This window comes from Caulobacter sp., from assembly GCF_017744445.1.
In the GTDB taxonomy this organism is placed as follows: Bacteria; Pseudomonadota; Alphaproteobacteria; order Caulobacterales; family Caulobacteraceae; genus Caulobacter.
On record NZ_JAGIBH010000005.1, the window covers coordinates 1 to 57671 of the forward strand.

Consider the following 57671-nt stretch of genomic DNA (forward strand, 5'->3'; position numbering starts at 1 on the left):
CTTCGGGAATCGGGTTCGATCGAGCAGGACGCCGATATGGTGTGGTTCGTGTACCGCGAGGCCTACTATGTGGGCCGCGCCGAACCGCGCGAAGGCACGCCCGAGCACCTGACCTGGCAGGAAGAGATGGACCGCCTGCACGGCCTGGCCGAGGTGATCATCGCCAAGCAGCGTCACGGTCCCATCGGCACCGTGCGCCTTTCGTTCAACAGCGACACCACCCGCTTCGGCAACCTGGCCAAGGACCACTACTTCGCCCAGGCGCGGAATATTCCGTCGGACGAATGATCGGGATGACAAGGTTGGGGGCTTAGGCCAGGGTCGGCCTCCCGCCGCGCCAGTCGACGAGTCACATGGACTTCAGCCCCCTGCCCACCTCCAGCCTGGTCGGCGCCTTCCTGCTGGCGTTTCCGGCGCTGTTCTCGATCGTCAATCCGGTCGGGGCCTCGCTGATCTTCGACCAGGCCATGACCGGCCGGCCGCGCGAGCAGCGGCGCAAGCTGGCGGGGCAGATCGGCTTCTACGCCTTCCTGGTGCTGCTGGGCTCGCTGCTGCTGGGCGGTTACATCCTGAACTTCTTCGGCGTCAGCCTGGGCGCCCTGCGGGTGGCCGGCGGCCTGGTGGTGGCGATCCGCGCCTGGGGCCTGCTGATGGACCCGCAGGAGCATGAAGACCGCAAAACCAGCCAGACCGAGCCCGTCCAGAGCCATGAAGACGTGGCCTTCTTCCCGCTGACCATGCCGTTCACGACCGGCCCCGGCTCGATCTCGGTGGCCATCGCCCTCTCGTCCCAGCGCCCGACCGAAGGCGCGGCCGTGGCGCCGTTCTTCATCGGCGCCGGCCTGGCCGCCGCCCTGGTGGCGGTGATGGTCTGGCTGTTCTACAGCGCCTCGGGCCGGGTCATGCGACTGCTGGGTCCGTCCGGCGCCCGGGTTCTGTCGCGGCTGGTCGCCTTCCTGCTGCTGTGCATCGGCGTCCAGATCATCGCCTCGGGCGCCGAGAGCCTGGTGGCCAAGTTCATGACCACGCACCACGGCTAAGTCGACTCCACGACAGATTGAAAAACCCACTGCGTTAGCAACCCATGGTGGGGATTTCCACTTGCACAAAGGTTCAGCTTACGTACGTTCCGCCTCAACTTGAGGGGGATCTAACCTATGCCGAGAAATCCGCTTTGGACCGCTGACGACGCCCAGATCACGCTGGCCAACACTTCCTTCAAATTTCCTGACGGCCAACTCCGTTGGGGATACTCGACGACGACCTCCTACGAGTACGAGACGTCCCTCTCCGGTAGCTTCACGGCAGGCGAGACCATTGACTTCATACTGGTCGATCTGAAGGTCGGCTCAACGTACAACTTCCTCGCCACCGGCGACTATCAGGTCAGCCTCGCCATCTACGACATGGACGGCTATCTGCTGCAGTTTACCGACGGCGACGACATCGGCATCCCCGACCGCTACCCGCAGGACAGCATCCTCCAGTTCAAGCCTGACTACACGGGCACCTACAAGATCGACATTTACTATGCCAATCTAAAGACGACCGGCGATTACATCATCGTGGGATCCGAGGATGTTTTCGGAGATTTCAAGAATACACGCGTGGTCGACAGCAAAGCCCTGACGGCGATCAACCACGTGATGCTTCTGAACCTGGATTCAACTAAAGGCTCTGCGTACATTTCGGATGTTCTGGAGAAGGTCCGCAGCGGAACCTGGACGGACGCACAGGCGACAAAATACATCATCGATAGCGCTGACGCCACAACGACTGTCGCCAACCTCTCGTATCAGTTCTTCACCGGCAAAACGCCGTTGAATAGCGGAATGCAATACTTGGTTTCACCGACCGGCGGCAACAGCAACAACCTGAACAGCGCCTACTACCAAAACTTCAATATTGAGAACCGTTATATTAATTTCGCGGTTAACCTCGGCATCAATGGCGAAGGCAAGACGAAGTTCGCAGCTGACTACGGTTCGCTGACCTTGGCCGAAGCCACCAAGAAGGCCTATGCGACGATCTTCGGCGCCGCCCCCACCGACGCCAAGGTCTCCGTGCTGCTCAGCGGCGGGCGGGACCTCTACTTCGAATCCTACGGACATGACGGTCTGAGCGGCCTGGGCACCAAGGCCGCGATGGTCGGGTGGCTCCTGGCCGAAGCCGCCAAGAGCGACATCGGTATCTACGCCCGCGCCAGCAACGACCACCTGATGGCCTCGACCACCTCGCTTCAGAACAGCGTCGACCTAGTCGGCGTCTATGGGAAGGCCGACTACATCTACGGCGGCGCCTGATCGGAAAACCTGTTGGTCCGGGGCGCTCTTGACCCTAAAGAGCGCCCTGTGACCGAAAGCCGCCTCACCCTCGACCTCGACGCCCTGTCCGCCAACTATGCGGCCCTGCGCAAACGCGCGGGCGGCGTGGAGCTGGCGCCGGCGGTCAAGGCCGACGGTTACGGCCTGGGCGCGCCGGTGATCGCCGACCGCCTGTGGGCCGAGGGCGCCCGGACCTTCTATGTCGCCCGCCTGTCCGAAGGCGTCGCACTGCGCCAGGCGCTGAGCGATCGCGACGCGACCATCTGCGTCCTGGATGGCGCCACGCCGGGCTCGGGCGACACGCTGGAAGGCGCAAAGCTCACCCCCGTGCTCAACAGCCTACCGCAGATCGAGGCCTGGAACGCCCAGGCGCGCTCGGGCCGGCTGAGGGCGGCGCTGCACGTCGACACCGGCATGAACCGCCTGGGCCTGCGCCCCGAGGAGGTGAAGGTGCTGGTCGGGGCCACCGATCGCCTGAAGCGCTTGGACCTGGACCTGGTCATCAGCCACCTGGCCTGCGCAGACACGCCCTCACATCCTCTGAACGCTCTCCAGCTGGAGCGCTTCCAGGAGACGACGGCCCTGCTGCCGAACGTGCGGCGCAGCCTTTCCAACTCCGCCGGCCTGTTCCTGGACGAGGCCTATCGCTTCGACCAGGCGCGTCCGGGCGTCAGCCTGTATGGCGGCGGGCCGGAAGGCGTGCCCCATCCCGAGATCCGCGCGGTCGCGACAGTGGAAGCGCCGATTCTCCAGGTCCGCGTCGTGCCGCGCGGCGAAAGCGTCGGCTATGGCGCGGGCTGGACCGCGCCGGACACCACGCGCGTGGCCATCGTCGCGGCCGGTTATGCCGACGGCGTGCTGCGGTCCACCCATCCCAACGGTCAGGTCTGGTTCGACGGCGCGCGCCGCCGGTTGCTGGGCCGCGTCTCGATGGACCTGATCGCCATCGAGATCACCGACTGCGACGCCGCCCGCCCCGGCGCGATGGTCGAGCTGTTCGGCCGTAACCTGCCGATCGACGATGCGGCGGCGGCGGCGGGCACCTCAGCCTACGAACTGCTGACCCGCATCGCGCCGCGCGCCCGCACGGTGGTCATCGGCGGCTAGCCCGCCAGAGCCCTCAAGCGCGCGGCATTGACCGTTTCGACGGCCGCCTTCAGCACATCGACATTATCCGCCGAGCCCTCGGCCGAGATCGCGAAACGGTCGGCGGCCACAATGCTATAGCGACCGGACTTCGAGGCCGTGTCCCAGGCTTCGGTGACCATCCGCCCGCCCGCCGTGGTGATGGTCTCGTAGCCGCTCGCCGTGCGCCGCGTGCTGGCCGCGCCCTGGGCGTCGTCCGAAGCGCCGATGCCGCCGATCGCGCCCAGGTCGGTGACTTCCAGCATGAAGGCGGAGGCGCCTTTCACATATTTGGCGCTGGCCTTGGTCTGATTGGGTTCGGGACCGCTCTCGGTCGCCGTCGGGCCGCGCGCGAAACCGCCGACGCTGGCGGGCAGCAGATCCTTGAGGCCTGTGGGGTTCAGGGCGCGCACGCCCTTCTGGGCGGCCTTCTCGGCGCGTTCGGACTCACGCTCCAGTTGGCGCAGGTCGACCGACTTGCCGTTGACCTCGACGGGGCCGGAGGACTTACGTTCACCCTCGCGACCGCACCCGGCCAACGCCGCCACCATCGCGATCGCCACGCCCCAATGCCACGCCCTGTTCCCAGCCATGAAACCCTCCACAGCGATCTCGCCACCCTAACGCGTGTTACGCGGCTTGGCTGCGTCCGGCTTTGGCGCAGCGGGCCGCCAACCTGTAATCTCCAGACATTCGAGAATCAGGAGACCTCATGGCCCGCGACGGCGCTGTTTACGCCTGCCAGTCCTGCGGCGCGGTCCAGACCAAGTGGTCCGGACAGTGCCCCGCCTGCCAGAGCTGGAACACCCTGGCCGAGGAGGTCGGGGCCAGGCCGCCTGGCGCCCTGTCGTCGACCAAGGCGACCCGCGTGCGCGGCCTGCAGTTCACCGGACTGGAAAGCGACACCGCCCCGCCCCCGCGCATCCTGACCGGCGTCGACGAGTTCGACCGCGTCTGCGGCGGCGGCGTCGTGCCAGGCTCGGCGCTGCTGATCGGTGGCGACCCGGGCGTGGGCAAGTCCACCCTGCTGCTGCAGGTCTGCGCCAGCGCCGCCCTGCGCGGCGTGTCCTGCGCCTATATCTCCGGCGAAGAAGCCGTCGAGCAGATCCGCGGCCGCGCCGAGCGCATGGGCCTAGCGAAAGCCAATGTCAGCCTGGCGGCCGAGAGCTCGCTGCGCGACATCCTGGACGGCCTTAAGCGCGACAACTTCGACTTGGTAGTCATCGACTCGATCCAGACCATGTGGAGCGACGCCCACGAGGCTGGCCCCGGCACGGTCACCCAGGTGCGCGCCTGCGCCACCGAACTGGTCCGCCTGGCCAAGAAGAAGGGCGTGGCGATCCTGCTGGTCGGTCACGTTACCAAGGACGGCCAGATCGCCGGCCCGCGCGTCGTCGAGCACCTGGTCGACGCGGTCCTCAGCTTCGAGGGCGAGCGCGGCTATCCCTTCCGCATCTTGCGCGGGGCCAAGAACCGTTTCGGCGCCACCGACGAGATCGGCGTCTTCGAGATGGGCGATATCGGCCTGCGCGAGGTCAAGAACCCCTCGGCCCTGTTCCTCAACGAAGGCGGTGAGCGCGCGGCGGGCGCGGCGGTGTTCGCTGGCATCGAAGGCTCGCGGCCCGTCCTGGTGGAGTTCCAGGCCCTGGTCGCGCCCTCCGCGTACGGAACGCCCAGACGCGCCGTGGTCGGATGGGATTCCGGCCGCATGGCCATGGTGCTGGCCATTCTTGAATCCCGATGCGGCCTTGGTTTTGGCGACAAGGACGTCTATCTGAACGTCGCTGGCGGCCTGCGCATCACGGAGCCGGCGGCGGATCTCGCGGCGGCGGCGGCCCTGGCCTCCTCCGCCCTCGATGTGGCCCTGCCTCAGGACTGCGTCGTGTTTGGCGAGCTCAGCCTGTCGGGCGAAGTCAGGCCTGTCAGCCGAATGGAGTCACGTTTGAAGGAAGCCGCGAAATTGGGATTTGGCCGGGCGCTCGGACCGCTGACCGGCCTGCCTGAAGGCGGCGGAGCTCTGCCCGTGGCCGGCGTGGCGCGCGTCGCCGACGCCGTGCGCCGGATCGGCGACGAGATCTGGACCAGCCTCACGTGACGCCTTTCGACATCATCGCCGGCCTGCTGCTGCTGGTCTCCGGTGTCACCGGCTGGATTCGCGGCGCCTCGCGCGAGCTTACCTCGGCGCTGTCGTTCATCTTCGCCGCCGCCATCGCCCTATTTGGCCTGCGCATCAGCGGCCCGATCTTCCGCAAGCTCATGGATCCCGACTGGGCCGCCACCGCATGCGCGGTGCTGGTGGTGTTCGTGATCTTCTTCCTGATCTTCCGCCTGGTCGGCGGCCGGCTGACCGCCAGCCTGCACGAGACCTCGGCCGGCGTGCTGGACCGCGCGGTCGGCGCGACGTTCGGCGTGATCCGCGCCTGCGTGATCCTGGGGGTCTTCAACCTGCTGCTGCACCTGGCCACGCCGCCGGACCGCATGCCGCGCTGGGTCGAGGATTCGATGTTCTATCCCTTGTCCGAAGCCAGCGGCACGGTGCTCAAGGTCTTCGCCCCCAAGGGCAAGGCCCTGGCCGGCAAGCTGGCCCCGGCGATCAAGGAAGCCGTCCATGAGGGCGGCGACAATACGTCCGGCGAGAAGTCGTCCGGAAAAGGCTATGATGATGACCAGCGTCGCAAGCTCGACGACCTGGTGGAGAAATCGCGATGACCTTCCTGGGCCAATCGACCGACCGCTATTCCTCTTCTCCCGTCCGTGATCCCGAGGACGATACGCTGCGCCTGGAGTGCGGCGTCTTCGGCGTGTTCGGCACGCGCGACGCGGCGGCCATCGCGGCCCTGGGCCTGCACGCCCTGCAGCACCGCGGCCAGGAAGCCTGCGGCATCGCCGCCTTCGACGGCAATCGCTTCCACACCGAGCGCCACATGGGCCATGTCGGCGACGCCTTCACCGGCTCGGACCTGGTGCAGCGCCTGCCCGGCAACATGGCCATCGGCCACACCCGCTATTCCACGGCCGGCGGCGCGGGCATCCGCAACGTCCAGCCGATGTTCGCCGACCTGGAGACCGGTGGCGTCGCCATCGCCCACAACGGCAACCTGACCAACTTCCTGACCCTGCGCGAACGCCTGGTGCAGGAAGGCGCGATCTTCCAGTCGACCTCGGACTCCGAAGTCATACTTCACCTGATCGCCCGCTCGCGTAAGGCCCGCATCGTCGACCGCTTCGTCGACGCCGTCGGCCAGATCGAAGGCGGCTATGCCCTGGTGGCGATCACCAACAAGAAGATGATCGGCCTGCGCGACCCGCTGGGCATCCGCCCGCTGGTGCTGGGCGACCTGGACGGCAAGCCGGTCCTGGCCTCGGAAACCTGCGCCCTGGACATGATCGGCGCCCGCTTCGTGCGTGACATCGAGCACGGCGAGATGGTGGTGATCGAAGAGACCGGCATCACCTCGACCAAGCCGTTCCAGACCCAGGCCGCGCGTCCCTGCGTGTTCGAGTATGTCTATTTCGCCCGCCCCGACAGCGTCGTGAACGGCCGCTCGGTCTACGGCGTGCGCAAGCGCATGGGCCGCAACCTGGCCAAGGAAACCGGCGTCGAAGCCGACGTCGTGGTGCCGGTGCCCGACTCGGGCGTACCGGCGGCGCTGGGCTACGCCCAGGAGAGCGGCCTGCCGTTCGAGATGGGCATCATCCGCAACCACTATGTGGGCCGCACCTTCATCCAGCCCACCCAGGGCGTCCGCGAGCTGGGCGTGCGCATGAAGCACAGCCCCAACCGCGCCATCCTGGCCGGCAAGCGCGTCATCCTGATCGACGACTCGATCGTGCGCGGCACCACCTCGCTGAAGATCGTCCGCATGGTCCGCGAGGCCGGCGCCAAGGAGGTCCACCTCCGCTCGGCCAGCCCACCCATCAAGTGGCCCGACTTCTACGGCATCGACATGCCGGAGCGCGAGCAGCTGCTGGCGGCCAACAAGTCGCTGGAAGAGATGGCCAAGTTCCTGGAAGTGGACTCGCTGGGCTTCCTGTCGGTCGAGGGCCTGTACGACGCCCTGGAAGCCGGTCCGCGCGACCCGGCCGCCCCGCAGTTCACCGATCACTACTTCACCGGCGACTATCCGACCCGCCTGACGGACCGCGAGATCGCCGAGGGCCGCAACGAGACCAACGACAAGCAGCTCTCGCTGCTCAGCGCCTAAGCCCAGCCCGTGAGCGTGAAGGCCGTCCTCGAGAAGCTGAAGCTCGAGCCGTACGTCATCGCCCTGTTCGGCATGGTCGTGCTGGCGTCGATCATCCCCGTGCGCGGCGAGGCGGCGCACGGGCTGAACATCGTCGTCAAGCTGGCCATCGCCCTGCTGTTCTTCCTGCACGGCGCCAAGCTGTCGCGCGAGAACGTGGTGGCGGGCCTGACGCACTGGCGGCTGCACCTGCTGATCCTGGCCTTCACCTTCGTGATGTTCCCGATCCTGGGCCTGGTGATCAGCAAGATCTCGATCCTGCCCACCACCCTGGCGGCGGGCATGCTGTTCCTGTGCTGCCTGCCGTCCACCGTGCAGTCGTCGATCGCCTTCACCTCGATGGCGCGGGGCAATGTCGCCGCCGCCGTGGTGGCGGCCTCGGCGTCCAACCTCTTCGGCATCTTCATCACCCCGGTGCTGGTCAGCCTGCTGATGCACACGCAAGGCGGCGCCTCGGGCGGCTGGAAGTCGGTGCAGGACATCGTCGTCCAGCTCTTGCTGCCGTTCATCGCCGGCCAGCTGGCCCGGCCGCTGGTCAGCGCCTGGATCAACAAGCACAAGCAGCTGATCGGCTATGTCGATCGCGGCTCGATCCTGCTGGTCGTCTACGCCGCCTTCAGCGAGGCCGTGGTCGGCGGCATCTGGCACAAGATCTCGCCCCTGCAGCTGGCGATCCTGCTGGCCGTGTGCGGCGTGCTGCTGGCCGTGGTGCTGGCCGCCACCACCTATGGCGCGCGCGCCCTGGGCTTCTCGCCCGAGGACGAGAAGGCCATCACCTTCTGCGGCTCCAAGAAGAGCTTGGCGACCGGCGTGCCGATGGCAGGCATCCTGTTCCCCGGCCCGACCGCCGGCGTCATCGTCCTGCCGCTGATGATCTTCCACCAGATCCAGCTGATGGCCTGCTCGGTCATCGCCCAGCACTACGCCAAGAAGGCCGCCGAGCAGGACATGGCCGCTTAAGGACTTCGGGCGGTTCCCGTCCGCCCCTCCCTGCTCTAGAACCCGCCCATGACTTCCGACTCCTCCCAGCCGCTGGCCGGCCGCATCGCCCTCGTTACGGGCGCCACGCGCGGTATCGGCGAGGCGGTCGCCTTGGGCCTGGCCAAGGCCGGCGCCCACGTCATCGCGGTGGGCCGCACCCAAGGCGCCCTCGAGGCCCTGGATGACGCCATCCTGGAAGCCACCGGCGAGCGCGCCACCCTGGTGCCGCTGGACCTGCGCGAGGCCGACGGCCTGGACCACCTGGGCGCGGCCATCCACCAGCGCTGGGGCAAGCTGGACATCGTGGTCGGCGCGGCCGGCCTCTTGGGCCCCCTCACCCCTGTGAGCCACCTGGAGCCCAAGGGCTGGGACATGATCCTGTCCACCAACCTGACGGCCAACTGGCGCCTGATCCGCGCCATGGACCCGCTGCTGCGCGCCTCGGACGCCGGCCGGGCCCTGTTCTTCTCCAGCAGCGTGGCCAAGACCCGCCCGGCCTTCTGGGGCGCCTATGCGGCCACCAAGGCGGCGCTGGAAGCCATTGTCGACGTCTATGCCGACGAGACCGAGAACACCCCTATCCGCGCCCTGTGCGTCGATCCCGGCGCCATGCGCACCCGCATGCGGGCAGCCGCCTTCCCGGGCGAGGATCCCCAGACCGTCCCGGCGGCCGAGACCATCGTCCCCTTCGTCGTCGACCTGGTCCGTCCGGACCACCAGCCGCCCAAGGGCGTCGTCCGCTTCAAGGACCGCGGCCAGGAATCACCCAGCGCTAACATTTGATAAGGCGACTTCAAATGTTGCGGGAATTGTTACGGAAATAAACTTTCAGGTTGTTTGAAGGTAAAAAATACCACCCTGACAATAAACAGGGAACAATGTTTTGCGACGACTTCGCAAATTAGCGCCTCGTTAACCCCCTTGCCGCGACACGTTGCCGCACGGCAACGACGCCGTTCCTTGGGACCCCGCAAAATGGCGCTGTTCTCTCGTGGCCGTGATACCGGTAACGTCGATCGCATCTCCGATCTGGAAGGCGTTGTCGCCGCGATCCAGCGGTCTCAAGCCGTCATCGAGTTCAATCTCGACGGCACGATCATCACCGCCAACGAGAACTTCCTGAAGACCCTGGGCTACAGCCTGTCGGAGATCCAGGACCGCAAGCACAGCCTGTTCGTCGAGGCCTCGGAGGCCGGCAGCCCCGCCTATGGCGAGTTCTGGCGCCGCCTGAACGCCGGTGAGTTCTTCGCCAGCAAGTACAAGCGCATCGGAAAGGGCGGCCGCGAGGTCTGGATCCAGGCGTCGTACAACCCGGTCTTCGACAAGACCGGCAAGCCGGTGAAGGTCATCAAGTTCGCCTCGGACATCACCGCGATCGAGACCGAGCGCACCCGCAACGAGGCCGAGCGCGAAGAGACGAAGGCCGAACAGGATCACGTCGTCTCGGTGCTGGCCGACAGCCTGGGCCGCATGGCGCGGGGCGACCTGACCGCTCGCATCGAAGCCCGCTTCGACGGTCGTTACGCCCAGCTGAAGCAGGACTTCAACGCCGCCATCGACAGCCTGCGCGACGCCATGGGCGCGATCGCCGAGGCCGCCAGCGGCATGGAGAGCGGCGCCAACGAGATCGCCAGCGCCTCGAACGACCTCTCCAAGCGCACCGAGCAGCAGGCCGCCAGCCTGGAAGAAACGGCCGCCGCCCTGGACGAGATCACCGCCACGGTGAAGCGCAGCGCCGACGGCGCCAAGCAGGCTTCGGCCGCCGCTTCCGCCGCCAGCACCGACGCCGATCGCTCGGGCACGGTGGTCGCCGAGGCCGTCGCGGCCATGGGCGAGATAGAGAAGTCCTCGGGCCAGATCACTCAGATCATCGGGGTCATCGACGAGATCGCCTTCCAGACCAACCTCCTGGCCCTGAACGCCGGGGTTGAAGCCGCGCGCGCCGGGGAAGCCGGCCGTGGCTTTGCCGTGGTCGCGCAGGAAGTCCGGGCCCTGGCCCAGCGCTCGGCCGACGCCGCCAAGGAGATCAAGACCCTGATCGCCAACTCGTCCTCGCAGGTCGAGCGCGGCGTGCGCCTGGTCGGCGACACGGGTCAGGCCCTAGCCGGCATCGTCGCCAAGGTCGGCGAGATCAACGGCCTGATCCGCGAGATCGCCGAAAGCTCGCAGGAGCAGGCTACCGGCCTGAACGAAGTCAATGCCGCGGTGAACCAGATGGACCAGGTCACCCAACAGAACGCCGCCATGGTCGAGCAGGCCAACACCTCGTCGGCCGCCCTACGCGGCGAGGCCCAGGACCTGGCCCGCCAGGTGGCGCGCTTCCAGACCGGGGTCCATCACGCGCCGGCCCGTCGTCCCGAGCCGATGCAATCCCGCGCTCCGGCTCCGTCGCGCGCCCGCGCTGCGGCCCGTCCAGGCAGCTCGGCCGCTGTCGCGCCGGCCCAGGAGTGGGAAGAGTTCTAGTGGGGGGAGCGGACCTGCCTTAGCAGCAGGTTCGCCGTGGCCGCCGCCGAGCCATCTCCGGTCAGGGCGGCGGCCACGATCACACCGTCCTTGACCGAATAGGCCACAACCGCGCTCGCGCCTGGCGTGCCGCCCAGATGGCCCAGCCACAGGCTCTTGGTCCCGTCCGCGTCCGGGACCTCCACAGCCATCGCGCCCAGCCCGTAGAAGCTGCCAGCGTCAAACATCGGATAGAGCTTTCCGAACATCGCCTGGACGCTCTCCTGCTTCAGCAGCTTGCCGCCCAGCAGCGCCGCCCAGACCCGCGCCATGTCGCCGGCCGAGCCCACGGCAGGGCCCGCAGGACCGGCCCAGGCAGGCTCGATCGGGGCCTCCTTGGCCGAGACCAGCTTGGCCACGTCCTCGGCCTTGTCGCCGTCCGCCAGCACGCGCAGTGACATCAGGCCCAGCGGCTTGATGATCCGCGCCTCGACCGAAGCCTGCCAGGGCTGGCCGTCGACCGTCTCGATGACCTTGCCCAGCAGGGCGTAGCCGGTGTTGGAGTACCGCCAGCGCTCACCAGGACACGAGAACGCCCCATGCCGGGCGATGATCTTCACGTCCTCATCCAGAGAGTGGGCGCGATGCTCTGCCCTCGCCTTCAGGTCCTCATTGGCGCTGAACAGGCCGCCGGTGTGGGCCAACAGGTCGCGGATCGTCACGACGTCGCCGTTGGGCACGCCGGCCACGTATTTGCCGATCGGATCCTCCAGCTTCAACTTGCCGGCCTCGACCAGTTGCAGGGTCACGACCGCGATCAAGCTCTTGCCCGCGCTGGCCCAGAACAGCATCGGCGGCTGATCGCCGCTGTCGGTCTTCTCCCAAGCGCCCTTGCCGGGGACGAGGACGGCGGCGGTCATGGTCGGCGCCTTGGTCGCGGCCTTGGCTTGCAGGAAGCCCGCCTCCAGCCGCGCGACGGTCTCAGGGTCCAGCGAGGCCTTGGGAACAGCGCCCAGCAGCGGCGGCGCGACCGGCGCGTGCAACGGCGGGCCGGCATAGGTCACCGCGCTCTTGCAGACCACGGGCTTGTAGTCGGCCGCGCTCGCCACAACCGGCAAGGCCGCCAGCACCAAAGCCAATCCCACGCCCCGCATCGCCATCCTCCGGTTCAGCTTCAGGAAGCTAAACGCGTATGGCGAAGTTTAGGCTCACGGCGCCGGCGCAATGCCTCTTGCGTCGGCGAACTGCTTGGCCCAAGCCTCACCGCGCCCGGGAACGTCCGGGAACAGCTTGAGACATGCTCCTTTGGCCGTGCGCCCTTCGATATGGTCCAAGGTCGTATTGAGCGCCCGCAGTTCGGACGCCTTGAAACGCGGATCCTTGATCTGAAGCTTGCGCCTTCGCAGGGTCGGCGCTGCATCAGGGTCTCCAACCAGACACAGCGCGGCCATGGCGGCCGTGGTCTCACCAATGGTCAGGCCGTCCGGAACCAGCCCGTCGTGATAGGTCATCTCCGTCACCAGCGGAGCGACAATGACCGGTCCCAGATCCGAAAGACGGATCAGGAAGCGCTCGTTGTTTCGCCCGGCGGCCAACGACCCCGGCGCCGCCAGCCAGACCTTCAGGACCGGGCGCATACGCGCATAGTCCGCCTCCGGCAGGTCGGCGATCATCGTCTGGGCCATCCACAGCACGCTGCTGTCGCGCCCCTTCTGCGCCAACAACACATTGCCCAGCAGATCCTTCACGGTCTCGACCGCCTCGGGACGCCGACTGATGTCACCGCCGGGCAAGCGCTCATGCTGGCCATCGAACATCTTGCGCAGCAGCGCCGTCTCGCGCTTGGACAACGGACCAGCGCCGTCCTCTATGGCTCGCAGCATAAGCCTCGTGCCCTCGGGATCCAGGTCAGGATCCGGCACGGTCGGCGCGCCTTCATCCAGGGCGATCACCAAGGTCTGCAGTTGCGTCTCGTCCAGACGCCGCGCCGCCGAGGGCCACTTCGACGCCAGGAAGGCGACCGCGTCGGCCCTACCGCCATGCAGGACCCTGGTCCAGGCGCGATGCAGTTCCAGGCCGTAGTCATTGCGATCGACGTACAACAGCAAGGGCGAGAACAATCGCTCCTGGCTGACATAGGTCCGGCGAACCAGAGGCAAACAGCCGTCGACCTCCGCGCACGGCCACAGCTCCAACCTCTCGACCGACTGATTGCCCGCGCCAAGCGGATCGAGTCTGTCTTTCCATGTGTCCACCTCGCGCTCGACCTCGCGCAGGCTCGTGATCCGGATCAGCGCATCGATCTTGGGCCGTTCCTCGACCGTGCGCAGGATGCAACCCATGGCGCTCGCCTCGGACGCGACACCAGCCGCCTGGCACGCCCTGGCATCGGCGAAGCGATAAATTCCCTCGTGCGTGGCCGCCGCCAGGTCTTCGGCATTCTCAAGGGGGCTGGCGACGCGCTCGACGAGCCCACGCGCCAGCAGCGCTCGGCAAATCGAACCACAGCCCGACGCTTCCCGCTCCCAATCCAATCGCACCGTGCGGGGCTTGGCCATGTCGGGCGTGACGTGATCGAAGTCTTCGGCCCTGAGTTCGAGCGCCTCCTTCTCGAGACGCTGATTGACCACGGCAGGCGGGCCCCATCCCACGGCAACGGCCACGCCCAGAGCCAATACAGCGCCGGGAACTGAGCGTCGGTCTCGCCACAGCCAGATCGCCAGGCGGATCGGCGCCGCGTAGAGCAGCACGTTGGGGGCCAGAATCAGCACGAAGCCGGGCAAGACCAATAAAAGCGCCATCAGGACGATCAGGTCGACCAGGCCGGCCACCGCAAGAGCGATCAGAACCGCCCAGACAACCCACTCGACCGGCCTCGAACGGTGTCGACCGTTCGCTGAAGCACCACCAGTTCCGTTCATGCCATCCCGCCGCGTCGCCACGGATCAGATTTAGCGCGAACGGCTTAACAACCTCTAGTCGATCAACGCTTCTTGGCCGGCCCCGTATTGCCGCGCACCGTCCGCGAGCCGGCGACCGGGCGCTTGGGCCCTGCCGCCTTGCCGCCAGCCGACTTGGCGCCGACCTTGTAGCTGGGCGTGGTCGAGACCTTCTTCTGGGCCTTGGGGCCCAGCTTCTTGACCGGCTTGACCGCGGCCTTGCCCGGTTCGGCGGCGACCGCGCCCTCGACCGGCGCCGCGGCGACCTTCGGGGCGGCCGGAGCCTTCTTCTTCACCGGCTTGGCTTCGCGCGGATCGGGCAGGCCCGCCTCGATCGCGGCCTTGGCGGCGGCTTCCTCGGCCAGGCGCTTGGACTTCTTGACCGTGTTGCGCGAGGCGCGAATGCGTTCCTCCTCGCGCTCGCGGCGTTCGAACTCGCGCTTGCCCCGGCCGCTGTGGCCCTTGGCCTCGCCCTCGGCATAGGGATTGGCGCCCGACTTGATGGTGATGCGCAGCGGCACGCCCGGCAGGTCGAAGCTTTCACGCAAGGAGTTGATCAGATAGCGCCGATAATGGTCGGGCATCTGGTCGGCGCGGCTGGAGAACAGCACGAACGTCGGCGGACGGGCCTTGGTCTGAGCCATGTACTTGGGCTTCACGCGGCGGCCGCTGACGGCGGGCGGCGGGTGGCGCTGCATGGCCATCTGCAGCCAGTCGTTCAGGTCGCGGGTCTTGACCTTGGTCGACCAGTCCTTGTGGATCTTCAGCACGGCCGGCATCAGCTTGTTGACGCCGCTGCCGGTCTCGCCCGACAGCGCCACGACCGGCGCGCCGCGCACCTGGGGCAGCATGCGCTCAGCGTGCTCACGGAAGGCGGCCAGGGTCGCGGCCTGATCCTCGATCAGGTCCCACTTGGCCAGTACGAAGACCAGCGCCCGCCCTTCCCGCTCGGTCAGGTCGGCGATCTGCAGGTCCTGGATCTCGAACGGGTGGGTGGCGTCCATGACCAGCACCACGACCTCGGCGAAGGTGATGGCGCGGATGGTGTCCTGGGTGGAGAGCTTCTCCAGCTTCTCCTGCACCTTGGCCTTCTTGCGCAGGCCCGCGGTGTCGACCAGGCGGACCTTTTTGTCGCCCCAGACCCAGTCTACCGAGATCGAGTCGCGGGTGATGCCGGCTTCCGGGCCGGTCAGCAGGCGCTGCTCGCCGATCAGGCGGTTGATCAGGGTGGACTTGCCCGCGTTCGGACGGCCGACGATGGCCAGGCGGATCGGCTTGTCCTCGTCGTCCTCGTCGCCCGAGTACATCTCCTCGGGGACGGCTTCCAGCATGGCGGCGTACAGCTCGGCCATGCCTTCGCCGTGCTCGCCCGAGATCGGGATCGGCTCGCCCAGGCCCAGCTTATAGGCCTCGCCGATACCCGACTGGCCGGCTTTGCCCTCGGCCTTGTTGGCGGCGATGATCACCGGCTTGCCGCGACGGCGCAGCAGCGTGGCGAACACCTCGTCCAACGGCGTGACGCCTTCGCGGGCGTCGTAGATGAACAGCGAGAGGTCAGCTTCCTCGATCGCCAGCTCGGTCTGGGCGCGCATGCGCGCTTCCAGGCTCTCGTCGGCGACGTCCTCGAAGCCGGCGGTGTCGATCAGCTGCAGCTCGAGGTCGCCCAGGCGGCCGTCGGCATAGCGGCGGTCACGGGTGACGCCGGGCTGGTCGTCGACGATCGCCAGCTTCTTGCCGGCCAGACGGTTGAACAGCGTGGACTTGCCCACATTGGGGCGGCCGACGATGGCGAGTTTCAAAGGCATAGGCGTCCAGTAGTCGATTTTCGCCCTTCTCGCAAAAGCGAAGGCCCGGGCCAGCTTTCGCGGACCCGGGCTCAAGAGCATTTCAAGTTGTCGACGGGCCTCGAAAGACCCGTTTTGATCAGCGGATGGCGACCAGGTCGGCGTCGTCCGTGACCAGGTAGATGGTGTCACCGACCGCGATCGGGTTGATCAGCACCGGAGCGCCGATCTTCAGGGTCTTTTCCTTGGCGCCGGTCTTGGCGTTCAGGGCCACGGCTTCGCCGGCGCTGGACACCGTGATCAGGCGTCCATTGGCCAGGATCGGCGTCGACCACAGGATCGGGTGCTTGGCGCGCTTCTTCTTCTGCTTCTTGGACAGGGCCTCGGTATTGTTGAGGTCCTGGATCCAGTAGACCGAGCCGTTCTCGCGCGAGACGCAGATCACCTGGCCGGCCTTGTCGACGACATAGACGACGTCGCCGGCGGCCCACGGGGTGGTGATGGCGGTGACCGGCAGGCTCCAGCGAGCTTGGCCGGTGCGCAGGTCGGTGGCGGCGAAGACGCCCGAGTGGCTAACGGCGAAGACGTCGCCCTTGTAGATCACCGGGCGGCCGGGGATGTCGCGGATTTCCGACAGCGCGTTGGTGCGGCTGGCGCGGCTCAGGGCCTCGCTCCACAGGTCGTTGCCGTTGGCGGCGCGCAGGGCCACCAGTTCGCCCGAGGCGAAGCCGGCCACGACGGTGTCGCCGCTGACGGCGGGGCTCGAGGCGGCCAGGATGCGGGCCGGCTCGCTCAGGGCCTGGTAGGTCCAGCCCGGCGCGCCGTTCTCGGTGGCATAGGTCAGCAGTTCATTGTCGGTCGAGACCACGAACACGCGGCCGTCGACGACGGTCGGCGCGCTGTGGATCGGCGTCGAGGTCTGCTGGGTCCAGCCGATGTTGCCCGTCGCGGCGTCGATCTGGGCGACGAAGCGGAAGCCCGACGAGACATACAGCTTGTTGTCCGGACCGACGGCGACGCCGCCGCCAAAGCCCAGACGGTCGTTCTTCTTGGGCATCAGGCCCAGGAAACCGCCCTTGATGGTCGGGCCGGCGGCCGGACGCAGGTCCTTGCGCCAGATCTGCGAACCCGACTTGGCGTCCAGCGCCACGACGTCGGCCTCGCCATCCATCACGTAGATGCGGCCATCGGACGAAACCGGCGGCGCGGTGACGTGGAACTTCTTCCCGCCCTTCTTGCCGAAGCCCTTCTTCCAGGCGATCTGGAAGCCCTTGCCAGCGTCGACGTGCTCGATCGACTGCTCGGCGTTGCCGCCCGGCAGGCGCCATTCGGTCTGGGCGACCGGATCGGGCAGGAAGAAGTCAGCGCCCTTCAGCGACTCGCTGGCCTCGACCTTCTGGTCGAAGGCGATGATCGAGATGCGCTGACCCTGGCTGGCCGTGGACTTGTTCTTGTCCTTGCCGCCGAAGGGATTGAGCTTCGAAACCGTCGAGCAGCCGGTAACGGCCATGGACGCGGACATCAGCGCGACCAGGGCGACGGAACGCTTGGAGATCATCAGGCGGCTCATTGGGCGGGGGCGTTGGGCGCGAGGCCGGCGGGCAGCTGGCCCATCGGCGGCATCGGAGGCAGTTTGGCGGCGGCCTTCACGGCCGCGCCCAGTTCCTTAGCGGCGCCCGAGTCGATCAGCTGCATGGCGGCCTGGGCGCGCTGGCGCACTTCTTCGGACGTGCTGCTGTCGAGCGAGTTGGCCAGGATGACGAAGTCCGCGCGCGCGCCGGCCAGGTCGCCGGCCTGCAGCTTCGCGAACGCCAGGGCTTCCTTGGCGTACACGCGGTACGGACTCTTTTCCCCCGCCAAAGGCGTCAACCTCGACTCGATATCCTTGAACGAGGCGGTGTCCATCAGGGCGAAGGCGGATTTGAGGCGGGCCAGGTCACCTAGCAGAACATTCGGCGCGACCTTGGCGGCCTCGTCGAAATAGCCGACGGCTTCGGTCGTCTTGTTCTCTTCGATGCGGATGTCGCCCATCTGCAGCAGGGCCAGGGCCTTATAGCCCTTGGCGCCGGTGTCGGCGACGGTCTTGAACTGGCCGAAAGCCTTGGCCGGACCTTGCTTCTGGGCGGTCTCCAGCGCGGCCTGATAGCCTTCCGAGGCCTTGTCGGCCTGGGTGGTCTGATACGAGGTCCAGCCCCAGTAGCCGCCGACGCCGACCACCACGGCCACCGTCACCGCCGCCACCCAGGGCAGCGACTTCACCGCCAGGCTGCGATAGCGCTCCGACCGAAGCTGCTCTTCGACTTCGTCAAAAACATCGACCACGAAACGAGGCTCCGAAACGGGCGGCAGGCCCTTGGACGTCGCGCCAGAACTTAGGCGACGTCGCTGGTTTAAGACAGATTGTGGCGAGCGGAGGGCCGCTCGCCGAGGCGGCGAACCTATAGCGTGCCGCGCGTAGCCGCAACGAGGCCTTTTACGACTTCTTGGCGTAGTAGGTTTCTGCCTCGCCGGGGAAGCTGCGATCCTTCACGTCCCGCGCGTAATCTGCGGCGGCGCGAGTGATCTCACCCTTCAGGTCGGCGTAGCGGCGCACGAACTTGGGGGTCCAGTCGAATAGGCCCAGCATGTCGTCGGTGACCAGGATCTGGCCATCGCAGCCGGCCGAGGCCCCGATGCCGATGGTGGGCGCATCGATGGCGGCGGTGATCTCACGGGCCAGGCTCTCGGCCACGCCCTCGACCACCACGGCGAAGGCGCCGGCGTCGGCGGTGGCCTTGGCCTCCTCCAAGATCCGCTCGCGCTCGGCGGCGTCCTTGCCCTTGGCCTTGAAGCCGCCGTCGACCAGCACCGCCTGCGGGCGCAGGCCGACATGGCCCATGACCGGCACGCCGCGCTGGGTCAGGTAGCGGATGGTGTCGGGCACCGTGGGGCCGCTCTCGACCTTCACGGCCTGGGCCCCGGTCTCCTTCATGATCCGCACGGCGTTGGCGTAGGCCTCTTCCTGCGAGCCCTCGTACGAGCCGAAGGGCATGTCGATCACGACCATGGCCCGCCTGGAGCCGCGCATGACTGCCTGGCCGTGCAGGATCATCATCTCAAGCGTTACGCCGACGGTGTTGGGCAGGCCGTGCACGACCATGCCGACCGAATCCCCCACCAGCAGCAGGTCGCAGGACTCGTCCAGGGCCGCCGCGACGGGCGCGGTATAGGCGGTGAGGCAGACGACCGGCACGCCGCCCTTGCGGCTGGCGATATCGGGGGCGGCCAGACGGCGGACCGTCTCTTCACGATGGGCGGACACGGGGCGAACCCTCCCTAGACGCTTTTCGGGCGCCGTTTGTGGGCCGGATCGCGCCGCACCGCAACATGAACGCATTCTCTGGCGCGTGGCGGACGCCAAAACCGGCGTCCACTTTTGGCTGCCACGCTTGCTACAGGTCCTCGACCGCCCGCGTCACAGCAAACGCCAGGGCCAGCACCGCCAGACCGGCCGCCAACCACAGGGCTTCGCCGCTGGCCGGCGCGCCGGTCAGCAGGCCATTGAACTTGGCCACGCCGGCGTCGATCTCGGTCTGCAGGTTGTGGCCGCTGTTGCGCGACAGCTGTGAGATCTCGCTGGAGAACCGGCTGCTGAGGATCTGGAACGCCGCGAAGAGACCGGCGGCCGTGCCGGCCAGGCCGATGAACAGCCGCCGCATCGCCCAGCCGCGATCCAGCTTGGAGGCCACCTCCGCATTGAAGAACGCCGCGTCCGGGAACGAAGGCGCTTCGGAGAACATGCGGCTCAGTTGGGCTTCGAAATCGGGTTCAGCCATGGGCTTCCCTCCTCGTCCCTTCCTCTGGTCGGGCGAGCTTCGCCCGAAGTTTGTCCAAACCACGTTTGACATGGGATTTGACCGTGCCGATCGGGATGTTCAAGGCTTCGGCCGCCTCGGCGTGAGACCAGTCGGCCCCGTAGCAGAGGGAAACGCACAGGCGCTCCCCGCGAGACAGCGTCTTCAGCGCCTCATCGAGGTCGATCCGGCTGGCCGCCGCGCCGTCCCCTGACGCGTCACGGACCGTGATCTCCTCGACCGGCTCCACGGTGTCCGAAAAGATCAGACGCGCCTCGCGCTTGACCTTCTTCAGATAGAGCCGCGCGGCGATCTTCTTGATCCAGGCGCCGAAGGCCCCCTCGCCCCGGAACTCCGCCACCTGTTCGAAACCGGTGATGAAGGCGTCCTGGGCCAGGTCGTCGGCCGTGGCGCTGTCGGCGCCCAGGCGCCTCAAGAGACCCCGAACGGCCGAGCCGTGCCGACGCACCAGCTCTCCATAGGCGCGCCGGTCACCCGCCGCCGCGAGGGCGGCGAGTTCGACGTCGTGACCGGTTGGCGGGCGATCCATGCCCATCGACTTCAAGCCCCTCCCAAGGCTTTCCGCTTAGACCCGCGGTTCCTTGTTCGGATTGAAGAAGCTGAGAACGATCAGCGCCAGGCCGATCATGCCCGGGATCATGGCGATGCCCAGCAGCGGGTGGAACGCGTCACGCTCCTCGAAGCCGATCATCGTGCCCAGGCCCGCCAGGCCCAGGCCCACGGCAAGCCAGATGACGCCCGAGCGCAGGTCGCGCAGCGCGGTGGCCGGCTGGCGGACGTCCTTGGTGATGGCGTCGATCAGCTCTTGCGGCAGGGCCTGGCCCTTATCGATGGCCGAGCGGATGGTCGCTTGCATTTCCTTGCGCTCACGGCTCTTGAGGTAGGCGGGAATGACGACGATGGCGATCACCATCAGGAACGGCATGGCCACGGCGGTCAGCGGGATCAGGTCTTCCATTTGAAACCCTCCAGGTCAGTGTTTGCGACGACGCCCCCGCGCCGCCTTCACTGGTAAGAGGACTTCACGGCCTCGTTTGGAGGCGCCCGTCCGCATGAAACTTTCGTAAGGCCGAAACTAACCGGCCAAAACTAACCGATCGAGAGGCCCAGGCGACGCCATACGCCGGGACCGCCGATCATCAACACGGCTGCGACGAAGGCGACCAAGGCGGCGACCGGGGCCAGCAAGGGCGGGATGGTTCGCACGGCCAGGTTCAGCACCGGCGAACAGGCCCACATCACCAGGCCGATCACGACCGCACCGGCCGCCCAGGCCGTCAGGCGGTCGAAGAACACCTGGCGCTCGATGCGCTGGATCACCTCGGCGGTGAAAAGATCGGCGCGGCTCTGCTTGGGGGTCTCCCCCAGGAAGGCCGAAAGTTGATCGTCCAGGTTCATCGCGAACCTCCCATAACCTGCAGCAGCCTCTCCCGGCCGCGGGTAACATGCGATTTGACCGTGCCCAGGGGAAGCCCCAGAGCCTCGGAGACCTCGGCGTGAGACCAGCCCTGCCCCAGGCACAGGGTGACGCAGGCGCGTTGGTCCTCGGGAAGCGTCGCCAGGGCCGTCTCGAGGGCCATGCGGTCCTCAGGCCCGACCTCGGCGGCGGTCTCCAGCTCCTGCTCGCCCCGCCAGGCCTCGTCGCGGGCGGCCGCGCGCTGGGCGCCGCGCCGCTGCGACAGAGCCTTCTTCCAGGCCACGCCATAGAGCCAGGCCCGAAAGCCCTCGTCCTCACGCAGCTTGGGAAGCCCCGCCCAGGCCGCTACGAAGGCCTCCTGGGCGATGTCGTCGGCGTCGATCCAGCCGCTCTTGCGCAGGAAGCCCCGCAACGGCTTCTCATGGATCGCCACCAGTCGGGCGAAAGCAGTCTGGGACCCCGCGCGCGCCTGTTTGACAAGCGCGGCGTCCATCAGACGGTCGGTCCGTTCCGATCGATCAGCACCTGCACCAGCGTCGCCGCGGCCAGAGCGCCCAGCACGAAGGCCACGATCACGAAGGCCTCGCCCGCACCGTACATGTTGGTAGCGGCCGCCACGGCGAAGCCTGAGGCCAGCAGGCCAAACAGCACCACCTGGTACCAGCTGCGCTCGCGGCGACGGCGATAGCGCGGACGCTCGTCGCGGTCGTCGTCGTCACCGTGCCAGCGCTTGTTGAGCTTGCTTAGCAGCTCGGGCGGCGGCTCGCGGCCGGAGGCCGCATAGGTCTTGATCAGATCCAGCGTCTCGCGGTTGGCGCGGTAAGACAACCAGCTCTGCCAGGCGCCGAAAATGAACCAGCTGAGCGGAAAGATCAGCCACCAGAACTGGCGAAACAGGTCCTCGGACATTGGGTCCCCCTAGCGCTGCAGCTGGGCCAGCAGATAGGCCGGCGGCTCACGGCCGCTTTCGGCCAGCTCGCGCAGGGCCTGCATCGTCTCGCGACGAGCGCGGTCCTTCAGCCAGGCGCGGAAACCGGTCAGCGCCATCGCCGACATCGGAAACAGCAGCCACCAGAAATCACGGAACAGGTCAGCCATCGGTCGATCCCTTCGATCAGCGGCGCGATCTCTCGCGCTTTCGAAGGTTAGTCGCCGCCGACCGCCACCTTGGATGCGCCGACATACGAAATAATTTCGGACATCGTGCTGAAGGACACCGTGGGCTGGTGCTGAGCCAGGATCGAGGGCTTGGCGTAGCCCCAGTTGACGGCCCCGCAGTCCAGGCCCACCGCGCGGGCGGCCTCGATGTCGCGGGTCTCGTCGCCGATGCAGATGATCTTGTCGCGGGACACGCCCTGGCGGGTCACCTGCTTGAACTTGCGGGCCTTGCCGAACAGCGACGCGCCGCAGGCATAGAGGCTGATCAGGTTGCCCAGCTCCTCGCCCAGCACGCGGCGGATCACCGCCTCGCTGTTGGAGCTGACCACGGCGATCTTCACGCCCGCCGCGTTCAGGGCGCGCAGCATCTTGGCGGTCTCGGGGAACAGCGGAATCGTGTGGGCGTCAGCGGCCATCAGCTTCTTGCCGGCACGCGCGATCAGCGGGAGTTTCCAGGGCGAGACGCCCAGATAACGGATGACCTCGCGCGTGCTGCGGCCGCGCAGCATCTCGATCTCATCGTCGGTGACGGTCTTGAAGCCATAGCGGCGCGCCATCGGATTGACGGCTCGCATCATCCACGCCGCGCTGTCGGCCAGCGTGCCGTCGAAGTCGAAAATGACCAGTTCGTACCGCGAGACGGCGTACTCCCCCACGCGCCTAAGCCCCCACCTTGAGTCCGTTCCACCCGGACGCTCCGTCCAGTGATAGACTGATCCCTCGTGAGTTGTCGTCTTAAACTTCGCTTGGAAGGCGACAAAACCCGTGGGCAATTCGCGGCTTAGCTTATCGCGTTCTCGTAGATATCCGGCTTGAAGCCCACCAGCCGACGTTCGCCCAGGTCCAGCACCGGACGCTTGATCATCGACGGCTGGGCCAGCATCAGGCCGATCGCCTTGTCGGCGTCCAGGTTCTGCTTGTCGGCCTCATCCAGCTTGCGAAAGGTCGTGCCGGAGCGGTTCAGGATGACCTCCCAGCCGTGCTCCTTGACCCAGCCTTCCAGCGTGGCGCGGTCGATGCCGGCGGTCTTGTAGTCGTGGAAAGCATAGGCCTGCCCGCGATCTTCCAGCCATTTCCGGGCCTTGGCGACCGTGTCGCAGTTCTTGATGCCGTACATCGTGGCGGTCATGGCCAAAGCTCCTGAGCGGACGCGAATCCGCGCCTTCCCCCTGCCCTAGCCGAGCCGACCGCTTGACGGCTAGCGCGATCAAATCCATAACCAGATCATTACATAATGAGTACGTTATAGATGAGCCTCGCCGCCGCCCGCCTCGACACCACCTTCGCCGCCCTGGCCGACCCGACCCGTCGCGCGATCATCGTCCGGCTGGCCCAAGGCCCAGCCTCCGTCGGCGAGCTGGCCCAGCCGTTCGCCATGAGCCAGCCGGCCATCTCCCGCCACCTGAAGGTGCTGGAGACCGCCGGCCTGATCTCGGGCGGCAAGGACGCCCAGCGCCGGCCGCGCCGGCTGGAGGCTCAACCGCTGGCCGAGGCCACCGCCTTCCTGGAGGCCTTCCGGGCCTTCTGGGAAACCCGCTTCACCGAACTCGACCAGGTCCTCGAGGACCTGAAGGCCCAAACAAACGAAGGAGACGTCCCATGACCAAGCTGATCGTCACCCAGTCCGGCGACCGCGACCTGATCGTCACCCGCGTGTTCAACGCACCGCGCGCCCTGGTCTTCAAGGCCTTGGCCGAGCCGGCCCTGGTGCAGCGCTGGATGCTGGGCCCGCCCGGCTGGACCATGCCCGTCTGCGAAATTGACCTGCGTCCGGGCGGCAAGTTCCGCTACGTCTGGCGCAACACGGCCGGCGTCGACATGGGCATGGGCGGGACCTATCTCGAGGTCGAGCCGCCCGCCCGCACCGTCCACGAGGAGATCTTCGAAGAGGACTGGACCGGCGGCCGCACGCGGATCACCACCTTGCTGGCCGAGGTCGGCGGCATCACCACCATGACCATGACGATCGAATACGCTTCGCCCGAGGGCCGCGCCCAGGCCCTGGCGACGCCGATGCTGGACGGCATGGAGTCGGGCTACAGCACCCTGGATACGCTGCTGGAGGCAATGTCTCAGCCGGCCTGAGCTTTACGGTTCAACTGACGGACGGCGTCCTTGCCGTTCCAGCGGGCCGTCGCATTCGGGCTCGCCGCCAATCGAGCGGCGCAGTCCAGGGCGGCGGCCTTCAGGATCGGGCTCTTGCGCGAGCCGATCGCCCGCAGCGCCCAGTTGACGCCCTTCTTGACGAAGTTGCGCGGATCGATAGCCGCCGCCTCGATCAGCGGCAGCCGCTCCAGGAACACCTCGTCCGGCAGTTCCTTGCGATGCAGGGCCACGCTGGCCAGCAGGGCGAAGGCGGCGCGCTTGTCGAATTCGCCCTCCAGCGTCGCCCATTGGTCGATCTTGGCCACGGCGTGGGGCGTGCGGTCAAAGAGGTCGAAGCACAGAGTGTCGGTGACCGCCCAGCTGTCGAACTCGGCCCGCCAGGCGTCCATCTGCTCGGGCGTCACCAACTTTGGATCATCGACCATGCCAGCCAGCAGCCGGGCCTCGTACCAGCGGGTATCCCACAACGCCTGGGCCAGTTCGTGGTCGCGGCCCAGCCGCTTGGAGAGCTTGCGCAGCTCGCCCACCGCCACGCCGAACGCCTTCTCGTAGGTGATCGCGAAGCCCGCCATGCGCTCGCGGTAGCCACCGTCGCCGAGCGCTTCCAGTTCCTGGAGGACCTCGGCGGCGGTCGTCATCAGCCGAAGGTCCACTCGGCCAGGACGATATGCTGGGTCTGGCCCAGCTTGCTCTGGACCAGCACGAAGCGATCGACGGTCCACCGGATCGGGTCGATCGCTTGCTCGGGCACGACCTGGCCGTCGTACAGCAGCGTGATATGCGGCAGGAACTGCTTGTCGGGCTTGAGCGCCGCGCCGGCCATCTTCAGGCCCAGCGTCTTCTGGAAAGCGATCAGCGCCGCGACGCCCTCCCTGCCCTGCAGGGTGAAGGGGTTGTTGCCCGGACGGTTGGCGAAGCTGACCGCCTTGTCGAACACCACCTCGAACGGCGCGGCCGAGAGCGCGCCGCCGGCCCTCTTACCCTTGGTCACCATGTCATTGGGCAGGCCGACATAGTCGCCCAGGTGATGCAGGGTGATGTGGAAACGATCGGTCAGCAGAGGCTGGCCGCGCAGGCCGAGAGCCTCCTTCAGGCGGCGGGCCTCACGCGCGATCCGCTCGGCGGTCTGGGCGTCCGGATACAGCAGGAACATCAGCCGATCGGTCGGCGTGGGCGGGTCGAAGCCCGGCAGGCCCATCTGCAGCGTTTCGGCCATCCGGCTCCCCTCGTTGGTCGCCGCCAGGATTACGCCGCTTCGGCTCTCCCTCCAACCATCGCATTACATTTCGTTTACGCGCGTAATCGTTGGCTTGACGCGATCGTTTACGTGCGTAATCGTCGAGGCATGGATACGAACCCGCACCGCATCAGCGCCGCAGAGAGCGAAGTCATGAAGGTCCTGTGGGCCGACAGCCCCAAGGCCGCCGAGGACGTCGTCGCCATCCTGGCCAAAGACCAGGGCTGGGCCGAGGGCACGGTGAAGACCCTGCTCAATCGCCTGCTGAACAAGGGCGCGATCGCCGCCGACAAGGACGGCCGCCGCTTCTTGTATCGCCCCCTGATCGGCCGCGACGACTATGTCGACACCGAAAGCCAAGGCCTGCTGGACCGCCTGTTCGATGGCCGCTTGGCGCCCTTGGTCAGCCACTTCTCCAAGCGCGAGAAGCTGGCCCCCGAGGATGTCGCCGAACTGCGCCGCCTGCTGGAGAAGCTGGATGACCAGTGAGCTCATCCCGTTCTTGCTGAAGGCCAACCTGGCGCTCGCGGCGGCGGTGCTGCTGGTGCTGTTCCTGCGCCAGCCTGTCCGGACCACATTCGGCGCCCGCAGCGCCTACGCCCTGTGGCTGGTTGTTCCACTGTCGATCCTGGCCCTGCTGATCCCCGCGCGGACCATCACCCTGCCCGCGCCGGCCGCGCCCAAGGCCGTAGCCGCTGTCGCAGCGCGCGGTCCGACCGCGCCAGCGCCTCAGCCCGTCGCCCAGCCAGCGCGATCGCTGCCGATCGGTGAGGCCGCCCTGGGCCTGTGGCTCGCCATCACCCTGGCGGCCCTGATCATTCAGGCCGAACGCCAGCGGCGGTTCGTCCGATCGCTGGGCAAGCTCAGCGCCGCCGACGGTCTCTTCTGGTCCGACCGCCCTGGCGTTGGCCCGGCCGTGATCGGCGCTCTGGCCCCCCGCGTGGTGCTGCCGGCCGACTTCGCGGCCCGGTTCTCGCCCGAGGAGCAGGCGCTGATCCTGGCCCATGAGCGCAACCACCTGGCCGTCGGCGACGCCCAGATCAACGCCGCCGTCACGGCCTTGCAGTGCCTCTTCTGGTTCAACCCGCTGATCCATGTCGGCGCGGCCGTGCTGCGCGTCGACCAGGAGATCGCCTGCGACGCCGCCGTGCTGGCCCGCCATCCCAAGGCCCGCCGGACCTATGGCGAGGCCATGCTGAAGACCCAGCTGGCGGCCTGCGCACCGCCGTTGGGCTGCCACTGGCCCGCCTCGGCCAACAAGCAACTGAAGGAGCGTTTCACCTTGCTCGCCCACCACCACGCCAATCGCCGTCGCCACCTGGCCGGCGCCGCTGCCGTCGCGATCTTGAGCCTCTCAGCCGGCGTGGCCGCCTGGGCTGCTCAGCCCGCGCAGGTCGTCCAGCAGAGCCCGGAACAGGCCAAGCGCGCCATTGCGCGCCACCTGAGCCAGCCTTTGTTCGACGCCGTCCGCTCTGGCGACACGGGTGCCGTCCGTGAACTGATCGACCTAGGCGCCAACGCCAATGCCGTGCTGCCCGGCGACGGCTCGCCGCTGATCGAGGCCGCGCGCCACGGCCGCATGGACCTGGTCCAGATGCTTTTGGCGGCCGGCGCCGATCCCAACCTGCCCGTGCGCGGCGACGGCGCTCCGCTGATCCAGGCCTCGCTGTCGGGCAATCTGGAAATCGTCCGCCTGCTGGTCGAGCGCGGGGCCAATGTCGAGATCTACGTGCCCAATGACGAGACCCCGCTGATCAACGCCGCCCAGGCTGGCAACCTCGCCATCGTCCAATATCTGGTCGAGCGCGGCGCCGACGTGAACCGCGCGGTGCCGGCCAATGGCGGCACCCGTTCGCCGATGAGCGAAGCCAAGCGCAACGGCCGGCTCGACGTCGTGACCTATCTGAAGAGCCGGGGCGCGCGCTCTTAAGCGCGCCCACCTTTTCCCAACAAAATCAGCGAGTTTCAAAACGATGGCGATCATCGACGCCCGGACTCTGCCTGACGCCAGCCCGATCGAGGCCGATCTCGTAATCATCGGCGGCGGCATGGCCGGCATCGCCCTGGCCAAGGAACTGGCCGGCGGCCCGCTGAAGGTCGTAATCCTGGAAGGCGGCGGCCTGGAAATCGACATGGAGAACCAGGCTCTCTACGCCGGCTCGGGCGTCCAGACGGCGCCGGGTAATCCGGACCGCGCCTTCGACGCCTATCCGATCCAGTCGCGCATCCGGGCGCTTGGCGGTTCAGGCATGGTCTGGGGCGGAAAGTGCGCACCGTTGGACCCCGCCGACTTCGCCGAGCGCGCCTGGATCCCCCACAGCGGTTGGCCGATCACACGAGAGCAGATGCAGCCCTACTACGACCGCGCCTGCGACCTGCTGGAGATCCCGCGCTTTCCGCTGGAGCGGAAGGCCTCGGCCGATCCGGCGCTGCAGCCCCTGGCGCTGGACGCCGCCGACGGTTTCTTTCCGGCCCCGCGTGAGTTCTCGAAATTCTCGGGCGGGACCGACAAGGCCGCCTTCGACGCCTTCCGCACGAAGTTCGCGGACGCGGCCAACATCACCGTCTACCTGCACGCCAATGTCGTCAGGATTCGTCGCCAAGGCGCCGAAATCGTTGGCCTCGACATCGCCTGCCTGGACGGTAAGCGCCACTCGGCCAAGGCCGCGCGCTACGTCCTGGCCACCGGCGGCATCGAGAATGTCCGTCTGCTGCTGGCCTCCGACGGCCTGGGCAATCGCCAGGACCTGGTCGGCCGCTTCTTCCAGGGCCACGTGACCTATTCCAACGAGGGCGACGCCGGCAACGAAGGCACGGCCGTGGCCATCGCGCGGGCCGAGCCGCTGGATCTCTACGCCCCGACCAAGCGGATGGCCGCACACTGCGTGATCGGTTCAGGCCTCAAGGCCCAGACGCGAATGAAGACCGGCAACTTCACCGCTACCCTGTTCCGCGCCGACGTCCCCGATCCCGACAGCAAGACGATCGCCAAGACCAATGCCCGGACGGGCGACGGCCAACTACTTGGCTATTTCGCCATGACCGAGCACTTCCCCAATCCCGACAGCCGCGTGACCCTGGATCCGGACCACAAGGACACCCTGGGCGTGCCGCGCGTGCGCCTGACCTGGACCTATGGCGAGAAAGACTATGCCTACCTCGAGCGCTCGGTCATCGGCCTCTCCGACGCCCTGGGTGCCTCGGGCGAAGGCCGGATGTGCTGGGCGATCCCGCGCGGCAAGCTGCTGGCCATCTCCAGCGCCTCGCGCCACCACATGGGCACGACGCGGATGCATGCCGATCCGAAGAAGGGCGTCGTCGATGCGGACCTGCGGCTGCACGAGGCCCGGAACCTCTATGTCGCCGGCAGCTCGGTGTTCCCGACCTCAGGCATCGCCAACCCGACCCTGACGATCCTGGCCCTGGTCATGCGCCTGGCCGACCACCTGAAGAGCGAGACTGTTCAATGACGAGCCGCCGCGACCTGCTGGCCGCCCTCGTAGCGCTTGCCGCGACCCCTGCCCTGGCGCGCGCGCCGGACGCCTTCGCGGGTCTGGATCCCGCCGCCGTGCGCCGAATGGGCGAGGCCTGGCGCAAACTGCACCCGAACGCCTCCATCCGTGAGCTGACGAAGCGCCTTTTCCCCGCCGGACGCGGCCCTGACGCCTTGCCCGGTCTGCGCGCCCAGGCGGCCGCCGACTTCCGCAAGGGCGCGGTGTTCAGCTATCGCGGCTGGAGGCTGTCGGACACCGAAGGCGCGCTGTTCGCGCTGCTGTCGCTGGAAGCCTGATACTCGACGTTCAGCCGCCACAGGGCGAAGGCCGCGCCGGTCAGGGTCAAGGCGACCGAGGTCATGGTCCATTCCATGCGGCTGGTCGGCTCGGCGACGATGCGCGGGATGTGCAGCAGCACCACGAAGCTGCCCATCATGCCGGTGATCGCCGGCCCGGCGGCCTTCAGCCCGCGATTGGACAAAAACGCCAGCCCGGCCAGCACGTGCCCCGCGCCCGTCGCCGCCGCCCAGCCGGTGCGCCACGGCAGCCAGGCCGGGACCATCTGCGCCGTGAAGCTCAGATAGACGAAGTGCGAGAGGCCAAAGACCAGCAGGCACAGCCCGAAGGCGATGCGGGTCGAAAAAGCCAGGCGGCGTCGCAAGTCTCCTCCGAGGGATAGCGCGAGGAGCGCGACGCCGCCCGCCGACATCGTCGCGCTCTCGGCCAGGCCCAGCCATTCGGCGACTGTGCTGGGTTGCGCGACGACGCGGGGGCCATGGAGCAAGGCGGCCCAAAGACCGAAGAAGATCGCCAGGAGCAGCCGGCCGCCCTTCGCCAGGCGCGGCAGCACCGCCGCCACGGCCGCGGCGGCCATCGCGACGGCGGAGGCGGAGGCCAGCATGGACCGGAGAGGAACGGTGTCCGGCACGGGCTGCCACTGGAAGGCGAAGTCGCTTGAGATCAGTCCCAGCACGCCCAGCAGAAACGCGCCCAGCGCATAGGGAACCGCCGTCTTCGACACCACCACCCCGACTCCCCCTGAAACCTCGGTGAGGCCAAGGAGCACGGCGTGATATGCGGAACTTGGGGTTTGTTGCGGTCAGGCCGCCTGACGCCACGCCCGGGGCGAACAGCCGAACGCCTCGCGGAAGGTGTGGTTGAAGTGCGAGAGGTCGTTGAAGCCAACGTTCAGGGCGATCGTGATGATCGGCGCCTTCGTGTCCAACAGTTGGTCGGCGGCGGCCTTGAGGCGCGCGCCGATCTGGAACTGGCGCGGCGTCTCGCCGGTCACGTCCCGGAAGGCGCGGATGAAGTGATAGCGCGACAGGCCCGCACTGGCGGCCAGCTCGGTGAGCGGCAAGGTCTCGGCATAACGACGCTGGACGTCGTGAGCGACCTCGCGCACCCGGCCATGATCGACACGGCTGGCGTCGCGGCGGCGCACGCGGCGGCCCAGGGCCAAGGCCGCGGCGGTGACGGCGACCACAGCCTCCTCCTGCGGGCGAACATCCCGCGCCAACTGGCGGATCGCGCCATACAGCGGCGCGGTCTCCCGGCCGGAAGCGACAGCGGCTACGGCGAAGCGGCCGTCAGCGCAGCGCAGGTCCTCGGCCAGTTCGTCCATCAGGACGTCGTCCAGCGCCAGCACGGCGCGGCGGTTACCGGCCCCGTCCAGATGCAGGCAGCCGAAGCTCTCCTGCGCATTGCCCAGCACGATCGCGCCGGGCGTGGCGGTCGCCGAGCCCACGGGGGTCTGGTAGCCGAAGACGCCCGACACCACCGCCCCGATCGCCGAGCGGGCATAGCGGTGGCGGGCCAGGGTCCTGGCGGGCGCGGCGCAGCGGACGTCGCCAGCGCCGTAGAGGCCGCCCCGGCTGTCCAGGACGGGACCGTCCTCTTCGACCCGGAACTCGGCCCCCGCCATGGCGCCTAGAGCGCCCGGCCGGTCGACGCGGTGTCGACCCGCGTCCAGGTCTGCGACTTGCACAGGAAGTTGGGCAGCAGGCAGCCCTTGGCCTTCAGGGAGGCGCGGTCCAGCAGCTTGACCTGGCCCGAGAAGGTCATGTCCAGGTCGGGCACATAGACCCGGCCCTTCCACTCATTGGGATCGCTGGCGGAAAAGTCACGCAGCAGCTGCATGCCGACCAGGTCCTGGTTGTTCTTCTTCTTAACGTCGGCGCGCGCCTCGGCATTGGCCCAGACGACATAGCCGCAGGTGCGCGTCTCGCACGGCTTGATCTCGATATGGACGCTGCCCTTGGGATTGCGCCAGACGCCATAGACGTCGCCCGCCTTGAGCGGCGTGACATCGGCGGCCAGCGCGGCGCCGGCCAGGCTCGACAGCGCCACAACGGCTGCCGCCAGCAGCGTATTCCTACGGCTCATGAAGCCCTCTTCCAACTCATCGACGCGCGCCATCCGGATCGCGGGCGCACGCTAGACGCTGGAGACAAGCAGGTGAAGCCGTCAGAATCTGGGCGAGCGCCCATTTTTGGGACCTCTAATCAAGCACGACGCTCTCGACCGGCACGGTCAGCAGGTAGCCCTGGCCCCGCACGGTGCGGATCAAAAGGTCACCGCCTTCCACCCGCGCCAGCTTGGCGCGCAGGCGGCTGACGATGACATTGATCTGCCGCTCGCTCTCGGAACGGTCGCCGGTATTGGGGTCCTGCAGCAACCGGGCGCGTGGCACGATCTGCTGCGGGTTGGCCAATAACGTGCTCAGCAGGGTGAACTCGCCCGACGACAGCTCGACGCTGCGCTCATAGGAGTCGAACAGCTGCCGTGTGATGACGTTCAGCCGCCAGCCGTCGAAGCGGTAGATGTTGGCGCGGTCATCGTCGCGCCGCACGCGCAGGCCGGCCTGGCGTCGGCGCAGCACCGAGCGGATGCGGGCCAAGAGCTCCCGCTGGCGATAAGGCTTGGCCACATAGTCGTCGGCTCCGATCTCCAGGCCCACGACAATGTCGCTCTCTTCGGCCATGGCGCTGACCACGATCACGCCCGGCTGGGGTTGCTGGCTGCGTAGACGGTTGCAGACCGAGAAGCCCCCCTCGCCCGGCAGCATGATGTCCAGCACCACCGCATCGACCGGCACGGTGGTCAGGATCTTGTCCATCTGCCGCGCCGACGAGGCGGTGACGACCTCGTATTCGTGCCGGCACAGCAGGTCATGCATCTGCGACCGCGCGGACTGGTCCGCATCGAGAAGTAGGATCCTTTGCCGCATGTCCATCACTCCGTCCTCTGGCGCGACTAAGGCGTAGCTGGGCGGAGCGGCGAAAATACTTTCCGTTTGTATTGCGAGGTTCGCGATTAAGGCGCGATTGTGGCGAGCGTCAGAACATCGCCCGGCCCGAGAACCGCATGTAGTAGCGGGTGGTCTTCTTGGCCGCCTCGGCCCCGCCTTCCAGCGCCAGATACGACAAGGCCGAGCCGGCGCGGATGGCGAAGCCCAGAGTCGCCGCGCCCCGCTTGTCGGCGATCGAGGTCAGGGTGAAGCTCTTCCCACCCCGGAACCGCGCCACGGTGTCGTCGAGGCTGCCCGACAGCGTCTTGCGATAACCGACCCGGATTTCCGGCCGCCACCACACCGCCTCGCCAAACTGCGCGCCAAGCATCAGGCCGACATCGCCGCTGAGATTGCTGAACGCCCGCGCGTCGCGGATCAGGTCGAAGCCATCGCCGCCCCCCGTCTCGCTGCGCTTGCCTTCCGAGAAGTAGAGGTAGTCCAGACGCGTTTCCGGCCGGATATAGGCGCGGCCGATCTTCTGCTCGTAGGCGATCCCGGCGAAGGCGTTGGCCGTAGCGCCGTTCCAGTGCGCGACATTGGTGGCCGAGGCGTCCGCCACGCCGTCGCCGTCGACGTCCTCGCTGTAGAAGCTGCGGTCGCCGGTCAGCCAGCCATAGCCGGCCCCGCCGCCCAGATTGAACCGCCAGCCGCCCACCGCGCGCCGCCAGTAGAGGCCAGCCTGGACCATCGTGTTGACCGTGTGCTCGCCAGCCTTGGCGGTGGTGTCGTGCTCCTCGACATTGACCATGGCCAGGGTCACGCCCAGCGCGCCGCCCGCATCGCCCATGGCCTCGTAACCGGCCACGAAACCAAAAGCCGCCGCATCCGAACCCTGGTCGGTCCCGTCCTCGCGCTTCACCATGGTGTTGATCTGCTGCACCCAGACGCTGTCGGGCCCGTAGCGGTCGCCCAGGTCGGGACGCACGGCGGTGGCGGCCGAGATCTGCTGGTTCACCGACTGCAGCGCCGAGAACATGCCCAGCCCCTGGTCGGGCAGCATCTGGTTGTAGAGGTTGTAGAAGCCGTCGCGGGTGTTCTGGGCCAGGAAGGCGCCGGCGATGTCGTCGTTCTTGGACAGGGCCGCGAACACAGCGTCATAGGCCGACCCCTGGTTGGCGGTCATGCCCGCCTCACTGGCCGAGCGCCGGCGCACGTCGATATTGATGCTGTTCCCCGACTGATAGGCGTTGGCCACATAGAGGTACGGCGCGCTGCCCAGCAGGTCCTGGTCGATCGTGCCGGCCGTCAGACTGCCGGCCTGGATGACCTCGAAGGTCGAGGCGTTGGTCAGCAGGTTGTTGAGCACCAACCCCAGCTTCGTCCCCGACTCGATCGTGGCGGTGTCGGCGATGATCCGCCCCCAGGTCCCGGCGGCCGGGTCGACGCTGAAGACCAGCTTGCTGCTGGCGCCCAGGGAGAGATTGGTGATCTTCAGGTCATTGGTGTTGGTCAGGGCCAGAATGCCGTCGCCGACGCTGATATTCAGGCGGCCGTCGCTGTCGGACAGGCTGGTCAGCACATAGGCCCCGCCATCGATCTTCAGCGTGTCCAGGCCCGCGCCGAAGTCGATCGCCCCGATCACGGAGCCGTTCAGGACGTTCAGGGTGTCGTCGCCCGAGCCGAACTGGATCTTGCCGATGATGGCCGGCTCGTCGGCGTCATCCACGCCGTCGCCATCCGTATCGGTGTCGGCCACCCCGTCATCGCCATCGTCCCCATCATTGACGCCGGTCTGGGTGATGGTGACGCCGGTGGTGTTCCTGGAGACGTCGATGGCGATGGCCTTGCCGGTGATGATCTCGTCCGAGGCGTCGGTATTGTCGTCGTCGGTGTCGTACTCATCATCCGTCGCCACCACATAGGCAGCGATCGAGCGGGTGTTTTTGATCGTCGTCAGCGTGCCGGCCTCGTCGAGGATGGCGTAGGCGTTGCCCTTCTCGCCCGACACCGTGGCGGTGATCACCCCGTCATTGTTCAACACGCGCGAGACCGCGCCCGAGTCGATCACCAGGGCCCGTGCCGAGAACTCGCCCTCCGACACCGTAGAGGCGCTGATCGAGCCCTCGTTCCAAGTCGTCTCGGTGACCGAGCCGGCCTTTAGCCGCAACCCGTTGGTCTGGGCCTCGTAACCTGACGCGCCGATCGAGCTGGTCACCCGGATGCCGTTGGCGAGCAAGGTCTCGTAGCCGGCGTCGCCGCCAATCTGCACGCCGGTGGTCTCGACGCCGTCATAGACGCTGGAGGCGCTGACCGAGCCGTTGATGACCAGGCCATAGGCGTTGTCGCCTTCGCCCACCGCGCCGATCGTCACCGTGTTGGTGTTCGAGCCGATCTTCAACGCCGGCGCGCCGCCCACGACCGAGATCGAGGCCGTGCCTTCCGCGTTGTCGGCGATGCCGTCGCCGTCTTCATCGTCGGTGGTGTCGTCATTGGTGTCCGTCGGCGGCCGGTCCAGCAGCACCCCGTCCGAGACATTGGCGGCGATGTTCACCCCGCCGCCGCCTTCCAGCTTGTCGTCGGCGTCCAGCAGCGCCCGGTCGTCGGGATCGCTGTAGCGCGAGGTGACGCGGTAGCCGGTCGAATAGACCGAACCCTGCAACACGAAGGCCCCTTCGATCGGCGCATCGACCGCCACGCCCACCGAACCCTCGCCGATGACGGTGGTCGAGCCCTCGATCTGCACCTTGCCAGCGACCGGCGCGGCGATATGGACGCCGTAGCCGCGGTCGCCCGTGACGCTGATCGTGCCGGAATGGACGAGGTTGCCGACCAGCGGCGTCTCGACGCTGATGCCGGCCGAGTCCATGCCCTCGATGGTGATCGTGCCGGTGTTGGTGATCGTACCGGTAAACGGCTGGTCTCCGGTCAAGCGGATGCCATAGCGGCGATAACCCTTGGCGAAGAAGCCGTCATAGTCGCCGTCTTCGTCGGTATCCTCGTAGTCGTAGTCCTCGGTCAGGCTGATCGAGCCGGCGCTGGTCACGCTGCCCGTATGGCCGCCGATGACGAGGATGCCGACCGAATCGTCCACGCCAACGCTGGCTAGGCCGCCGTTCATGGTGACGATGTTGTCGCTGTTCAGGGTGACGATCGCGCCGGCCGAGCTCAGCGTGATGACGCCGTCCTCGGTGACCTTCACGTCGTCGGCGGCCCCGTCATTGGGACTGGCGGTGGTGATCGGCGTGGTCCGGGTGCTGCTGGTGACCTCGACCTCGGCGAAGGCATGGCCGGCATAGAACAGCAGCGGGGCGGCGGCGGCCGTGGCGACGAGAAGCTTGCGCGGCATCGGGAACCTTCGAGGACAGTCCCCGAAGGCCTAGCCGCCACGCTTGGCGCTCGCGTGGCTGGCTTGTTTCCCGTCCGCCGCGCCTCGCAACCTGGCGCAGCTTCCCGTGACCTTTCGAAAGATTAGCGCACGTCCGTGAACTTCTTGGGCTCCAGATAGTGGCGCGTGAAGCGGGCCTCCTGGACGGCCCCCTTGAAAAAGTCGACCTTGTTCATCCGCGAGCCGATAGAGGCGCGGCCCGGGCCCTGCGGCTTGAACGGAACCTCGGCCTCGCCCTGCAGCACGCCGTTGACATAGGCGCGATACGTCTTGCCGTCGAAGCTCTGGGCGACGTGGAACCACTGGCCGACCGGGAAGCGCTTGTCCGGGAAGATGAGGGTGTGCTTGTAGCCCGGCCCCGTGACGAAGGCATCCAGCCACCATTCGGTCCCGACGGTGCGGATCTCGAACAGGAAGCGCGTGGTCGAGGCCGGCTGCCCCTCGGGCGCCATCTCCTGCAGGTGGAACCAGCGCTGAGCCTCGTTGCCGCCGTCGGGACGGAACACCGCCTCGAAGGTCCAGGTCTCGGCGCCGGCCAGCGGATGCTGCTCGACGAACAGGACGTCCTGCACGCCGTCGAACTGCACGGCCTTGCCGACGGGGCTGTCGATGATCTTGGGCGCGCCCTCGGTATGGGCCGCGACGCCGCCGATCCTGGTCAGGTTGTCGAAGGTCCAGACCACCTGGTCCTTGGGCTTCTTACCGGCCAGGGCGGGCGTCGCCGCGCCCAGGACCGACAAACCGGCGGCGGTCAGCGCCTCTCGGCGGCTCCATGCGAGCGTCATATCATCTCCCCGATTTTCTTTTCACGCGTTCCACTTTGTGGCATAGACTTCCACATAATGACAATGACACCGGTTGCAGTGGCATTGGGCGGAGGAAATCACGGATGTTTCGAGTCGTCTCCAACCACCGCACCTTGATCGCTCTCGCCTTGGCCGGGACCGCGCTGACCACCGGCGCGATCGCTCATGCCGCGCCGCCCCGCGCGCCCAAGACCGCCTCGGCGAAACAGGAGGCGCTCCCGTCGCCCGAAGCGGTGCTGGCCACATTGAACCGCGCCAATTCCGCCCAGATGAAGGCCATGCGCGCCGAGCCGATTCCGCTGACCACCGGTGGAGCCGTGCGCGAGATCTCGTCCAACTGGGTCTCGGCCACCTACTATGTCGGCGCCGCGCGCCTGGCTCGCATCACTCAGGACAAGGAGACCCTGAAGTTCCTGACCGACGCGGCCGAGCACTACAACTACGCCCTGCGCGGAGCCAAGACGCCCAAGGCCATGCTGAACGCCGACGAGATGGCGATCGGCGACCTCTATGAAGAACTCTATGCCCGCCGTAGGCAGGAGGGCGTAATCATGCCCCTGCGCCAGCGCCTGGATTGGGCCCTGCCGCACCTGACCCGCCAGCCGATCCCCGAGCATCTGGTCTGGTGGTGGAGCGACGCTCTGTTCATGGCTCCGCCCGTCCTGGCCCGGATGAGCGCCCAGACCGGCGACGCCAAGTACCTCAAGGCCATGGATACCCAGTGGTGGCGCACCTTCTCCCGCCTCTACGATCCGGACGAAAGCCTCTATTACCGCGACGAGCGCTTCATCGAGCGCCGTGACGAGCAGGGCCGCAAGCTCTTCTGGTCGCGCGGCAATGGCTGGGTGATGGGTGGCATGGCCCGCGTGCTGGAAGCGATGCCGGCCGACTATATCCAGCGGCCGCGCTATCTCGCGATCTTCCAGGCCATGTCCAAGCGGATCGCCGGCCTGCAGCGCGCCGACGGTCTGTGGTCCTCCAGCCTGTTGCAGCCCGAACGCTTCCCGGAGGCCGAAACCTCGGGGTCGGCCTTCTTCGTCTACGCCCTGGCTTGGGGCATCAATCACGGCGTCCTGGACCGCGCCACCTATCTGCCGGTGGTGGTGAAGGGCTGGAAGAGCCTTGAGGCCCAGATGCTGCCCAACGGCATGCTGGGCGCGGTGCAGAAGACCGGCGACCAGCCGGTGACCACGGCGCCGGACGATATCGGCCCCTACGGCGCCGGCGCCTTCCTGCTGGCCGGACTGGAGGTCATGAACCTCTCCAAGCCCGTGACCGCCCTACCCCTGGCCGAGCCCGCGCCAGACGCCGCCGCGTTCGTGACCGCCACCATGCCCACACCGGCCGTGCCGCGCACCGTGCGGGGTCCCGAGGAGGAAGCCCGCCACGCCACCGAGATGAAGGCCGTGGCCGCCCTGGCCTACGACCCGCTGATCGAGGGACCGGGCCTGGCGCCCGCCCAAGTCCCGTCGGCCGCGCCGGGCCAGCCGACGCCGCCCAAAATGATCTTCCGCATGGCCCCGCCGCCGGCCGGCCAAGACAAGCCGCGCGCCACGGTCCGCTATGCGCCCGAACGCTATGACGACATCCTGTGGGAGAACGACCGCACGGCCCACCGTATCTATGGCCCGGCGCTGGAGCAGTACGAGCCGCCCTCGACCTCGGGCATCGACGCCTGGGGCAAGAGCGTCCGCTACCCGTTCATGACCCGGCAGCTGCGCACCGGCGACCAGCACGCCTATCACGGCGAAGGCATCGACTATTACAACGTCAAGACCTACCGGGGCGCTGGCGGCCTGGGCGTCTGGGACGGCGGCAAGCTGTGGGTGTCGCGCAACTGGAAGGACTACAAGATCCTGAAGGACGGCCCCGACGCGGCGTCGTTCAAGGTTAGCTACGCCCCCTGGAAGGTGGGTGATAAGCGCGAGGTCTGGGAAAGCCGGATCTTCACCCTGCCGATGGGCACCAACTTCACGCGGATGGTCTCGACCTTCGGTTCCAACGCCAAGGGTCCGGTCACCGTGGCCATCGGCGTCACCAAGGCCCCGACCGCCAAGACGGCCGGCGACCTGCGCGCCGACAAGGCCAAGGGCGTCTTCTCGTTCTGGGATGTCACCGACCCCGACAAGGGCACGATGGGCGTCGCCCTGCTGATCGACCCGCGCCAGATCGTCGATGTGGTCGAGACCGACAGCGACTGGCTGGCGCTGGTCAAGGTCACGCCGGGCAAGCCGTTCGTCTACTATATGGGCGCGGCCTGGGACAAAGGCCTCGACTTCCACTCGCGCGCTGAGTGGGAGACCTACGTGTTCGCCCAAAAGCCCGACTTCAATCCGGAGCACTAGGCCATGCAACGACGCGCCCTTCTCCAGCTCGGCCTCGTGGCCGCTTCCGCCCCCGCCCTGGCCTTGGCCGCCGGCAAGGCGATCCTGGCCAACGCTCACGGCGCGGTCGGCGACGGCAAGACCCTGAACACCAAGGCCATTCAGGCTGCCATCGACGAAGCCGCCAAGACCGGCGCGACCGTAGCCCTCAAGCCCGGCGTCTACCGCACCGGCTCGATCTTCCTGAAGTCGGGCGTCACCCTGCGCCTGGACAAGGGCGTGACCCTGCTGGGCTCGCAGAATATCGCCGACTATCCCGAGATCGCGACCCGCGTGGCCGGCATCGAGCTGACCTGGCCGGCGGCGCTGGTGAACGTCTACAAGCAGAAGAACGTCCGCATCGTCGGCGATGGCGTGATCGACGGCGACGGCAAGGTATTCTGGGACAGCTACTGGGCCCTGCGCCGCCAGTACGACCCCAAAGGGTTGCGCTGGGCCGCCGACTATGACTGCAAGCGCCCGCGCCTGGTCCAGGTGTTCGACAGCGAGAAGATCGAGCTGGCCGGCCCGCGCCTGCGCCGTTCGGGCTTCTGGACGGTGCATGTCTGCTACTCGCACGACGTCCATGTCGCCGACCTGAACATCCGCAACAACGAAGGCGGCCGCGGCCCGTCGACCGACGGCGTCGACATCGACAGCTCGCACGACGTGCTGGTCGAGCGGATCGACGTGGCCTGCAACGACGACGGGCTGTGCTTGAAAGCCGGCCGCGACGCCGATGGCCTGCGCGTCAATCGGCCGACCTACAACATCACCATCCGCGACTGCGTGATCCGCGACGCGTCGGCGGGCATTACCTTCGGCAGCGAGACCTCGGGCGGCTTCCACGATATCAAGGTCTCGGGCCTGACCGTGCACCATCCGACCCCGGTCGGCATCCTATTCAAGTCGGCCCACACGCGCGGCGGCGCGGTTCGGAATATCGATATCGGCAACATGGTGCTGCACGACGTCGCGACTGTCCTACGGGTGAACCTGAACTGGAACCCTAGCTACAGCTATGCCGAGATCCCGGCCGGCATGACCGACGTGCCGCCGTACTGGAAGGTGATGACCCAGCACGTGCCGCCGGAACAGGGCCGTTGCCGCCTCAGCGACGTGCGCATCAAGGACATCAAGGCTATCGGCGCCAAGACCGCCTTCGAGGTCGCGGCCTTCCCCGACCTGCCGCTGGAGCGGTTCGCGTTCGACAACCTGGACCTGGACGTCCAAGCCGGCGGCCGCATCGCCAACGCCAAGGACTGGACCTTCACGCGGACCAGGATCGACACGCTGGACGGCAAGCCGCCGGAGCTGGCCGCCTCGACGGGTGTCATCGGCCTCTAGTTCGGGCGCTCCAGGGTGATGGCCATCAGGCCGATCACCACCTCGTTGGCCGTTGTGCGCACCGTCAGGTCGCGCAGCGGCTTTCGAGGATCCAGCGCCAGCGACAGCACCGTGGCCGCCCCACCGGGGACCTCTCGGCCCTGGCCCTTGAAGGTCGCCGCATCCAGCACCCGCACCTTGCCGGTCGCCAGGTCCACCCGCGTTGGCGGCGGCGTGTCGATGCGGAATTGGTAGTCGTCGAGGAAGAGGTCCTGCTCGATCGGCCACCAGGTGTCGGGATTGCGCAGCGCCAGGCGGGCCGTGGTCCCGTCCTGATAGGTCACCAGCACCTCACCATTGTCGAAACGGCTCTGCATGGCGTTGGTCGTGCCGGCCATCAGCAGATGCACGCGCGAAGCCTTGCCCGACAGCGGCGTGACGGCCTGCTTGGGATAGTTGTCCCATAGTGAGGTGAAGGCGATGTTCTGCGCCTCGGCCGCACCCGGCGTGCGGAAGACCACGCCCGAGGGCGTCGTGATCTGGCCGCCCTGTCCGGCCGCCACGCGGCGCAGGCCAGCGTCGTCGATCTCGGCCATCGCGTTCACATGCCCGGCCCAGCCGCCCAGGCCTTGCGCCGGCACGCCTAGCGACGGCCCGCGTGGCCGGGGCGAGCGGTACTTGCCCTTGGCGAAGATGGCGGTGACGCGGTCGTTGAAGGCGATGGTCACGGGGTCCATGTGGCCAGTGACGGCCGCTGGAGCCCCGGGCGCTGCCGGCTTGGCGGGGGTCGCCCCCGCGACCGGCGCCAGCCACGTCAGGCCATTGCGGGAGACCTTCTGGAAGCTCTTCGCCGATCCGGTCGGAGCGCTAGCGACAGCCGCGCCGCTCCAGCACACGACGACTTCCGCAGCCTTGTCACCTGGTGCGGTGATCTCGATGGCCGGACCGCCGATGGCGTCGGGCGCGGATTTCCACGCCGCCTTCACGCCGTCGATCTCGACAGCCGTCACGCCTTCGCGCGGCGCCGGCAGACGCAGAACCACCATCTTAAAGCGACGGTCGCCTGGCTTCAGCGTCCAGTGGTCCTCGTCGCCTTGGCGTTTGAATTCATACGCGAAGGCCGGGTGCGTGATCGACGCGTGGTCCCAGCCCGCCGGGAAACCTGGGCGTATCGTCATAGTCCCCGCCAGTGCATCCGGATGCAGCCCGAACAAACCCTCGACCATGGTCCGCGCGGTCACGCCGGCGCTGTCGGCGAAGTCGCGCTGCGACTCCCGGCGATACACGTCCGGCCAGGCCAGGGTGCCCATGTTGCCGGGCGAGATGCCCATGAACATGCTGGCCAGCACGCCGCTCTTGGTCAGGCGGAAGGCCTCGTCGCGCCGGCCGGCCTGCCACAGAGCCAGGGCCGTATGCAGGTTCTCCTGGGTGACGACGTTGTTGATCGACCAGGCATAGGGCAGCCAGTCGGTGCTGGCGTACATGCCGTAAGCCGCGTCGTCAGGCACGCCCGGTCCCTTGATCGGGATGCGCGGCAGCCGCGTCAGGGCGTCCGACATCCGCCAGGCATCGGCCGGCGGGACGATCTCGGAATCGATGGCGTGGTAGTAGGTCCACAGGCCGAACGCGGGATGCAGCCGCTGCTCGCCCATCAGATCCTTGTACTCGGCGAAGGCGCCCTCCTTGGGCATCCACAGCAGCTCGCGCATGGCCGCCTGGATGGCCTCGGCCTCGCGGTCGTAAGGCGTCGGGTCCTCGCCGATCAGCAGCGCGACCTTGGCGGCCATGCGGTTGTGGAACGCCTGATAAGCCGACGAATGGGTCGCTCCGCCGCCGAAGTACGAGAGATTGTCGCTGGCCCAGATCGCGGCATAGGCCTCGTACAGCGGCAGCTTCCTGGGGCCGAATTCGCGGCGGAACAGCCGCTTCTCCCAGGCCAGGTGCCGGGCGATGGTCGGCCACAGGTCGCGGGCCAGCTTCAGGTCGCCCGACCACTCCAGATGCCGGAACAGCGCGTCTACATAGACGGTGTTCATGTCGTAGTGGGAGTTGGACAGGTCGCCGTTCGAGTGCAGCGCCTTCTCGGCCCGCGCCAGATTGGCGTCCTCGTCGGCCGGCGGAATCGTGGCCGGGATCGGCGAAACGTTCTGGCCCTTGGCCCAGTCGCGGAAGTGGCGGTCGGCGCGATCGGCGCGGCCCAGGGCGTCCAGCCAGTACGGCCCGCGCCAGCCCAGCAGCTTGGTCCGCCAGGCGACCGCGCCGTGCATCACCGCCTGCTGCGGCCCGTCCCAGGTGGCCTCGGCCCCGACGTTCAGGGCGGCCATGGCGGCGTTGATATAGGGGTCCGGCGTCTCGACCCGCACCTGCCCGCGCAGAGCCTGGAAGTGGTCGCGAGCCTCCTCGAAGCGTGATGCGAGCTCAGCCTGGGCGAAGGCCGGCGGACGCGCGGTCGGCGCGACCTTGTCCTCAGGTCGAGCGGCGCGCACAGCCTTGTAGTCGGCCAGGTCATCGGCGACGCCGGGATCGACGCGCTGGAGGGAGAGGATCAGCGGCGTGTTCGAAAGGGCAGCGCGACCCAAGGCGACACTGCCCTGCTCCGCGCCCTGGCTGGCCAGGAGACGCGGCAGGTCGTTCCAGGCGCTCGCCTCGCCTCGCTGGTAGCGCGCGGAACCGCTGGCGGCGCCGACGATGAGAGCCTGAGGAGCGCTGAGCTTGAAGCCTTCATCGCTCAGGGCGACGCGGTTGGTCTCGGCGAAGGCCGGCTTGAACTGGAACCACTCGGAGATCGACACCTTCTCGGTGCCTATGTCGCCGTCGCGAGCGCCGCGCTGGCCGGTGATCCCGCCGAACGCCCAAACGAGCTCCAGGCCGGGCGGCAGACCCTCGCCCTCGACCCGCAGCGACAGGCCTTCGGTCACCGCATAGGCCACGGCCTCGACACGCAGCACGCCGTCGCCCAGCAGCGGGTCGCGGATCTCGTAGATCAGCTCGCCGGGCCGGTAGCGGGTGGTGATCCTGGCCGCCTCGTGCAGCCACTTTGCCCCACCAGCGCCGACCAGCGCCAGCCGCAGATTGCCGCCGCGGCCCGGCAGGTAGAGCACGAATTCGGGCTTGTCGCCGCCGTCCACGCGGAAGGCGGTGTCACCGCCATAGAGCGGGCGGTTGAAGGTCTCGACGCCGTTCTCGATGACGAAGTCACCGCCGTCGGGCCGGTAACGGATCGGCCGCTCGATGTTGTCGATCAGGTTGGGAAGCAGCCCGCCGACAGCCGCCGGCGAAGTATCCGCCAGGGCCCCGCCACAGCTGAGACCCGCGACAAGAACCAGCGCCAGACCACTTACAGCCAGACCGGCGCTGCGACGGATACCTTTCATTCCCGCTCCCTTTTAGATCAGGCGCTCTTCTTGGCGACCTCGACCGCATAGACGTGGTTGGCGCCGTGCATGTTGGACGTGAAGACGATCCATTTCTGGTCCGGCGTGAAGGTCAGGTTCGGCTCCAGCCGATAGTCGTGGGCCGACATGTCGACCAGCCGCTCGCTGGCCATCTTGTCCACCGTGATCAGGTCATGGGTGTAGTACGGCAGGGCCGCGTCGCGGATGGTCTCGGGCCGGAAGGCGTAGAGCCATTTGCCGTCGGGCGCGTGGGCCACCATGTCGGCGTCGCCGCCGTCGCCGGCGAACAGCACGCCGTCCTTGGCGACGTTGTAGTGCACCGACCACTCGTTCTGTTCGACCCGACGATACAGCTTCTTGCCCGTCGCCAGCTCGTGGCCGGCGATCCAGAACACCTGGCCACGCGGGGTCTGCAAATCGTACCAGATCCACTTGCCGTCGGCCGAGAAGAACTCGTGGCCGGCGATCTCGAAGTTCATGGTCCGGGTGTGGATCTTGGTCAGGCTCGTGCCGTCGGTGCGGATGGTCCAGATGCGGTCCACGCGGTGCCAGGGCCCTTCGTGGCAGAACATCACCTGGGCGGGATCAGCCGGCGAGAACTGGGCGTGGCCCAGCCACTTGTCCGAGGCGTGGATCACCTTGCGCTCGCCGGTCTTCAGATCGACCGTGAAGATCTCCATCGGCGTCGGCGTCTCGAAGCGCTCGGTCATCCGCACGCCCTTGGCCTTGGCGAAGGACAGCGGCTTGCCGTCCGGACCGTTGGCCGCGTACTCGGCCTGGCCGAAGCGCTTGCGGTCGTCGACGGTGTTGGGCTGCAACGGCTTGCCGCCATAGGTGACGACGCCCAGCAGCAGGGTTTCGTCGGCATTGATCGAGGTGATCCCGCCCTGGGCCAGCTTGGCCACGACCCTGGCTTTGCCGCTGTCGATATCGAGGGCGTAGATGGTCTTGGGACGATCGGCCGGCTGACCTTCACCGGGCGCCGTGATCGAATAGTACAGCCGCCGCGAATTGCGCGGGAAGAACAGCAGGTCCGCGTCCTTGGCCTTCGGCAACGTGGTCAGCTTGAAGGTCGCAAGATCCACCAGCGCGATGCCCGAGGGCGTGCTGATCGCCAGCTTGTCGCCTTGGGGCGTGTAGCCGTGCTGGTGGAAGTAGAGGTTTTTGCTGCCCCCCTCCTCCGACAGGCGCACGATGCGGTGGCCGGTCTTGGGATCGATCCAGTCTTTCGGAGCGGTCGTCGCCACCGACGCCGGTTGCTGAGCCAGGACGGGCGTCGCCAGGGCCGCCGCGGCCAGGCCAAGAACGGTTCTGCGAGCGATCACGTCATACGTCTCCGAAAAAGGTGGGCTCGGCGCAGGGAATGACCACGCCGAGCCCCAGGGAGGTGCCTAGTCGAGAAAGAGGAAGATTAGTACGTCCAGCGCACCCCGAGCAGGATCTCGCGGCCGGTGTGGCGGTAGTCGCTGACGCGGTCGGCGGTGTCGACATAGGCGTCGGTGAACTTGTCGCCCAGGTTGATGCCTTCCAGCGTGACGACCAGGTTCGGCCGGATCTTATAGCTCGAGGAGAAGTCGTAGTACGTGCTGCCGTGCGTGCCGTGCTCGCTGTTGCCGTTCGAGCCCGGGAACTGGGTCAGGAAGCCCGAGCGACGGGCCAGCGAGGTGCGGGCGCTGAACTTGCCGCGCTCGAAGTAGATCGTCGCGTTGGCCGTCGTCTTCGACTGGCCGGTCAGCTTGTTGTACTTCGGCGCGGCGGCGGTGCCGTAGTTCACGTTCGAGTCGACGTACGTGAAGTTGCCGATGAAGCCGAAGCCGCGCAGGTAGTCCGGCAGGAAGTTGAACGGCTGCTGGTACTGGAACTCGACGCCCTTCAGCCAGCCGCCTTCGCCGTTGTACGGGTTGGTGACATCAAAGATGTCGTTGACCGATACGCCGGCGCTGGTGCTGAGCAGGCTGGCCGGCAGGCCCAGCGAGCTATAGACGGCGCGCGTGGTCTGGCTGGCGATGAAGCTGTCGATCTTCTTGTAGAAGACCGCCACGCCGATCAGCGATTCCGGCGCGAAGTACCACTCGGCCGCCAGGTCGAAGTTGGTAGCCCGGAACGGTTCAAGGTCCGGGTTGCCGAAGTTGACCGTGCGCGTGGTGGCGCCGACCGAACCGCCGGGGGTCAGGCTGCCCAGGGTCGGACGGGCCATGACCTTGGCGATGCCGCCGCGCAGGATGAAGTTGTCACGCGGCTCCAGCGTGATGTTCATCGACGGCAGGACGTCGGTGTAGTCGTTCTTGGCCGTCAGATAGACGCCCGAGCCGATGAAGCCCTGCGAGGTGACCTTCGTATGAGCCACACGGAAGCCGAAGTCCGAGCGAAGCGGCATGCCGCCGAAGATGGTGGCGTCCACGACCGCCTGGCCAAAGCCCGACAGGTCCTTTTCCTCGACGTCACGCGTATCGCCCTGCTGCACGATCAGCGGGAAGTTCAGCAGGTTGGTGCGGGCCAGGGCCTTGTCGATATCGGCCACCACATAGCTGCGGTCGCCGCCCGGGAACGGGAAGTCGCGGCCGAACGAGACGACCTTCGAGAAGCCGCCCACGCCGACGATCTGGTTCGAGCCGGTCAGCACCTGGTTGCGGCTCGCGCCACGATACTTGACCACGTACTGCTGGGCGTCGACGCCGCCGCGCAGCTTCAGGTGATCGTCGACATCGAACTCCAGGTTGCCGCTGGCGGTCCGGGTGATGTTCAGCGAGGTCTGCACCGCCGAACGCATCTCGGTCAGGGTGTACAGCGACGGGTCGGCGACGTTGAAGCCGTAGGTGATGATCGGCGTACGATCGTTCTTGCGCGCATCGTAGACGTAGCCGTTGACGTCGTTGCGATCGAGCTGGAACGAGATCTGCTCGGGCATACGGTAGTCAGAATTGGCCACGCCGACGCGAACCTGGCCGCGCAGGCGGTCGGTGAACTCGTACTTCCCCGACAGGGTCACCTGGGTGAAGGTCGTATGGTCGCGCTGGGTGCCGTTCTCCGAGCGCACGTCGACCTTGTCGAACACGCCGTAGGTGAAGGTGTTGCGGTCGTTCAGCGCGTAGTCGCGAACGATGGTCGAGCCGACGCCGGCCGCGTTCGAGCGGCTGAACGAAATGGCTTCCAGGTTCGGGCTTTCGGTGAACTGGTTCAGGTCCGAATACAGGACGTCCAGCGCCAGTTCCGACTTCGAGTTCGGGCGCCACTGGGTCGAGAAGGTGATGCCCAGGCGCTCGGAGTCGATCTTCGAGGCGGTGTAGCGCGGGATGCGCGGATAGAAGGCGTTCTGGACCTTGGCCAGCTCTTCCGGCGTGGTGCACTTGCTGCAGCTGGCGAAGTTGTCGCTGGCGTCAGCGCCCTGCCAACGGGTGGTGTTGAAGCCCTCTGCCACCGGCTGGCGCTTCGAATAGGCCACCGAGGCCAGAACGCCGAAGGTCTTGTCGGGGTTGGACCAGCTGAGCAGACCCGCCGCGCGCGGCAGGATGCGGTCGGTGATGCTGTTCAGGCTGCCCTCGGCCGAGGCCGCGGCCTTGAAGCCGGTATAGTCGAACGGACGGCCGCTCTGCAGATCGACCGTGGCGCCCAGCGAACCCTCGGCGACGTCGGCCGACTGGGTCTTGCGCACCGTGATGCTGTTGAAGAGCTCCGAGGCGAAGACGTTGAAATCGAAGCCGCGGCTGCGGTTGCCGCCGCCCGTGGCGATGGCTTCCACGCCGTTGATGCGCACGCGGGTGAAGTCGGCGTTCAGGCCGCGCACCGAGATCTGGCGACCTTCACCGCCGACGCGGTCGATGGTGACGCCCGGCAGGCGCTGGATGGCTTCGGCCAGGTTCTGGTCGGGGAACGCGGCGATGTCTTCGGCCAGGATGGCGTCGATCGCGCCGATGCTGGTGCGCTTGGCGCCCAGGGCCTTGCTCAGGCTGGAGCGATAGCCACTGACGATGACTTCTTCGACCTGGGTGTCGGCGGCTTCAGCGGCCGGAGCGGCAGCGGTCTGGGCCATGGCGGCGCCAGCGCTGGCAGCACCAGCCACGGTGATGGCGGCGCACGACACGAGCAGGCGCGCTTTGAAGGTGCTAAAAATCATCCTGTGTTTCTCCCCTACCAGTGCGTGACACCGGTATCTTCACTAACCACATTTCTCAGAATGTGGGATATATATCCATATCTTGTGATGAGTTGCGAGGAAACGCAACTCTGGTCTTACCAATTGGCCGCGATTTCGCCGGAACCGGCTAACTAGGTGGCGGACGAAAATGGCGGCAGACGGCCACTATGGATTTGTTTTTGCTTGCTTATTGAATGGAGTTACCAGTTCAGCTTGCGCCTGCGATGATAACGCTGTCGGACCGGCCAAGCTGACGCGACGGAAGCCGCCCTCGCCTCTAGCGAAGACGGCTCCCGACAAAAAACAGAGAAAAGGCCGCCCCTAGGGAATCGGCTTGAAGCCTTCGGCGCGGACGGTCCACTTGCCGTCCTTCGGGAAGCCCGGCGTCGGCCCCTTCGAGCCATCCCAACCGCCCGCCATCATCGCCACGGCCGCCAGCAGCGAGCCGTTCGACGGGAAGTAAGTTTCGGCCGCGCGGGTATAGCCAGGGCCGTCGGGGCCGACCTTCTCGCCCTCCCCGGCCGTCGGTACGAAGGCCTGGGCGTGCTCTTCCAGATGGACGCGCGGGGTCATGCCCGTAACGCCGAACTTGTTGTTCTTGGCCTCGAAGAACAGCCAGTCGACGGCCTTGTCCGGCTCGTTCAGACGGGCGGCGGTCATGGCCACCATCGGATAGTCCCAGCCCCAGGTCTGGCGCAGGTCCCAGTCGCTTTCCACGGCTCGCAGAGTGCGCCGCATGGTCTCCGGATCGGCCTTCCCGGGGATCAGACCATAGGCCATCAGGAACGAAGGGTGGTCGCGGTTCATGCACTGCTCGCCAACGGCGTGTTTGGAGCAGTCCTTGCTCTTGGCGACATCCCAGAAGTTCGGCGTGGACTCCGTGGGCAGGTAGAGGCCGTCCTTGGTCGCCATCGGGGCCAGGCCCTTGATCACCGCATCCCACTCGGGCTTGCGCGCCAGGCCCTGACGCACGCGCCACTGCTGCGCGGTCTCCAGACCCCAGCGGTAGTATTCCAACTCGAAGGCCGGGTTGAAGGTGGTCAGCGGGTCGTAGTTCTCCTGCACCGGGATGACCGGCGGGCCGATCACGAAACGGCCCTTGTTGTCGCGATGCGGAAAGCTGGCCAAGAGGTCGGCGGTCTCGGAGACCAACTGACCATATTTGGCCAGGGTCGCCTTGGTTGGCTTGTCGCGCCAGATCAGCTCGGACATCCAGATCGGATGCGGCTGCTGCCACATGATGAAGGGCGAGACCTTGCTGGGGCTGTCGACGCCGTCCGGCCCGACCATCTTGGGCCACCAGGCGCCCTTCAGGCCATGGCTGGCGGCGCGGGCCTTGGCGTCCTTCAGGTGGCCGACGTACCAGGGCAGGCTGCGCTCCAGGTATTCGGGCTTGTTCCACAGGGCGAAGTGACCCGCGTGCCAAGGATGCATCTCGAGATGGAACTTGCCGTTCCAGCTGTTGGAGAACAGCCCCTCCTCCTGGGGCGGGACCTCGCCGGCGCCGTTCAGGGCCATCAGGTACTGCGACAGCACCACGCGGCGCTCCAGCTCGGCCGCGCGGGGATCGGTGCTGCCCGAGAAGTCGACGGCCGCGCCTTGTGTCCAGTACGACTTCCAATGCGCGCGCGTGGCTTGGTCGGCGACCGTCACGGTCGGCAGCTTCGACACGGCAGCGCGTGAGAACGCGACTTCCAGACCCAGCGTCCGCCCCTTGGCCTTGGGCGCGACGACATAGGCGTGCGGCCCGGCGGCGGTGAAGTCGACGGCGCGGTCGGCCTGCAGGGCGGCGAAGTACTTGGTGGCGTCCAGCTGGCGCGCGACGTCCAGGCGCGCGGCGCCCTCCCCGGTCACCTTGGTGGTGTGCAGCTCGGGATGGGTCCAGTCGGAAGGATCCGGGTTCAAGGCCTTGGAAACGCCCGGGAACTTCACCGAGAGCTTCAGTCGCCCTTGCTCCACCAGGGCGGAGTCGACGTCGACCACGATCATGTCCAGGGTCGGGTGCACGCGGGTGCGGACGGTCACCGCCTCGCCGTCATAGACGAAGCGGCTGGTCAGGACGCCCGTCCACAGGTCCAGGGTCTGCTCGGTCGCGGTCAGGTCTTCGAACTTCGCCGGCTTGCCGGCCTTGTCACGCAGGTCCAGAGCCACGCGGCCCAGCGAGAAGCGGTGCGGGTTCTCGCGCAGATAGGCCAGGGCCGGACGGCTCTCGGCCTCGTTCCAGTCCTTCATGTAGGCGTAGGGCTGCTTGGTCCCGCGCACGTCGATCGGCGTGGTCCCGTCCGCGTAGGTGTAATTGTTCGGGTTCGGGAACGCGTGCCAGGCCCACTGGGCCTCGGTCAGCAGCGGCGCGATCTTGGAATAGGCTTCCGGGAAGGTCTGCAGGCCGGTGATGTCGGCCGTGAAGCCGATCTGGCCGTTGCCGACCATCAGGGGCGCGGACGGGTCGACCTTGGTCAGCTTGACGTCGTGACGGCTGACCAGTGCGTGGCGGTCGATGGGCTGGGCCAGGGTCGGTGCGGCCAGGGTGAAGACGGCCAGGCCGGCCAAAAGCACGCGTCGCATCGATGACTCCCAGAACGCTTGTCCGCGGTGGACCGCGGTTGAACGATGGGGCGTCGATCATTTCGGATCAACGCCCCCACATTCCATTCTATAGGAGTCAATCTCACATTATGAAAGATGCATCCTAGTCGGCGGCGACCGGACCGCCGCCGCTCATGGCCTTCTTGGTCAGCCAGATCAGCGGGATCAGGATGACGCACAGCCAGGCCGAGACACGGAAGAAGTCCAGGGCCGCCAGTAGATACGACTGGTTGACGACCTGCTGGGTCACCGCCCCGACCGCCTGCAGATGGGTCATGCCCGTGGCCTGCAGCTTGTTGACCGCGTCGATCCAGGCGGGGCTGCCCGAGCTCATGGTCTCGGCCAGGCGCGTCTGGTGCACGGCCTCGCCCCGGTCCCAGATCGTCGTGGCCAGCGAGGCGGCGAAGCTACCCGCGGTGATCCGCGAGAAGTTCGACAGACCCGAGGCCTGCGGCGTCTGCTGCGGCGGGATGCCGTTCAGCGAGATGGTCACCATCGAGATGAAGAAGGTGCTCATCGCCACGCCCTGCACCAGCATCGGCATGACCAGCGACCAGAAGTCGGCCTGCGAGTTGTAGCCCGAGCGCATGAAGAACGAGAGGCCGAACGCCGCCAGCGACAGGGTCGCCGTCCAGCGGGCGTCGACCTTGGTCATGATCCGCGCCGCGAATGGCGTCAGCAGCACCGCGACCACGCCGCTGGGCGCGGCCACCAGGCCAGCCCAGGTGGCGATGTAGCCCATCTGGGTCTGCAGCCACAGCGGCAGCAGCAGGTTGTTGCCGAAGAACACCGCGTAACCCAGACAGAAGGCGATGGTGCCGATCGTGAAGTTGCTGGAGCGGAACAGCGACAGGTCGACGATCGGGTGCTTCTCGTTCAGCTCCCAGATCACCCACGCGATAAAGAAGACGATAGCCAGGACCAGCTCGACCACGATGGCGGGCGAGGAGAACCAGTCGGCTTCCTTGCCGGTGTCCAGCATCACCTGCAGCGCGCCGACCCAGATCAACAGCAGCATGAAGCCGGTGCGGTCGATCGGCAGCTTGCGGGTCGGGGTCTCGCGGCTGGCCATGTTCCGCCAGCAGATGACGGCGCACAGGATGCCGACCGGCACATTGATCAGGAAGATCCACGGCCAGCTGATATTGTCGGAGATGTAGCCGCCTAGGATCGGCCCACAGATCGGGGCCACCAGGGTGGTCATCGACCAGATGGCCAGGGCCGTACCGCGCTTGGCGGGCGGGAAGATCATGATCAGCAGGGCCTGCGAGCCCGGGATCATCGGTCCCGACACCGCGCCTTGCAGGATCCGGAACAGGATCAGGGATTCCAGGTTCCAGGAGAGGCCGCACAGCAGCGAGGCGATGGTGAACAGGATCACCGAGACCACGAAGGTCTTCACCACGCCGTAGCGGCCCATCAACCAGCCGGTCAGCGGCACCGAGACGCCGTTGGCCACGGCGAAGGCAGTGATCACCCACGTGCCCTGGCTGGAGCTGACGCCGAGGTTACCGGCGATCGTGGGGATCGAGACGTTGGCGATGGTGCTGTCCAGCACCTGCATGAAAGTGCCCAGCGCGAGGGCGATCGAGGTGATCGCCAGCAGCGCGCCGGTCATGGGCGGCGGACCGGCCGCTTGAGTTTGTTCGGACGCCATAGCGGGCGCTCCTTACTTCGCGACGTCGATCTTGGCCTTCATCGACAGGCCCACGCGCAGCGGGTGCTTGGCGAGGTCGGCCGGGTCCAGGATGATGCGGACGGGCACGCGCTGGACCACCTTGATCCAGTTGCCCGAGGCGTTCTGGGCCGGGATCAGCGAGAAGGCCGAGCCGGTGCCGCCAGCCAGGCCCCGGACCTTGCCGTGAAACTTCACGCCGCCGCCGTAGAGGTCGGAGGTCAGCACCACCGGCTGGCCGGGGACCACCTTGTCCAGCTGCACTTCCTTGAAGTTGGCGTCGACATAGGCCTGGGTCGTGGGCACCACTGACATCATCGGCGCACCGATCGCGACCTGCTGGCCGACCTGCACCGACTTGCGCGCGACGATGCCGTCGGTCGGGGCGCGGACCACGGTGCGGGCCAGGGTCAGGCGGGCGGCGTCCAAACGGGCCTGGGCGGCCTTCACTTCCGGGTTCTCGGTGACCGAGGCGCCGGAGATCAGCACGGTGTTGGCCTCGCGCGAGCCGATGGCGGCGTCGCGGCTGGCCAGGGCCTGGGCGCGGACGGCCTGGGCGGCGTTCAGCGCGGCCTGGGCGTTGGCGAGACGGTTCTGAGCGGTCGTCAGCTCGTCGCCGGAGACAGCCCCCTCGCCCACCAGCGCCTGGCGACGCGAGAGGTCGACGCGGGCGCGCTCGACGTCCGACTTGGCGGCGGTGATCTGGGCGTCGGCGCGGGCGACATCGGCCTGGCGGGCCTCGAACTGGCCGCCTAGGGCGGTGTCATTGGCGAAGTAGCCCTTCACCTTGCGCTCGGCCTGGCCCAGGGCCGCTTCGGCCTGGGCGACGGCGATGCGGGCGTCGGCGTCATCGATGATCACCAGCGGGTCACCGGCCTTCACGGCCTGGGTCTCGACGACGAAGATCTTGGCGACCGGACCAGGCGACAGCGCGGTGACCTGGGCGGTCTCGGCCCCGACATAGGCGTCGTCGGTCTCGACATAGTGGCTCTCGAAAGCCAGCCAGTAGGCGCCGTAACCGACGATGCCGATGGCGACCGCGCCGGCCAGCAGGGTCAGCTGGCGGCGGCGCTTGTTGTTAGCAGCGGCTTGGGAAGCGGCGGGTTGTTGATCGGACATAGGTGCAAGTCCTAGGGAGCGAATGTCGTGAGGGTTCAGGCGCCGGTGAAGCCGCCGCCGAGGGCGCGGATCAGGGCGATGTCGAGGGTGAAGGCGCGGCTTTCCAGGTCGGCGACGACCCGGCGCTGGGCCAGCACCGACTGCTCGGCCAGCAGCACCGACTGGTAGGTCGACAGCTGGCCTTCGTAGCGCAGGCGGGCGATGCGGTAGGCGTTCTCGTTGGCGGTCAGAGCCTGGCGAGCGTCGGCGAGACGGCTGGTCAGGGCCTTCTCGCTAGCGGTGACGTCGGCCACTTCACGCAGGGCCTGGGTCAGGGCCGCGTCATAGCTGGCCACGGCGGCGTCGCGGTCGGCCTCGGCGCCGCGCAGGCCGGCCCGCAGGCGGCCGCCCTCAAAGATCGGCAGGCGCAGGGCTGGCCCGACCTGGCCGATGTCCGAACCGCTGGAGAACAGCTTGTCGAGATACAGCGACTGCACGCCGATGAAGCCGGTCAGGTTGATGTCCGGATAGAACATCGCTTTGGCCTGCTTGGTGCGTGAGGTCGCGGCCTCAGCCCGCCATTTAGCGGCGACAACGTCTGGACGGCGGCCGATCAGGTTGGCCGGCAAGTTATCCGGCAGGCCGAACGGCTTGATGCTCGCGGTGGCCGGGCGGGTGATCGCGAGACCACGATCCGGACCGGCGCCGACCAGGGCGGCCAGGGCGTTACGGGTCAGGGCGATCTGCTCGTCGATGGCCGACAGCTCGGCCTTCGAGGCCGGAGGACCAGCGGCCGCTTGCTCGCTCTCGGCCTTGGTGTCGAGACCGTTGGCGACGCGCTTGGAGACGAGGTTGCTAGTCTGCTCGCGCAGACTGACGGCGGCGGCGGCCACGTCACGCTGGGCGTACAGGCGCGACAGCTCGGCATAGGTCGAGGCGACGGCGGTCGACAGGGTCAGGCGAGCCTGAGCGGCGTCGGCCTGGGCGGCCTTGGCTTCGGAGGTGGCGGCGGCGACGGCCGCGCGGTTCTTGCCGAAGAAGTCCAGCTCCCAGCTGGCGTCCAGGGCCAGGCGGCCGATGTCGTTATAGCCGTGCGGCACGAAGGCCGGCGGGATGCCGGCATTGTAGCTCTGCTTGCTCTCGGCGACCGAGGCGCCCAGCGAGACCTGCGGCAGGTCGGCGGACTTGGCCTGGGCGACCAGGGCCTGGGCGCGGCGCAGGCGGGCCTCGGCGGCGGCCAGGGTCGGCGAGCCCTTCAGGGCCTCGTCTTCCAGGGCGTTCAGCTGGGCGTCGCCATAGGCCGCCCACCAGGCGTCGGCGGGCCAGTCGGCGGTTGGAGCCGCGAGGGTCTGGGCGGTTTCGTAGGACTGCGGGGCCTTGGCGACCCGCGCGGCTTGCGCCGGCGGCAGGCTGGCGCAGGCAGACAGCACCAGGACGCTGGCGGCGGCGAAGAAGGGAGCGCTGTGTCGGAGAGTTGGGGTCGACATGGGGAGAGCCTTGATGTGACCGTACGGTATAGTCATATGCCAGGGCGCAAGTAGGCTTCTCTTGCGCTACAGTCAAGGCGACCGTACCGTACGGTCGGAAAGAATTTCGATGATCGACGCCAAATCCAACCTGGACCGTAATGCCCGCCGCGAGGCCATTCTCGACGTCGCCGCCGAGGTTTTCCTGGAGGAAGGCTTCGACGCCGCCTCGATGTCGACCATCGCCGCCAAGGTCGGCGGCTCCAAGAGCACGCTCTACAACTACTTCAAGAGCAAGGAAGAGATCTTCCAGGCCCATATCGAGCGCTATTGCGGCTGGCAGGGCGCGGAGATGTTCCAGCTGCTGGACGACGAGGTCGACGACGTGCGCGCGGCGCTGACGCGCCTGGGCCGGCGCTACGTCACCAACGTCATGTCCGATCGCAACATGCGCCACTTCCGCCTGATCGCCACGGCGGCCGAGCGCTCACCGGATTTGGGGCGCACCTTCTATGAGGCCGGCCCGCTGCGCGGCGCGCGCCTCCTGGGCGGTTTCCTGGCGCGGATGAAACTGGAAGGCCGGATCGAGGTGGCCGACCCGATCGCCGCCGGGCACCAATTCATCGGCCTATGCCAGAACCGCATGCTGAAGGCGCGCCTGGTCAACTATATCGGCCAGCCCACGCCCGACGAGGTCGACGCCGAGGTCGAGGCGGCCGTCAGCACGTTCATGGCGGCCTTCGGCGTCCGCTAGGCCGGCGCGGCAAACCGGTAGCGGCCGGAGCCGACGACCATCTCCAGCCCGCCCGCGACGGCGCGGCTCGATCGCACGCCCTTCGCGCTCGCAACCGCCATGCCGCCCTCACGGGCTTGGCCCGGCGCGCTGGTCGGCAAACGCACCGTCGCTCGCGCGCCGGCCGGCACGTCGACCTCGAGCGACAGCATGCCACCTTCCTTGCGCCAGGCGCTGCGGACCGGTCCCAGGGCCGTCCGGAAGGTCGCCTCGGTCGCGGCCACCGTCCCGACAGGCTTCGGCGCCACGGTGATCACCCGGTCCGGCCTGGCGGCGAAGTCGACGGCGATCCCCGCCAACCCGCCGAACAGCCAGCCTTCGCCGTGACCCAGCATGAAGTGGTTCAGCGACTTGGTCGGGTCGGCGTCCCAGGCCTCGGTCAGGGCCGTCGCACCGCGCGCCAGCTGGTAGCCATAGCTGGGCCGGTCGGTAACCGACATCATGTCGAACACCACGTCGTCGCGACCGCTCTCGGCCAGGGCGCGCACCACGTAGTGGAAGCCGACATCCCCGGCCGTGACGCCGTTCTGGCTGGCCCGCACGGCGCGGACCAGCGCGTCCAGCACCCTGCCCTCCTGGCTCTTCGGGACCATGCCCAGCGCCAGTGGCATGGCGTTGGCGGTCTGGCTGCCGCGATCGTAGGAGCCCGCCGCGGCATCAAAGAACTTGGCGTTGAAGGCGGTCCGGATCGCCTCGGCGCGCTTGCGATAGTCGGTGACCTCAACCGAAGGCCGACCCAGCACCTCAGCGACCAGCGCCAGTGTGGTCAGCGCCTGATACGAGGTCGCCGTGCCGGTCAGCGCCCGGCTGGTCAGCTGCGAGGCGCCCAGCTTGCCGGGACCGACATCGTACCAGTCGCCCAGGCCGAAATCGACGATGTGACCCTCAGCGCGCTTGGCCAGATAGTCCACATAGCGCCGCATGGCCGGATAGCCATCGGCCAGCACCTTCGCATCACCATAGGCGCGGTAAGCCGCCCACGGCGCCAGCACCACCGCCGAGCCCCACTCTGGCGAATTGCGAGCCGGCTGGTCGCTGCCGTCGGGCTCGAGGAAGGCGGTGTATTCCGGCGCGATGCCCGGGACCATGCCGTTGGGCTGCTGGCTGTCGACGATGTCGCCGATCATCTTCTCGTACATGGTCGAGGCGTCGCGGTTGTAGATCACCGTCAGCGCGTTCAAGTGCGCCTGCTCCAGCCAGCCCAGCTTCTCGCGATGCGGGCAGTCGGTCAGGACGCTGTAGGCATTGGACACCACCGCCCGCTCGATCAGGTGATGAGTCCGCTCCAACAGCTTGTCGCTGCAGGTGAAAGTCCCGACCCGCGGAAGATCCGCGTACAGAAATTGGCCCGCCAGCGAGACGATCTCCGGCTTGCCGTCCGGATTGGCCCGCCCGACTGGGACCGCGCCCTCGACCTGCAGGTAGCGGAAGCCGTGATAGTTGAAGCGCGGCACGAACCGCTCCTCGCCCCGTCCGGCCAGGGTGTAGTTGTAGAGCACCCAGCGGTCGGGACCGGCGTTGAAGCTGCGCTGCCAGGCTAGGCCGTCCTCGTCCAGCACCTCGGCCGGCGTCAGCTTGACCGCCGCCCCAACCGGGCCACGCACGACCATCTCCGGCCGGCCTGCGAAGTTCTGGCCCAGGTCGTAGATGAAGACGCCCGGCTTGGGCTCGGTGATCGCCACGGTCTCGAAGCGCTGGTGAATGGCGATCGGCGGCACGCCCTGGGCCTTCAGGCGCAGCTTGCGATCGGGCGCCGGCAAAGCGGGCCGCCAGCCGTCGTCGCTAGCGCCGGGCAGTTCCCAGCCAACCCGTTCGCGACGGGCGTCGACATCCTCGCCAGCGAACATCGAGGCGAAGACGATCTCCCCCTCGGACACGCGCCAGCTCTCGTCGCTGACCACGTGCTCCACCGAGCCGTCGTCGTGATGCAGGCTCAGCTGCAACAGCAGCCGGGGCCGGCCATAGCTGTCGACGAACTTGGACTTGCGACCGGCGACCTTCTCGACGTCGTACATGCCACCGCCCAGCCGCACGCCCAGCATGTTGGCGCCCGGCCGCAGCAGCGCCTCGACCTCGTAGGTCGTGTAGAGGGCGGTCTTGTCATAGGCGGTCCAACCGGGGTTCAGCACGCTGGCCGTGACCGGCTTGCCGTTGATTGTCAGCTCGAAGTGCCCAAGGCCGCAGACCGAAACCACCGCCCGCGTCGGGGCGCGCTTGAGATCGAAGCCCTTACGAAGCAATGGCGGCGCGGTTTCGGTGGGGTCGGTGAGTTCCTTGCTCCAACCGCGTACGTGATTGCCACGCAC

General features: G+C 67.4%; 51 protein-coding genes (1 of these 51 running past the window's edge). 19 read left to right on the plus strand and 32 right to left on the minus strand.

Annotation, left to right across the window (positions count from 1 at the left end; genetic code table 11):
- The 4 genes from J7528_RS08290 to alr form a co-directional block, all read left to right on the plus strand.
- Positions 1-288, plus strand: a 288-nt coding sequence (locus tag J7528_RS08290) for a DnaB-like helicase C-terminal domain-containing protein (protein ID WP_291872769.1), incomplete at its 5' end; no start/stop codon positions are given.
- A gap of 65 nt (positions 289-353) precedes the next feature.
- Positions 354-1040: a MarC family protein gene (locus J7528_RS08295; protein WP_291872771.1), complete on the plus strand. Its 687-nt coding sequence runs from the start codon at positions 354-356 to the stop codon at positions 1038-1040.
- Between the two features lie 117 nt (positions 1041-1157).
- Entirely contained in the window at positions 1158-2303 is a 1146-nt protein-coding gene (locus J7528_RS08300; protein WP_291872774.1) for a hypothetical protein, read from the plus strand.
- Between the two features lie 48 nt (positions 2304-2351).
- On the plus strand, positions 2352-3431 hold the full coding sequence (alr, locus tag J7528_RS08305) for an alanine racemase (RefSeq protein WP_291872777.1): 1080 nt from the start codon (positions 2352-2354) through the stop codon (positions 3429-3431).
- Here alr and J7528_RS08310 read toward each other — a convergent pair.
- Entirely contained in the window at positions 3428-4042 is a 615-nt protein-coding gene (locus J7528_RS08310) for a hypothetical protein (protein WP_291872779.1), read from the minus strand. The two genes, alr and J7528_RS08310, sit on opposite strands and share 4 nt — an antisense overlap.
- Positions 4043-4161: 119 nt before the next feature.
- Between J7528_RS08310 and radA the strand changes: the two genes are divergently transcribed.
- The 6 genes from radA to J7528_RS08340 all read left to right on the plus strand — a co-directional run bounded on the left by radA (position 4162) and on the right by J7528_RS08340 (position 11137).
- The gene (gene radA / locus J7528_RS08315) at positions 4162-5544 is read left to right on the plus strand and encodes a DNA repair protein RadA (protein ID WP_291872783.1); all 1383 of its coding nucleotides are present in this window, start codon (positions 4162-4164) and stop codon (positions 5542-5544) included.
- Positions 5541-6158: a CvpA family protein gene (locus tag J7528_RS08320; protein ID WP_291872786.1), complete on the plus strand. Its 618-nt coding sequence runs from the start codon at positions 5541-5543 to the stop codon at positions 6156-6158. Before radA ends, J7528_RS08320 begins: the two co-directional genes overlap by 4 nt.
- Positions 6155-7654: an amidophosphoribosyltransferase gene (gene purF, locus J7528_RS08325; protein ID WP_291872790.1), complete on the plus strand. Its 1500-nt coding sequence runs from the start codon at positions 6155-6157 to the stop codon at positions 7652-7654. Before J7528_RS08320 ends, purF begins: the two co-directional genes overlap by 4 nt.
- A 9-nt stretch (positions 7655-7663) precedes the next feature.
- The gene (locus tag J7528_RS08330) at positions 7664-8653 is read left to right on the plus strand and encodes a bile acid:sodium symporter family protein (protein ID WP_291872792.1); all 990 of its coding nucleotides are present in this window, start codon (positions 7664-7666) and stop codon (positions 8651-8653) included.
- A gap of 48 nt (positions 8654-8701) precedes the next feature.
- The gene (locus J7528_RS08335; protein ID WP_291872794.1) at positions 8702-9457 is read left to right on the plus strand and encodes an SDR family NAD(P)-dependent oxidoreductase; all 756 of its coding nucleotides are present in this window, start codon (positions 8702-8704) and stop codon (positions 9455-9457) included.
- Positions 9458-9649: 192 nt separating this feature from the next.
- Positions 9650-11137 carry a PAS domain-containing methyl-accepting chemotaxis protein gene (locus J7528_RS08340; RefSeq protein WP_291872796.1) on the plus strand — a complete coding sequence of 496 codons (1488 nt, stop codon included), beginning with the start codon at positions 9650-9652 and terminating at the stop codon, positions 11135-11137.
- Here J7528_RS08340 and J7528_RS08345 read toward each other — a convergent pair.
- The 15 genes from J7528_RS08345 to J7528_RS08415 form a co-directional block, all read right to left on the minus strand.
- Positions 11134-12270, minus strand: coding sequence for a serine hydrolase domain-containing protein (locus J7528_RS08345; RefSeq protein WP_291872798.1), 1137 nt, complete (start codon positions 12268-12270; stop codon positions 11134-11136). The genes J7528_RS08340 and J7528_RS08345 overlap by 4 nt on opposite strands.
- Positions 12271-12324: 54 nt before the next feature.
- On the minus strand, positions 12325-13947 hold the full coding sequence (locus tag J7528_RS08350; protein ID WP_291872799.1) for a hypothetical protein: 1623 nt from the start codon (positions 13945-13947) through the stop codon (positions 12325-12327).
- Between the two features lie 152 nt (positions 13948-14099).
- Positions 14100-15860: a ribosome biogenesis GTPase Der gene (gene der / locus J7528_RS08355; RefSeq protein ID WP_291872801.1), complete on the minus strand. Its 1761-nt coding sequence runs from the start codon at positions 15858-15860 to the stop codon at positions 14100-14102.
- 118 nt (positions 15861-15978) lie between these two features.
- The gene (locus J7528_RS08360; protein ID WP_291872803.1) at positions 15979-17409 is read right to left on the minus strand and encodes a PQQ-like beta-propeller repeat protein; all 1431 of its coding nucleotides are present in this window, start codon (positions 17407-17409) and stop codon (positions 15979-15981) included.
- Positions 17406-18161, minus strand: coding sequence for a tetratricopeptide repeat protein (locus J7528_RS08365; protein WP_291872805.1), 756 nt, complete (start codon positions 18159-18161; stop codon positions 17406-17408). The genes J7528_RS08360 and J7528_RS08365 overlap by 4 nt, the downstream gene beginning before the upstream one ends.
- Before the next feature lie 151 nt (positions 18162-18312).
- Complete coding sequence (gene panB, locus J7528_RS08370) at positions 18313-19140, minus strand: 3-methyl-2-oxobutanoate hydroxymethyltransferase (RefSeq protein WP_291872807.1); 828 nt, start codon at positions 19138-19140, stop codon at positions 18313-18315.
- A gap of 130 nt (positions 19141-19270) precedes the next feature.
- Positions 19271-19654: a hypothetical protein gene (locus J7528_RS08375; RefSeq protein ID WP_291872809.1), complete on the minus strand. Its 384-nt coding sequence runs from the start codon at positions 19652-19654 to the stop codon at positions 19271-19273.
- Positions 19647-20237, minus strand: coding sequence for an RNA polymerase sigma factor (locus tag J7528_RS08380; RefSeq protein WP_291872811.1), 591 nt, complete (start codon positions 20235-20237; stop codon positions 19647-19649). Before J7528_RS08380 ends, J7528_RS08375 begins: the two co-directional genes overlap by 8 nt.
- A gap of 21 nt (positions 20238-20258) precedes the next feature.
- Positions 20259-20651 (minus strand): DUF6249 domain-containing protein, encoded by a 393-nt coding sequence (locus tag J7528_RS08385; RefSeq protein WP_291872812.1) that lies wholly within the window; start codon positions 20649-20651, stop codon positions 20259-20261.
- 131 nt (positions 20652-20782) lie between these two features.
- The gene (locus J7528_RS08390) at positions 20783-21091 is read right to left on the minus strand and encodes a hypothetical protein (protein WP_291872814.1); all 309 of its coding nucleotides are present in this window, start codon (positions 21089-21091) and stop codon (positions 20783-20785) included.
- Positions 21088-21603, minus strand: a complete 516-nt coding sequence (locus J7528_RS08395; protein ID WP_291872816.1) for an RNA polymerase sigma factor — start codon at positions 21601-21603, stop codon at positions 21088-21090. Before J7528_RS08395 ends, J7528_RS08390 begins: the two co-directional genes overlap by 4 nt.
- Positions 21603-22019, minus strand: a complete 417-nt coding sequence (locus tag J7528_RS08400) for a hypothetical protein (RefSeq protein ID WP_291872818.1) — start codon at positions 22017-22019, stop codon at positions 21603-21605. Before J7528_RS08400 ends, J7528_RS08395 begins: the two co-directional genes overlap by 1 nt.
- A gap of 9 nt (positions 22020-22028) precedes the next feature.
- A complete protein-coding gene (locus J7528_RS08405) occupies positions 22029-22208 on the minus strand; it encodes a hypothetical protein (RefSeq protein ID WP_291872821.1) in 180 nt (59 codons plus the stop codon).
- A gap of 47 nt (positions 22209-22255) precedes the next feature.
- A complete protein-coding gene (locus J7528_RS08410; RefSeq protein ID WP_291872823.1) occupies positions 22256-22924 on the minus strand; it encodes an HAD family hydrolase in 669 nt (222 codons plus the stop codon).
- Between the two features lie 125 nt (positions 22925-23049).
- A complete protein-coding gene (locus J7528_RS08415; RefSeq protein ID WP_291872825.1) occupies positions 23050-23397 on the minus strand; it encodes an ArsC family reductase in 348 nt (115 codons plus the stop codon).
- A 120-nt stretch (positions 23398-23517) separates the two neighbouring features.
- Here J7528_RS08415 and J7528_RS08420 point away from each other — a divergent pair, with 120 nt between their 5' ends.
- Both J7528_RS08420 and J7528_RS08425 read left to right on the plus strand, forming a co-directional pair.
- Positions 23518-23871 carry a metalloregulator ArsR/SmtB family transcription factor gene (locus tag J7528_RS08420; RefSeq protein ID WP_291872827.1) on the plus strand — a complete coding sequence of 118 codons (354 nt, stop codon included), beginning with the start codon at positions 23518-23520 and terminating at the stop codon, positions 23869-23871.
- Positions 23868-24353: an SRPBCC family protein gene (locus J7528_RS08425; RefSeq protein WP_291872829.1), complete on the plus strand. Its 486-nt coding sequence runs from the start codon at positions 23868-23870 to the stop codon at positions 24351-24353. The genes J7528_RS08420 and J7528_RS08425 overlap by 4 nt, the downstream gene beginning before the upstream one ends.
- On the opposite strand, the gene J7528_RS08430 is transcribed toward J7528_RS08425, so the two are convergent.
- Together J7528_RS08430 and J7528_RS08435 are read right to left on the minus strand one after the other, a co-directional pair.
- Entirely contained in the window at positions 24341-25012 is a 672-nt protein-coding gene (locus tag J7528_RS08430; protein ID WP_291872831.1) for a DNA alkylation repair protein, read from the minus strand. The genes J7528_RS08425 and J7528_RS08430 overlap by 13 nt on opposite strands.
- Positions 25012-25590, minus strand: coding sequence for a 2'-5' RNA ligase family protein (locus tag J7528_RS08435; RefSeq protein WP_291872834.1), 579 nt, complete (start codon positions 25588-25590; stop codon positions 25012-25014). Before J7528_RS08435 ends, J7528_RS08430 begins: the two co-directional genes overlap by 1 nt.
- Positions 25591-25719: 129 nt before the next feature.
- Between J7528_RS08435 and J7528_RS08440 the strand changes: the two genes are divergently transcribed.
- Genes J7528_RS08440 through J7528_RS08455 form a run of 4 tightly spaced genes read left to right on the plus strand, consistent with a single transcriptional unit; the run spans position 25720 to position 29401 of the window.
- Positions 25720-26100 (plus strand): BlaI/MecI/CopY family transcriptional regulator, encoded by a 381-nt coding sequence (locus J7528_RS08440; protein ID WP_291873487.1) that lies wholly within the window; start codon positions 25720-25722, stop codon positions 26098-26100.
- Positions 26090-27541 carry a M56 family metallopeptidase gene (locus J7528_RS08445; protein ID WP_291872836.1) on the plus strand — a complete coding sequence of 484 codons (1452 nt, stop codon included), beginning with the start codon at positions 26090-26092 and terminating at the stop codon, positions 27539-27541. Before J7528_RS08440 ends, J7528_RS08445 begins: the two co-directional genes overlap by 11 nt.
- A 43-nt stretch (positions 27542-27584) precedes the next feature.
- Complete coding sequence (locus J7528_RS08450; protein ID WP_291872838.1) at positions 27585-29081, plus strand: GMC family oxidoreductase; 1497 nt, start codon at positions 27585-27587, stop codon at positions 29079-29081.
- Positions 29078-29401 (plus strand): hypothetical protein, encoded by a 324-nt coding sequence (locus tag J7528_RS08455; protein ID WP_291872841.1) that lies wholly within the window; start codon positions 29078-29080, stop codon positions 29399-29401. Before J7528_RS08450 ends, J7528_RS08455 begins: the two co-directional genes overlap by 4 nt.
- Here J7528_RS08455 and J7528_RS08460 read toward each other — a convergent pair.
- From J7528_RS08460 to J7528_RS08485, 6 genes are all read right to left on the minus strand, one after another.
- Positions 29335-30126 (minus strand): hypothetical protein, encoded by a 792-nt coding sequence (locus J7528_RS08460; RefSeq protein WP_291872843.1) that lies wholly within the window; start codon positions 30124-30126, stop codon positions 29335-29337. The genes J7528_RS08455 and J7528_RS08460 overlap by 67 nt on opposite strands.
- Positions 30127-30204: 78 nt before the next feature.
- A complete protein-coding gene (locus J7528_RS08465) occupies positions 30205-31029 on the minus strand; it encodes an AraC family transcriptional regulator (RefSeq protein WP_291872844.1) in 825 nt (274 codons plus the stop codon).
- Positions 31030-31034: 5 nt separating this feature from the next.
- Positions 31035-31490: a DUF2147 domain-containing protein gene (locus J7528_RS08470; protein ID WP_291872846.1), complete on the minus strand. Its 456-nt coding sequence runs from the start codon at positions 31488-31490 to the stop codon at positions 31035-31037.
- Positions 31491-31605: 115 nt separating this feature from the next.
- On the minus strand, positions 31606-32334 hold the full coding sequence (locus J7528_RS08475; RefSeq protein ID WP_291872848.1) for a response regulator transcription factor: 729 nt from the start codon (positions 32332-32334) through the stop codon (positions 31606-31608).
- 109 nt (positions 32335-32443) lie between these two features.
- The gene (locus J7528_RS08480; RefSeq protein ID WP_291872850.1) at positions 32444-35683 is read right to left on the minus strand and encodes an autotransporter outer membrane beta-barrel domain-containing protein; all 3240 of its coding nucleotides are present in this window, start codon (positions 35681-35683) and stop codon (positions 32444-32446) included.
- Between the two features lie 122 nt (positions 35684-35805).
- Positions 35806-36507, minus strand: coding sequence for a LamG domain-containing protein (locus J7528_RS08485; RefSeq protein WP_291872852.1), 702 nt, complete (start codon positions 36505-36507; stop codon positions 35806-35808).
- Between the two features lie 104 nt (positions 36508-36611).
- Between J7528_RS08485 and J7528_RS08490 the strand changes: the two genes are divergently transcribed.
- Together J7528_RS08490 and J7528_RS08495 are read left to right on the plus strand one after the other, a co-directional pair.
- Positions 36612-38873, plus strand: a complete 2262-nt coding sequence (locus J7528_RS08490) for a glycoside hydrolase family 88 protein (RefSeq protein ID WP_291872854.1) — start codon at positions 36612-36614, stop codon at positions 38871-38873.
- A gap of 3 nt (positions 38874-38876) precedes the next feature.
- Complete coding sequence (locus J7528_RS08495) at positions 38877-40238, plus strand: glycosyl hydrolase family 28 protein (protein ID WP_291872856.1); 1362 nt, start codon at positions 38877-38879, stop codon at positions 40236-40238.
- Here J7528_RS08495 and J7528_RS08500 read toward each other — a convergent pair.
- From J7528_RS08500 to J7528_RS08530, 7 genes are all read right to left on the minus strand, one after another.
- On the minus strand, positions 40235-43591 hold the full coding sequence (locus J7528_RS08500; protein WP_291872858.1) for a DUF4450 domain-containing protein: 3357 nt from the start codon (positions 43589-43591) through the stop codon (positions 40235-40237). The two genes, J7528_RS08495 and J7528_RS08500, sit on opposite strands and share 4 nt — an antisense overlap.
- A 17-nt stretch (positions 43592-43608) precedes the next feature.
- Positions 43609-44937: an oligogalacturonate lyase family protein gene (locus J7528_RS08505; protein ID WP_291872860.1), complete on the minus strand. Its 1329-nt coding sequence runs from the start codon at positions 44935-44937 to the stop codon at positions 43609-43611.
- Positions 44938-45023: 86 nt separating this feature from the next.
- The gene (locus J7528_RS08510; protein WP_291872862.1) at positions 45024-47726 is read right to left on the minus strand and encodes a TonB-dependent receptor; all 2703 of its coding nucleotides are present in this window, start codon (positions 47724-47726) and stop codon (positions 45024-45026) included.
- A gap of 342 nt (positions 47727-48068) precedes the next feature.
- Positions 48069-50312 carry a hypothetical protein gene (locus tag J7528_RS08515; protein ID WP_291872865.1) on the minus strand — a complete coding sequence of 748 codons (2244 nt, stop codon included), beginning with the start codon at positions 50310-50312 and terminating at the stop codon, positions 48069-48071.
- Positions 50313-50436: 124 nt separating this feature from the next.
- A complete protein-coding gene (locus tag J7528_RS08520; protein ID WP_291872867.1) occupies positions 50437-51990 on the minus strand; it encodes a DHA2 family efflux MFS transporter permease subunit in 1554 nt (517 codons plus the stop codon).
- A 12-nt stretch (positions 51991-52002) separates the two neighbouring features.
- On the minus strand, positions 52003-53127 hold the full coding sequence (locus J7528_RS08525; RefSeq protein ID WP_291872869.1) for an HlyD family efflux transporter periplasmic adaptor subunit: 1125 nt from the start codon (positions 53125-53127) through the stop codon (positions 52003-52005).
- 35 nt (positions 53128-53162) lie between these two features.
- The gene (locus J7528_RS08530) at positions 53163-54593 is read right to left on the minus strand and encodes an efflux transporter outer membrane subunit (RefSeq protein ID WP_291872871.1); all 1431 of its coding nucleotides are present in this window, start codon (positions 54591-54593) and stop codon (positions 53163-53165) included.
- 109 nt (positions 54594-54702) lie between these two features.
- On the opposite strand from J7528_RS08530, the gene J7528_RS08535 reads away from it, so the two are divergent.
- The gene (locus J7528_RS08535) at positions 54703-55326 is read left to right on the plus strand and encodes a TetR/AcrR family transcriptional regulator (protein WP_291872873.1); all 624 of its coding nucleotides are present in this window, start codon (positions 54703-54705) and stop codon (positions 55324-55326) included.
- On the opposite strand, the gene J7528_RS08540 is transcribed toward J7528_RS08535, so the two are convergent.
- Positions 55323-57671 carry the 3' portion of an alpha-L-rhamnosidase gene (locus J7528_RS08540; RefSeq protein WP_291872875.1) on the minus strand. 462 nt of this gene lie beyond the right edge of the window, so the window shows 2349 of its 2811 coding nt (coding positions 463-2811); its start codon lies off the right edge, out of view; it ends in the stop codon at positions 55323-55325. The two genes, J7528_RS08535 and J7528_RS08540, sit on opposite strands and share 4 nt — an antisense overlap.

Bases quoted from the DNA above. Each gene is read 5' to 3' on its own strand.
- J7528_RS08510 (WP_291872862.1), bottom strand. From the start codon at position 47,726: ATGATTTTTAGCACCTTCAAAGCGCGCCTGCTCGTGTCGTGCGCCGCC.
- radA (WP_291872783.1), top strand. From the start codon at position 4,162: ATGGCCCGCGACGGCGCTGTTTACGCCTGCCAGTCCTGCGGCGCGGTC.
- J7528_RS08500 (WP_291872858.1), bottom strand. From the start codon at position 43,591: ATGAAAGGTATCCGTCGCAGCGCCGGTCTGGCTGTAAGTGGTCTGGCG.
- J7528_RS08375 (WP_291872809.1), bottom strand. From the start codon at position 19,654: ATGGCTGAACCCGATTTCGAAGCCCAACTGAGCCGCATGTTCTCCGAA.
- J7528_RS08445 (WP_291872836.1), top strand. From the start codon at position 26,090: ATGACCAGTGAGCTCATCCCGTTCTTGCTGAAGGCCAACCTGGCGCTC.
- J7528_RS08295 (WP_291872771.1), top strand. From the start codon at position 354: ATGGACTTCAGCCCCCTGCCCACCTCCAGCCTGGTCGGCGCCTTCCTG.
- J7528_RS08535 (WP_291872873.1), top strand. From the start codon at position 54,703: ATGATCGACGCCAAATCCAACCTGGACCGTAATGCCCGCCGCGAGGCC.
- J7528_RS08390 (WP_291872814.1), bottom strand. From the start codon at position 21,091: ATGAACCTGGACGATCAACTTTCGGCCTTCCTGGGGGAGACCCCCAAG.
- J7528_RS08335 (WP_291872794.1), top strand. From the start codon at position 8,702: ATGACTTCCGACTCCTCCCAGCCGCTGGCCGGCCGCATCGCCCTCGTT.
- J7528_RS08525 (WP_291872869.1), bottom strand. From the start codon at position 53,127: ATGTCCGATCAACAACCCGCCGCTTCCCAAGCCGCTGCTAACAACAAG.
- J7528_RS08420 (WP_291872827.1), top strand. From the start codon at position 23,518: ATGAGCCTCGCCGCCGCCCGCCTCGACACCACCTTCGCCGCCCTGGCC.
- der (WP_291872801.1), bottom strand. From the start codon at position 15,860: ATGCCTTTGAAACTCGCCATCGTCGGCCGCCCCAATGTGGGCAAGTCC.
- J7528_RS08450 (WP_291872838.1), top strand. From the start codon at position 27,585: ATGGCGATCATCGACGCCCGGACTCTGCCTGACGCCAGCCCGATCGAG.
- J7528_RS08415 (WP_291872825.1), bottom strand. From the start codon at position 23,397: ATGACCGCCACGATGTACGGCATCAAGAACTGCGACACGGTCGCCAAG.
- J7528_RS08360 (WP_291872803.1), bottom strand. From the start codon at position 17,409: ATGAGCCGCCTGATGATCTCCAAGCGTTCCGTCGCCCTGGTCGCGCTG.
- J7528_RS08340 (WP_291872796.1), top strand. From the start codon at position 9,650: ATGGCGCTGTTCTCTCGTGGCCGTGATACCGGTAACGTCGATCGCATC.
- J7528_RS08485 (WP_291872852.1), bottom strand. From the start codon at position 36,507: ATGACGCTCGCATGGAGCCGCCGAGAGGCGCTGACCGCCGCCGGTTTG.
- J7528_RS08465 (WP_291872844.1), bottom strand. From the start codon at position 31,029: ATGGCGGGGGCCGAGTTCCGGGTCGAAGAGGACGGTCCCGTCCTGGAC.
- J7528_RS08345 (WP_291872798.1), bottom strand. From the start codon at position 12,270: ATGCGGGGCGTGGGATTGGCTTTGGTGCTGGCGGCCTTGCCGGTTGTG.
- purF (WP_291872790.1), top strand. From the start codon at position 6,155: ATGACCTTCCTGGGCCAATCGACCGACCGCTATTCCTCTTCTCCCGTC.
- J7528_RS08310 (WP_291872779.1), bottom strand. From the start codon at position 4,042: ATGGCTGGGAACAGGGCGTGGCATTGGGGCGTGGCGATCGCGATGGTG.
- J7528_RS08300 (WP_291872774.1), top strand. From the start codon at position 1,158: ATGCCGAGAAATCCGCTTTGGACCGCTGACGACGCCCAGATCACGCTG.
- J7528_RS08395 (WP_291872816.1), bottom strand. From the start codon at position 21,603: ATGGACGCCGCGCTTGTCAAACAGGCGCGCGCGGGGTCCCAGACTGCT.
- J7528_RS08480 (WP_291872850.1), bottom strand. From the start codon at position 35,683: ATGCCGCGCAAGCTTCTCGTCGCCACGGCCGCCGCCGCCCCGCTGCTG.
- J7528_RS08425 (WP_291872829.1), top strand. From the start codon at position 23,868: ATGACCAAGCTGATCGTCACCCAGTCCGGCGACCGCGACCTGATCGTC.
- J7528_RS08455 (WP_291872841.1), top strand. From the start codon at position 29,078: ATGACGAGCCGCCGCGACCTGCTGGCCGCCCTCGTAGCGCTTGCCGCG.
- J7528_RS08470 (WP_291872846.1), bottom strand. From the start codon at position 31,490: ATGAGCCGTAGGAATACGCTGCTGGCGGCAGCCGTTGTGGCGCTGTCG.
- J7528_RS08490 (WP_291872854.1), top strand. From the start codon at position 36,612: ATGTTTCGAGTCGTCTCCAACCACCGCACCTTGATCGCTCTCGCCTTG.
- J7528_RS08385 (WP_291872812.1), bottom strand. From the start codon at position 20,651: ATGGAAGACCTGATCCCGCTGACCGCCGTGGCCATGCCGTTCCTGATG.
- J7528_RS08530 (WP_291872871.1), bottom strand. From the start codon at position 54,593: ATGTCGACCCCAACTCTCCGACACAGCGCTCCCTTCTTCGCCGCCGCC.
- J7528_RS08515 (WP_291872865.1), bottom strand. From the start codon at position 50,312: ATGCGACGCGTGCTTTTGGCCGGCCTGGCCGTCTTCACCCTGGCCGCA.
- J7528_RS08430 (WP_291872831.1), bottom strand. From the start codon at position 25,012: ATGACGACCGCCGCCGAGGTCCTCCAGGAACTGGAAGCGCTCGGCGAC.
- J7528_RS08520 (WP_291872867.1), bottom strand. From the start codon at position 51,990: ATGGCGTCCGAACAAACTCAAGCGGCCGGTCCGCCGCCCATGACCGGC.
- J7528_RS08435 (WP_291872834.1), bottom strand. From the start codon at position 25,590: ATGGCCGAAACGCTGCAGATGGGCCTGCCGGGCTTCGACCCGCCCACG.
- J7528_RS08405 (WP_291872821.1), bottom strand. From the start codon at position 22,208: ATGGCTGACCTGTTCCGTGATTTCTGGTGGCTGCTGTTTCCGATGTCG.
- J7528_RS08400 (WP_291872818.1), bottom strand. From the start codon at position 22,019: ATGTCCGAGGACCTGTTTCGCCAGTTCTGGTGGCTGATCTTTCCGCTC.
- J7528_RS08440 (WP_291873487.1), top strand. From the start codon at position 25,720: ATGGATACGAACCCGCACCGCATCAGCGCCGCAGAGAGCGAAGTCATG.
- J7528_RS08475 (WP_291872848.1), bottom strand. From the start codon at position 32,334: ATGCGGCAAAGGATCCTACTTCTCGATGCGGACCAGTCCGCGCGGTCG.
- J7528_RS08495 (WP_291872856.1), top strand. From the start codon at position 38,877: ATGCAACGACGCGCCCTTCTCCAGCTCGGCCTCGTGGCCGCTTCCGCC.